Below are 43,690 nucleotides of genomic sequence, written 5' to 3'. Positions count from 1 at the left end.
ATGCTCGGCTGGGCATTACCGATAGAACCTCTGCCGAGCATGGCTCGGCACTACAGTGGCATTGCTGGTAACGCCTCTGCCGAGCATGGCTCGGCACTACATTGCCTACAGGCCGGAGGCGCGCTTCCAGAACATGGACATCAATGGCGGCATTTTTCCCGCCAGGCCCAATAGCGCACCGCGTGCCAGGGTCAGGTGCATCTCATCGTTGGAGAACACCTTGTTGATCGCATCGAAGCTGTAAGCGGCCACCGTGTTCTCGCTGCGCCGGGTACGCGCCCAGCGCTGCAGGCGATGTGGCGAGCTCCAGTCCTGCCGACGCTGCCTGGCTTCGCGCACAAGATCACGCAGGCCGGCGACATCACGCAGCCCCAGGTTCACGCCCTGCCCGGCCAGTGGATGCACCACGTGCGCGGCATCGCCCAGGGTCAACACGCGCCCAGCCACATAGGCGCTGGCCAACTGCCGGCGCAGCGGGAACGCCGCGCGCGCCGACACCAAACGCATCTCACCCAAACGCCCGGCAAAGGCATTGGTCAGCTCGCGATTGAAGCTGTCCTCATCCAGAGCGAGCACCCGTTCGGCTTCGGCATCCGGCAAGGTCCAGACAATGGAGCTACGGTGGCGGTCGAACGGCAGCACCGCCAGTGGGCCGGTGTCGAGGAAACGCTGCCAGGCGGTGTCCTCGTTCGGCAGCGCACTATCCACGTAGGCAACCACGCCGCGCTGGCCATAGTCGTGGCGGCTGACCTCCAACCCTGCCAGCGTGCGCAGGGTGGATTCGGCGCCATCGGCGGCAATGGCGATCGTCGCTTCGATGCGGCGGCCATCGTCCAGGCGTAGGCGCACGCCCTGCGCATCCTGCTCCATCGCCCCCACCCGTGCCGGGCAATACAGCTGCACGCCCGCCGCCGGCAGCGCCGCCCACAGGCGGTCCACCAGCAGGCCGTTCTCGACGATCCAGCCCAGTTCGCGGCGGCCCAGGGTGTCGGCATCGAAGGTCAGGTCACCGCCACCGGCGGCGTCCCAGACCCGCATGCGTCGATAGGCGCGTGCACGGGTCTGGTCCACCTGCTTCCACACGCCCAGCGATTCCAGCAGGGCGGCATTGTCAGCGGCAAAGGCGAACACGCGCAGGTCCGGCTTCAGCGCTGACCACGGCGGCGGCTCGCGGCCTTCTATCAATGCCACCTGCAGGCCTTCCTGGGCCAGCGCCAGCGCACAGGCCGCGCCGACCACGCCGCCACCCACGATCACCGCATCCCATTGTCCGCGCCGGCTCATCGCACTTCGCTCCTGCACAGCTCGGGCACCTGGCCACGGAAGCCCATCGCCCCGCCCACCAGGAAGGACTGCACTGCGGAGGCCTGTGCTGCCGCGACCAGGCCCAGACTGCGCAGCGGCCGCATCAGCGCTGCCTCGTTGCTGGTCAAGCGCGCCAGGCCGTCGGAGAAGGCCAGAGTCTGCTCACGGTCGGGGCCACGGCGGGCCACATAGGCCTGCAACAGGGCATCGCTGCCCGGGTCCTGCGCGCCGTCCTCTATCAATTCGGCCAAGGTCAGCGCATCGCGCAACCCCAGGTTGAAGCCCTGCGCGCCCAAGGGGTGGATGGTCTGCGCGGCATTGCCCAGCAACAGCGCGCGCTCGCCCACCAGTTGCTGCGCCAGCACCTGGATCAGCGGGTAGGCGCTGCGCGGGCCGCTTTCCAGCAGGCGCCCGGCACGCCAGCCCACCGCATCCTGCAGCCGCGCCAGCCATGCCGCCTCGTCCAGCGCCATTACCGCATCGGCCTGGGCGCGGGCCACGCCGTGGACCACACCGTAATGGCGGTCGCCACGCGGCAGCAGCGCGGTCGGGCCGGTATCGGTGAAGCGCTCATAGGCAGTGCCGTCCGGCGCCTTGGCCGCGCGCAGCCGCGCCACGAACAGGGTCTGCTCGTAATCGTGTTCGCTGACCGCGATGCCCATCGCCTGCCGCACCGCGCTGCGGGTGCCGTCGGCCCCCACCACCAGCCGCGCCTGCAGCTGCTGCTCGCCAGACGCATCGCCGATGACCAGTTGGCGACGGCCATCGTTGCTGTCCCCCAGGCCAAGGAAGCGCGCCGGGCGGTAGCGGGTCAGGTGCTGCAGTTCACCCAGCCGGGCTTCCAGCGCCTCACCAAAGTCGCGCGCCACCACCACCTGGCCGAAGGCCTCGCGGCCATAGTCGCTGGCCTGCATCACCACCCGGCCGAAATCGCCGGCGCGGCTGACATGGATGCGGCGGATCGGGCCACCCGGATTGGCCAGCTTCTGCATAACCCCCAGCGCGGTCAGGGCGTTGACCGTAGCTGCGGCAAAGCTGAGGTTGCGCTGGTCGAACACCGCCGGCATGGTGCCGGCCGGGGTCGCCTCGACCAGGCCAACGTCCAGTCCCAGCCTGTCCAGTGCGATGGCCAGGCTGGCACCGACCAGCCCGCCACCGACGATCACTACGTCATGGTTCTTGCTCATGGGCCAATGATACGGGGGATCACTGGCACGGCTACGCCAGTCTTGCCGCAGCGCAACCGCCGGTTCACCCCCACTACGGCTAGAATGGCCGTCTGATTAACGGAAACCGCCACCATGACCGCCAACGTCCAACGCGCCATCATCCTGTCCCTGCTCGTGCTGCTGATGGCCGGCACCCGCCTCAACCACTTCGCGCCGGTGCCGGATGCGTCCTGGGCGGTGTTCTTCATCGGTGGTTTCTACCTGCGCAACTGGACCCGCTGGGCCTTCCCCTTGCTGATGGGTCTGGCCGTGGTGGTTGACTGGGTGGTGATCTCCAACCAGGGCATGAGCTTCTGGCAGCACTACTGTGTCTCGGCCGCCTACTGGATGTTGATCCCGGCCTATTTCGCGATGTGGGCCGGCGGCATGCTGCTGCGTCGTTACTACACAGGCGCCAGCCTCAAGTCGCTGGGCCTGCTGGCCGCCAGCGTGATCGGTTCTGTCGCCCTGTGCCACCTGATCGCCCAGGGCAGCTTCTATTGGATCAGCGCCTCGGTGGCTGAGCCGAGCGTTGCCGGCTGGGCCAAGAACTACAGCGACTGGCTGCTGCCCTACATGCAGACCGCTGCCATGTACGTCGGTGCCGCCGCACTGGTGCAGCTTGCCGTTGAAGCTACCAGCAAGCAGCCGGCCGCCGGCCGCGTTGCCCACTAAGGGCGCGCCAGGCAATGGGTAACCGCCTCTCCAAGATCTACACCCGCACCGGTGACGATGGCAGCACCGGCCTGGGCGATGGCAGCCGCACCGGCAAGGATTCGCTGCGGGTCAACGCCTACGGCACCGTCGACGAGGCCAATTCGGCCATCGGCGTGCTGCTGGCGGTGGAGCTGCCACAGGACGTGCGCGATCTGCTGACCACCATCCAGCACCAGCTGTTCGACCTGGGCGGCGAGCTGTGCATCCCCGGCCATGCCGCCATCCACGCCGCCGACATCGACGCGCTGGAGCAGCACCTGGACCGCTACAACGACGACCTGCCGCCGCTGAAGGATTTCATCCTGCCGGCCGGGGGCGAAGGTGCTGCGCGCTGCCACCTCGCGCGTACCATCGTCCGTCGTGCCGAGCGTGAGACGGTCGCACTGGCGCGGGTCGAAGATATCCGCGCCGAGGCCGTGCGTTATCTGAACCGCCTCTCCGACCTGCTGTTCGTGCTGTCCCGCGTACTTGCCAGGGCCGGTGGCCATGGCGAAGTACTGTGGAACCACGAACGCCGTCACGGCTGATCCTCCCCTCCCATACGACGCCGCGCACCGCGCGGCGTCGCCGGTTACAGTGCGGCCATGCTGGTATTCACCCACCCCGCCTGCCTTGAACATGACCCCGGTATCGACCACCCCGAGTCGCCCGAGCGTCTGCACGCCGTCATTTCCGCCCTGCGCGCCGCGTTCCCGGACCAACTGGAATGGCGCAATGCCCCGCCCGCCAAGCTCGGCGAACTGGCCCGGGTGCATAGCCGCGAGCTGATCGATTCGGTGCTGCAGGTGCAGACCGCGCCGCTGCGGCGTATCGACCTGGACACCTTCAGTTCCCCCGGTTCGGCCAGCGCAGCCCTGCATGCAGCCGGTGCCGGCGTTGCAGCGGTCGACGCGGTGATGCTCGAGGACGGCAACACCCATGTGTTCTGTGCGGTACGCCCGCCCGGCCACCACGCGACCGCCGATACCGCGATGGGCTTCTGCCTGTTCAACAACATCGCCGTGGCCGCGGCCTACGCCCGCGACAAGTACGGCCTGGAGCGCATCGCCATCGTCGATTTCGACGTCCACCACGGCAACGGCACCCAGGCCATCTTCGAGGCCGACCCCAAGGTCGCCTACTACAGCACCCACCAATCCGGCCTGTTCCCGTTCTCGGGCAACATGCGCGAACGCGGGGTCGGCAACATCTGCAACATCCTGCTGCCGCCGGGCAGTGGCGGCTTCCGCTTCCGCAATACCTGGGCCGACGAGATGCTGCCGCAGATCGAGGCATTCCGGCCACAGCTGCTGTTCATCTCGGCCGGTTTCGACGCCCATATGCGTGACCCGCAAGCCGACCTGATGGTCGAGACCGAGGACTTCGGCTGGCTGACCGCCGAACTGGTCAGGCTCGCCGAGCGCCACGGCAGCGGCCGCGTGGTGTCGATGCTGGAGGGGGGCTACGACCTGCAGGCGCTGCGCGAATGCAGCGTGGCCCACGTCGAGGAACTGCTCGCAAGCCGTTGATGGATGAACCCTGCCCGGCCCATCCGGCAGCCTTTCATTGCCCCCATGCAGGCGATGCGGCAAGCTAGCGACCGTTTTCCCCCGAATGCGAACCGCGTGCGCCGAGCTCTCCGCCTGCTTCCCCTGCCCTTGGGCATTGCCATCTGCCTGCCCGCCTGGGCCGACGAGAAGCCGGTGAACTGGGGCCTGTGCCCGGCCACCGACACCTTGCCGGCCTTCGACGAAGCGCCGCCGGTCGACCCGGCTGCCGCAGCCAACCGCGAGCAGCTGCCGACCGATATCGAAGGCAACGAGCTGACCGGCACCAGCACCGTGCCGCAGTACCAGGGCAATGTGCTGCTCAAGCGTGGCGACCAGTTCATGGGCGCCGACAGCCTGCGCATGGACACCGAAACCGGCAACTACATTGCCGAAGGCAATGTCCGTTATTCGGATTCGTCGATCCGGATGGTCGCCGAGCGCGCCGAAGGCAACCAGGAAACGGATTCACACAAGATCAGCGATATCCGTTACCAGCTGGTTTCCCGCCGCGGCAATGGCTCGGCCGACTCGGTCGACCTGCAGGGCTCGACCGGGCAGATGCACCATTCCAGCTACACCACCTGCGATCCCTCGCAGCCCGTGTGGAAACTGGTGGCACCGCAGATCGATGTCGACAACGAAGAAGGCTTTGGCACCGCCCGCAATGCGGTATTGCGCATCGGCAAGGTGCCGGTGCTGTACGCGCCCTACTTCAAGTTCCCGATCGACGACCGCCGCATGACCGGCCTGCTCTATCCCAAGATCAGCATGTCCGGGCGCAACGGCGTTGATTACGCGCAGCCGATCTACTTCAATCTGGCGCCCAACTACGACGACACCCTGACCCCGCGCTACATGAGCAGGCGCGGGCTCATGCTCGACAACGAATTCCGCTATCTGTATTCCGGTGGCCGCGGCCAACTGGATACCGCGTATCTGCCCAACGACTCGCTGCGTGACCGCGACCGTGGCACCGTGGCCTTCAACGGCTACCACAACGTCAACAGGCACTGGCAGGCCCGCGCCAATATGGCCTGGGTCAGCGATGAGCGCTACGTCGAGGACTTTGCCAACCGCCTGAACGGCATCACCGCCTCCAATCTGCAGAGCACCGCAGGCCTGTACGGCACCGGCCGCGCATGGACCGCCGGCATCATGGCCGACGAGTGGCAGCTGACCGACTACACGCTGACCGAATCCTCCCTGCCCTACAGCCGCCAACCGCGCCTGTTCGCCACCTGGGACGAGAGCTTCGGCCGCTGGTTCGAGGCGGGCGTGTATGCCGAAGCAGTACGCTTCACCCACGACGACATCCACTTCAAGAATGGCGCCGACCAGGACTACACCCGCAATGGGCTGTCCAGGGCCATGCCTGGCGGTTCCCGCCTCGACATCAAGCCTTACGTGTCGATGCCGTTGGGCGGCGCTGCCTGGTACATCACCCCTACCCTGGCCTGGCGCTATACCGCCTATGACCTGGAGCGTGGCCTGGCCGATGACATCCGCGCCCAGCAGTTGCGCGCAGCCGGCATCGACCCGGCCACCGCCACCCCGGAGCAGCGCCGCGGCAACACCTCGCCCAACCGCAGCATGCCCATCACCAGCATCGACATGGGCCTGTTCTTCGACCGTGAGACCACGCTGGGCGGCAAGTCCTATCTGCATACGCTGGAACCGCGGCTGTTCTACCTGAACACGCCCTACCGCGACCAGTCGGACCTGCCGCTGTTCGACACCCGCGCCTTCACCTTCAGCTGGGGCCAGCTGTTCCGCGATTCGCGCTTCACCGGCGCCGACCGCCAGAACGATGCCAACCAGCTGACCACGGCGCTGACCACGCGCCTGATCCGGCAGGCCGATGGCCGCGAGAAGCTGTCGGCCAGCATTGGCCAGATCAGCTATTTCGACGACTCCATGGTCACCGTCAACCCCGGTGACCCGGTGGTGAGCGAAAGCAAGTCCGCCTGGGTCGCCGACGTCAACTGGGCGCTGACCGACCGCTGGACCCTCGGCAGCACCTACCAGTGGAATCCCAAGTTCCGCAAGGAAGACCTGGCCAGCGTGCGCGCACGCTACCTGCTGCCCGACGACGGCGTGATCAACCTGAGCTACCGCTACCGCGGCAACCCGACCACCGGCCAGGAACAGCTCAAGCAGGCGGATTTCTCCTTCCTGTACCCGATCAACCCGCGCTGGAGCATCGTCGGCCGCTATTACTACTCCATGCTCGACAGCAAGCCGCTGGAAATCATCGGTGGCGTGCAATGGGACAGTTGCTGCCTGGCCGTGCGTGCGCTGGCCCGCCGCTACGTCAGAAACCGCGAGGGTGACCTCAACAATTCGTTCCAGATCGAGTTCGTGCTCAAGGGCCTGAGCTCGGTCGGACAGGACACGGACCGCACCTTGCGCCGTGCTATTCTCGGCTACAACCGAGACGACCTCTACCTCGTTCCGCCGAGCAATATCGAAGCGAACGACGACGACTACGATCCCAACCAGATTCCATGACCAAGACCCTTCCTGCAGTCCTCGCCACCTTGCTGGCGTTCTCCGGCGTTGCCGCCCCGGCTGTTGCACAGCAGACGCAGCCGCTGGATCGCATTGCCGCCATCGTCGACGAGGGCGTGATCCTGCAGAGCGAACTGCAGCGTGCGGTTGCCAACATCAAGGGACAGTACGCCGGGCGCGAAGCCCAGCTGCCGCCCGAGTCGGTACTGGAGCGCCAGGTGCTGGAACGCCTGGTACTGGTCAAGCTGCAGGTGGCCCGCGCCGAAGGCAGCGGCATCCGCGTCAGCGACGAAGAGCTCAACCACGCCATCGGCAGCATTGCCCAGCAGAACGGCACCACCGTTGACGGTCTGCGCCAGCGCCTGAGCCAGGACGGCATCGGCTTCCAGGACTTCCGCAATTCGGTGCGCGAGGAAATCATCACCCAGCGCCTGCGCCAGAGCTTTGCGCAGAGCCGCATCAGCGTCAGCGAAGGCGAAGTGGATGCCGCGCTGGCCCAGCAGAATGCCGGTGGCGCCCAGTTCCACCTGGCGCACATCCTGATCGCCCTGCCTGAGGGCGCCACGGCCGAGCAGATTGCCACCGGCCAGAGCAAGGTCGACGGCGTCAAGGGCCTGCTCGACAAGGGTGAACTGGATTTCGCGGCGGCGGCCGTACGCTATTCGGACAGCCCCAACGCCTTGGAAGGCGGTGACCTGGGCTGGCGCAGCGTCGACGAAATCCCCAACGCCTTTGCCAACCAGATCAAGAACATGAAGGCCGGCGACGTGCTGGGCCCGATCCGCGGCCCGAGCGGCTTCCAGCTGCTCAAGCTGGTGGAAACGCGTGACGCCAACGCTGGCGACAGTGGCCAGAAGGTCACCGAATACCATGCCCGTCACATCCTGGTGCGCGTCACCGACCAGGTCGACGACGCTGCTGCCAAGGCCAAGATCGAGACCCTGCGTGCACGCATCGCGGGCGGCGCCGACTTCCAGACCGTGGCCAAGGAGTCGTCCGACGACGCCAACAGCCGTGGCCAGGGCGGTGACCTGGGCTGGTTCCCGGCCGATGCGTTTGGCCCGGACTTCGGCAAGCAGGTCGAAAGCCTGGCCGACAACGGCGTGGGCACTCCGTTCCGCACCGATGCCGGCTGGCATATCGTGCAGCGCGTAGGCAGCCGCCAGACCGACGTCAGCGACAACAACAAGCGCGCCCAGATCCGTGAGCAGATCGGCCGTCGCAAGTTGGACGACGAGTACAACCGGTTCCTGCAGGAGCTGCGCGGCGAAGCCTATGTCAGCTTCCGCAGCGGCGACCGTGCCGAGGGCAATGCCGATACGGCAACCACGCCCGCAGAACCTGCCAAGCCCTGACCGATGATTCCCCAGCTCGCTCTGGTTCCGGGCGAGCCCTCCGGGATCGGCCCGGAACTTTGCATCCGCCTTGCCCAACAGCCGCGCAGTGACTGCCGGCTGTTGGCGTTTGCGGACCCGGATACCCTGCAGGCCGCCGCCCGCGCGCTGAACCTGCCATTGCAGTTGCTGCCCGAACACGCCGACGCCCAGCGCCCCGGCGACCTGCGCCTGCGCGAAGTCCGCAACGCCACCCCCTCGCAGTTCGGCCAGGCCGACCCGCGCAATGCACGTGCGGTGATCGACGCCCTGCTCGGCGCCGGCCAGGCCTGCCTGGACGGCAGCCTCGACGGCGTGGTCACCGGCCCGGTGCACAAGGCGGTGATCAACCTGGGCGGCATCGCCTATAGCGGCACCACCGAGCTGCTGGCCCAACAGGCCGGTGTGGAGGTGGTGATGATGCTGGCCAACGACATCGTGCGCGTGGCCCTGGCCACCACCCACCTGCCGCTGCGCGACGTCGCCGACGCCATCAGCGCCGACAGCCTGAGCAGGGTCATCCGTACCACCCACGCCGCCCTGCGCCGCGACTTCGGCCTGGCTGCACCACGCATCGCCGTGCTCGGCCTGAACCCGCATGCCGGCGAAGACGGTCACCTGGGCCGTGAGGAGCTGGACCTGATCATCCCGCTGCTGGAACAGCTGCGTGCTGAAGGCATGCAGCTGATCGGTCCGCTGCCGGCCGATACCGCCTTCCTGCCGGCCAAATTGGCCGGTTTCGACACGGTGCTGGCGATGTACCACGACCAGGGCCTGCCGGTGCTCAAGTACAGCGGCTTCGAGCAGGCCACCAACATCACCCTGGGCCTGCCCTACCCGCGCGTGGCGGTCGACCATGGCACCGCCCTGGACCTCGCCGGCAAGGGCGTGGCCGATCCCTCCAGCCTGTTTGCCGCCACCGAGCTGTGCGCCCGGCTGGCTGCACAACGTAAAATCACCGCATGAATTCAGATCACTCCCCGCGCAGCGGCTTCACTGCCCCGGCCAAGAAACAGCTGGGCCAGCACTTCCTGGCGGACAAGTATTACGTCGAGAAGATCGTCATGGCGGTCGACCCGAAGGACGGCGACCGCCTGGTCGAGATCGGCCCGGGCCAGGGCGCGATCACCTTCCCGCTGCTGCGCCGCCACCCCAGGCTGACCGTCATCGAGTTCGACCGTGACCTGATCGTGCCCTTGACCGAGGCCGCCGCGCCGCTGGGCGAGCTGACCATCGTCCACAGCGACGTGCTGCGGGTCGATTTCACCGAACTGGCTGCAGGCGACAAGATCCGCCTGGTCGGCAACCTGCCCTACAACATTTCCTCGCCCATCCTGTTCCACGCGCTGGACCACGCTGCGGCGATCTCGGACATGACCTTCATGCTGCAGAAGGAAGTGGTCGACCGCATGGCGGCCGGCCCCGGCAGCAAGGTCTACGGCCGCCTGAGCGTGATGCTGCAGGCGTTCTGCGAGGTCAGGTCGCTGTTCGTGGTGCCGCCGGGCGCGTTCCGGCCGCCACCGAAGGTGGATTCGGCCGTGGTCCGGCTGCTGCCGCGCGATCCGGCCACGGTCGGCATCAACGACCGCAAACGCTTTGCCGACGTGGTCCGCGCCGCCTTCGGCCAGCGCCGCAAAACCCTGCGCAACGCCCTCAACGGGGTCATCGACCAGGCCCAGTTCGAAGCCGCCGGCGTGCGCAGCGATGCCCGCGCCGAGCAGCTGGAAGTTGCCGATTTCATCAGGCTTGCCAACCTGCCGCACGAATAAGCGCTGCATACACGCAAACCGATCACCTGCTTTTGCTTACACTCCTCCCATGGAAGACAACCGCCACTACGCGATCGAGATCGAGGTCTCGCCTCGTTTCATCGACGACCAGTCGGCCCCTGAAGACGGCCGCTTTGCGTTCGCCTACACGATCCGCATCCACAACCGTGGCACCGTCCCGGCCCGCCTGATCAGCCGCCACTGGCGCATCACCGACGGCGAAGGCCGGGTCGAGCATGTCGATGGTGAGGGCGTGGTCGGCGAGCAACCGCGCCTGCGCCCCGGCGAGGAGTTCCGCTACACCTCCGGGGTGATGCTGGGCACCGAGCACGGCACCATGCAGGGTCATTACGACATGCTGGCCGACGACGGCACCGAATTCGCCGCGACGATCGCGCCGTTCGTGCTTGCCATTCCCAGGACGCTGCACTGATGGCGACCTGGGCAATCGGCGATCTGCAGGGCTGTTACGACGTCACCCAGCGTTTGCTGGAAAAGATCAACTTCGACCCGGCCGCAGACAAACTGTGGTTCGCTGGAGACCTGGTCAACCGCGGCGGCCAGTCGCTGGAAACCCTGCGGCTTGTGCATTCACTGCGCGAGCACAGTGTCACCGTGCTCGGCAACCACGATCTGTCCCTGCTGGCCATTGGCGCCCGCAGTGAAGAGGAGCAGCGCAAGGTCAACCCGGACCTGCAACGCATCGTGTTGGCCGAGGACCGCGACGTGCTGTTGGACTGGCTGCGCATGCAGAAGCTGGCGCACGTGGACCGTGAGCTGGGCTGGATGATGTTCCACGCCGGGCTGGCGCCGAAATGGACCGTGGCATTGGCCGAAAAGCACGCGCGCGAAGTCGAGCAGCAGCTGCATGGCAATGGCTACCGCAAGCTGTTTCGCAACATGTACGGCGACAAGCCGGCGTGGTCGCCGGGCCTGAGCGGCTACGACCGCTCGCGCGCCATCATCAACATCTTCACCCGCATGCGTTACTGCACGCCAAGCGGGCGCATCGGCATGGAAGACAAGGGCACGCCGGGTACCCAGCCGCAGGGCATGTACCCCTGGTTTGAAGTGCCCGGGCGGGTCGAGCGTGAGCTGAAGATGGTCTGCGGCCATTGGTCGGCGCTGGGCCTGACCATCACCCAGGGCGTGCATGCCATCGATACCGGTGCGGTCTGGGGTGGCAAGCTCACCGCACTGCAGCTGGACAGCGAAGACCTGCGCGTCGTGCAGGTGCCGGGCCGTGACGTGCCGGCCGCGGTGCCCGGCCAGCATCCGCCGCGCAAGCCGCGCGTGGAGGCCAAGCCGGAAGCCAAACCCGAAGCCAAATCCGAAACGCGCAGCGAAGCGCCCCGCCCCGAGCGCAGCGGTGAACAGCGCCGCCGGCCGCGCCGCCATCGTCCGCGTGGGCGCAACGGCAATGGCAACAACAACGGCAGCAACAGCACGCCTGCGCCAGACAACAACGGACCGGCTGCATGAGGCCTTGGCCATCAGCGTTGGTGCTGATGGTCATCGCAGTGCTTGCCGGCTGTCGTCCGCAGACGGATGACACGCAGACCAGCCCGCCGTCGCAGGCAGCAACCGAATCCACGCCTGCTGCAACTTCGCCCCCGCTGGTGGCAGCTGCACGAGCGCAGATCGGTGTCACCACCCGCTACGATCCGGCCTATTTTTCCCTCGGCTATCCCGGTGGCGATCCGCCGCTGGATCGCGGTGTCTGCACCGATGTGGTGATCCGCGCCCTGCGCACGCAAGGTGTTGACCTGCAGCAGCGCATCAACGAGGACATGCGCGGGGATTTCCCCGCCTATCCGTCGCTATGGGGACTGTCGCGACCGGATCGGAACATCGACCACCGCCGCGTGCCCAACCAGATGCGCTGGTTCCAGCGCCAGGGCTGGGAGCTACCGATAACTACCCTCGCCGATGACTACGCCGCCGGCGACATCGTTGCGTGGAAGCTCAATGGCAACGGGCTACTGCACGTAGGCATCGTTTCTGACCGGCGGCTGGATGATGGCACCCCGCTGGTGCTGCACAACATCGCACAGGGCACGCAGGAGCAGGATCTGTTGTTCCGGCACACGATCATCGGGCATTACCGGATGCCGGGGTGATGGGCTCTCTTGCGAGGCTCTGGAAGCCTTGTGCAAAGGGCAAAGAGCTACCCCTCCCCAACCCTCCCCTTGGCTGCGCCAAAGGGAGGGAGCTGATCTCGCCGGCTGCACCATTTCGCGCAGCCAAGGCTGTTACCCCCTCCCTTTGGCATAGCCAAGGGGAGGGTGGGGAGGGGTAGCTTCGTAGCCTTTAGCTGTTGACCTCAAAACAACTCAGCACCGCACGTAATGCACGAACCGGAATGCAAACGCATGCCGCTCATCCGCGGCATGCGCCAGGTTCTCCACCTCCCGCCACAGCGCCGGATCCACGTCCGGAAAATGCGTATCGGCGTTCACTTCGGTATCCACCCAGGTCAGGTGCAGATCGGTGGCCTGATCCAGCAACAGCCGATAGATCTCACCACCACCAATCACGCACAACTCGTCGGCACCCTCGCCCGCCGCAATCGCCCGCGCCTCATCCAACGAAGCCACCGCACGCATGCCGGCAAACGGCACCTGGCCACTGCGGGTCAACACCAGATTGGTCCGCCCCGGCAGCGCACGACCCAGCGATTCGGCGGTCTTGCGCCCCATCAGGATCGGCTTGCCCAAGGTCAGCGCCTTGAAGTGCTTGAAGTCATCCGGCAGATGCCAGGGCATCGCGTTGTCATGGCCAATGCCATGATTGCGATCCAGTGCAGCGATCATGGAAAGCTTCACAATTCCACCTCAGACGAAGCCAAATGGGTTCTGCAGGTTTCAACAACCTGCTTGAACTCGGCGCTCGCCGGCGTATCCATGATCTGAAGATAGCCGGGCTTGGCCACTTCCATCTGCGCGTCCACCAATCCCGCCATGCGCTCGGCCAACCCCTTGTGGTTGACCACAAGATACGTGGCCAACACCAGGTTGCCACCATCCATTGCGGTGATGACCAGGAGCCTTTCAGCCGCTGTCAGTTGCTCCTGCAATGCCGAATTGATCCCGGCTTCCAACGCCTTGCCGTCCACCATTTCTTGTGCCCATGGACGTAGTTGGCCTTGCATGAGCTCATTCAACGCCGGCCGGATCTGAACACATTGATCCTCCCATCCTGGCGGGGCATACGCCAACGAAGCGACTTCCACTTCGCCCAGCAGTTCTTCCACCAATGACTTCTGCAGAACCGGCTTGATGAGCTGCACGAAGATGGCTGAGTTTTGTTCGGAAGGTGTCTGCTTGGCCAATTTTTTGGCCAACGCCGGCGCCTGTACCGCAACCACCAGAACTGCAAAGAGCAATGCGATCCGTCGCATGGCAGATCTCCCTTGCTGAAACATCACACCGCCACCGGCGCCTTGATTGCCGGATGTGGGTCGTAGCCGTCGATGCGGATGTCGTCGAACTGGAAGCCGAACAGGTCGGTCACCGCCGGGTTCAACCACAGCGTGGGCAGCGCGCGCGGTTCGCGCGACAGCTGCTCGCGTGCCTGCTCGTAGTGGTTGGAATAAATGTGCGCGTCGCCCAGCGTGTGCACGAAATCGCCGACGCCCAGTCCGGTCGCCTGCGCCACCATATGCGTCAGCAAGGCATAGCTGGCGATGTTGAACGGTACGCCGAGAAAGATGTCGCCGCTGCGCTGGTACAGCTGGCAGCTGAGCTTGCCGTCCACCACATAGAACTGGAACAGGTTATGGCAGGGCATCAGCGCCATCTGCGACAACTCGCCCACGTTCCAGGCGCTGACCACCAGCCTGCGCGAATCCGGATTGCGCTTGATCTCGTCCACCAGCCATTGCATCTGGTCGATCTCGCGGCCATCGGCGGTGGCCCAGCTGCGCCACTGCTTGCCGTAGACCGGGCCGAGGTCGCCGTTGGCATCAGCCCATTCGTCCCAGATGTTGACCTTGTTGTCCTTCAGGTAGCCGATATTGGTATCGCCCTTCAGGAACCACAGCAGCTCGTGGATGATCGAGCGCAGGTGCAGCTTCTTGGTGGTGACCAGCGGGAAGCCCTGGCTGAGATCGAAGCGCATCTGCCAGCCAAACACGCTGCGCGTGCCGGTGCCGGTGCGGTCGGACTTCTCGGTGCCGTGCTCCATCACATGCTGCAGCAGATCCAGATATTGCTTCATGCCTTCTTCTCTTCCAGTGGAAGCACCGGCTGCAACACCGGCGCGCGGCGCGACATTGCCAGCAACACCAGGCCCAGCACGATCAACGGCAGGCTCAGGATCTGGCCACGGGTCAACCAATCAAACGCGACGTACACGCCGTTGTCGGGCATGCGCACGAACTCGACCAGGAAGCGGAAACACCCATACAGCAGCGCGAACAAGCCGGACACGGCATAACGCGGGCGCGGTTTCATCGAGTAGAACCACAGCACCAGGAACATCACCAGACCTTCCAGCAGTGCTTCATACAACTGCGAGGGATGACGCGCGTACTGGGTGAGCAGGCCAGCGGCATAGTCCTGCTGGATCTGCGCAGCGGACAGCAGCTGCTCCATCGCCGGCAATCCGGCCGGAACGTCCTTCAGCGGCGAATGCGGGAAGATCACGCCCCAGCCGGCATTGGTGAACTTGCCGTACAGCTCGCCACCAATGAAGTTGCCCAGCCGACCAAAGCCCAGGCCCAGCGGCACCAGCGGTGCAACGAAGTCGATGGTGTCGAAAAAGTGCAGCTTGTGCTTGCGCGTCCACCACCAGCCGGCGATCAGTACGCCGAGCAGGCCACCATGGAAACTCATGCCACCTTCCCAGACCCGCAGCAGGATCAGCGGATTGGCGAGGAAGTCGGCGGTTGCGTAGAACAGCATGTAGCCGATGCGTCCGCCCAGCACCACGCCCAGCATCGCGTAGAACAGCAGGTCGGAGAATCCGTTCATGTCCACGCCCGGCAAGCGCCCGGCGAGGATGCGCGAGCGGCCCAGCCACCAGGCGGCGGCAAAGCCCAGCAGGTACATGACACCGTACCAGTGCACATCGATCGGACCCAGCGAGAAAGCGATGGGGTCTATGTCATGAAGAAAGAGCATGTGGGCACTGTCAGGCGAACCAGTCCCTATTCTCGGGGTAGCAGCCCTTGCCACTCAACCCATGGTTCAGCCGAACACCTGCGGGTGGTCAGGTAGCTCATTGCGCACACGCCCCGCCGGATCGGGCGGAAAGTGCGCCGACAGCAGCTGTGAGACCTCCGCCACCGCCGCCAGCACGGCTTCCTCGCGCGTATTTCCGTTCAGCTGCTCGCGCAGATGGTCGCAGATCAGCCGCCATTGCGCGGCATCCACCCGCGCCTGCAGGCCACGGTCGGCGACGATCTCGATGGCATGGTCGGCCAGCAGCAGATAGATCAACACGCCGTTATTGGCCTCGGTGTCCCAGGTACGCAGCAGCGCGAAGGCGTGCTCGGCACGGGCACGGGCGCTGGTGTTCTTCCACAACAGGGCAAGCGGCAGGTCGGACTCGACCGCGAACATCACCTGGCCGCTGTGCAGGCGCTCGCCGTCGGCAATGGCGTGGGCGATCCGGTCCAGGCTGGCCTCCGGGAATGCGGCATGCGCGGAGGGAGCAAAGAAATGTCGTAACCAGCGCATCACCAGCTCCCCGAGGCGCCACCGCCTCCCGAACGTCCACCCCCACCGCCCCAACCGCCACCACCGCCGAAGCCTCCACCGCCTCCGCCAAAGCCACCGCCACCACCGAAGCCGCCTCCGCCAGCATACCCACCGGAACTAGCATTCCCCAGCGAAATCAACACCGCAGCTACGGCAGCGACGCCACCACCAAGAAGAGACACCAGCATCCACGCAATGCCACCTGCAACCAGGCCTGACACGAAAACCCGCGCCAACCGCGATGACTTGAACATCAACACACGCATGACAAGCGACACCACCATGGCGATCGCAATTGCCACAAAGAAAATAAAGTCACCACTGGCGCCTCCATTCCGATCGCCGTGGTTGCTGCTGACCGGCGCCGGTAGTTCCTCGCCATCAATGATCTTGACCAGCACGCCGCTGGCGGCGGTGATGCCCCCTGCATAGTCGTTCTGGCGGAAATGCGGCACCAGGTATTCCTGGATCACCCGGTTGGCGATGGCGTCGGGAATGGCGCCTTCCAGTCCATAACCGGGCTCGATCCGCACCCGCCGGTCATCCTTGGCCACCAGCAGCAGCACGCCGTCATCCACGCCCTTGCGGCCAATCGCCCACTGGTCGAACACACGGGTGCTGTACTGGGCAATGTCCTCGGGCTGGGTGGTCGGCACGATCAGTACCTGCAGCTGTGCGCCCTTGCGCTGCTGCAGGGCAATAGCCTGCTGCTCCAGCGCCTGCTTCTGCGCCGCATCGAGGGTGCCGGTGGTATCGACCACTGGCGAGTCCAGCGGCGGGATCGGCGCCAGCTGCTGGGCCGACACCGGGCCTGCCCAGCCCAGGCCGAGCAGGCACAGCAGCAGGCCGAACCGTTGCAGCAACGCGCTCATCGCGCGCGGCTCACTGTGCCGGTGCGGGCTGCGGCGGCGTCTGCTGCGGCGCAGCCGGCTGGGTACCGAAGTTCACCGCCGGCGGCTGCGCGATCTGCGCCTCGTTGTCGACGGTGAAGTTGGGCTTGGCCGCATAGCCGAACATCTTGGCGGTGATCACCTGCGGGAACGAGCGGATGTAGGTGTTGTAGTCCTGCACCAGCTGGATATAGCGGCCACGGGCGACGGTGATGCGGTTCTCGGTGCCTTCCAGCTGCGCCTGCAGGTCGCGGAAGTTCTGGTCCGACTTCAGCGTCGGGTAGTTCTCGCTGACCACCAGCAGCCGCGACAGCGCGCTGCCCAGTTCGCCCTGGGCCTGCTGGAACTGCTTGAGCGAATCGGCATCGTCGGCATTGACCTGGATCTGCCCCACCCTGGCGCGGGCATTGGTGACCTCGGTCAGCACCTGGCGCTCCTGCTGGGCATAGCCCTGCACGGTATTGACCAGGTTGGGGATCAGGTCGGCACGGCGCTTGTACTGGTTGACCACCTCGGACCAGCCGGCCTTGACCGCCTCGTCCTTCTGCTGGATGGCGTTGTAGCCACAGCCGGAAATGGAAATCACCGCGATGACAAGCAACATCAGGCGAAGGTACTGGCGCATGGGTCGGACCCTGGATGGCTGGAGCGCCGAGCATGCCACGTTGCCTGTTCAAGGTTTGCAAAGACCGGGTGGCGGGTCAAAGCCCCCGAGCGAGGCTGTTGTGGGAGCGGCGGCAGCCGCGAAGCTGACCACCCTTCAGATTGCAGGCATCCCCGCACCTACAGCTGCACCGGCTTCACGGCTGACGCCGCTCCCACAAAAAACAAAACGGCCGGCAATGCCGGCCCTTTCAGGTCAGGTTCCCGGCCGGCGATGCCGGCCGATCAGACGCTTACCAGTTGTCCGAACCCGGCACGTGGTGGGCCTTGGCATTGCGCCGCATCAGCAGGTTCAGCCACTCCACCAGGATCGAGAAACCCATCGCCGCGTAGATGTAGGGCTTGGGCACATGCACGTCCAGACCATCCAGCACCAGCACCGCACCCACCATCAGGATGAAGGCCAGCGCCAGCAGCTTCACGGTCGGGTTGGCATCAATGAAACGGCCCAGCGGGTTGGCCGCCAGCAGCATCACCGCTACCGACAGCAGCACCGCACAGACCATGACCGGGACGTGCGAGGCGATGCCGACGGCGGTGATCACCGAGTCCAGCGAGAATACGATGTCGATCACCGCGATCTGCGCGATCACCATGCCGAACGAAGCAGCCACCTTGGTCGTGGTCGGGTCGGCATCTTCGCCGCCGGTGACCAGCTCGCGGACTTCCTTGGCACCCTTGTAGAGCAGGAACAGGCCGCCCACGATCAACACCAGGTCACGGATCGAAATGCCCATGCCAGCCACATTGAACAGGTTGTTCTCCATGTGGGCCAGGTAGGCCAGCGAGATCAGCAGCAGGATGCGGGTGATGCAGGCGACCGCAATGCCGACGCGACGGGCCAGCGGGCGCTTCTCCTCGGGCAGGCGCCCGACCGCAATGGAGATGAAGACCAGGTTGTCGATACCGAGCACGATTTCCAGTGCGCTGAGCATGAACAGGGTGACCCAAACGTTGGGGTCGGCTAGGAACTCAAGAGACATGCGATCAATCCTTCAATAAAACCATTGCATCAGCGCCACCCGGCGGCTGACTTGTCAGAAAACGCGCGGCAGCAGGATCAGGCCCCAGCACAGCAGCACGTTCATCATCAGCACGAACACCGCCGCCGAGCCCATGTCCTTGGCGCGGCCCGCCAGCACGTGGTACTCGGGTCCGTAACGCTCGATCACCGCCTCGATGGCCGAGTTGGCCAGTTCCATGGCGATCACCAGCAACATCGAGCCGATCAGCAGCACCTGCTCCACCGGACTCTGGCCCAGCCAGAGGGCCAACGGTGCCAGCACCACGAACAGGCAGACTTCCAGCCGGAACGAGGACTCATGCATCCATGCCGCGCAAAGCCCCTGCCAGGACCACTTGGCAGCCTTGAGAATGCGACCGGGGCCCCGCGGCATATGCCCGATCTGGTCAGCCATGCGACACCTTGGCAGTTGCCGCATCGCGGCCGCGCAGAAGCTTGAAGCCTGAACAACCGCTCATGGAAATGACACCGGTAGCGTGAGATTAGCTGCCAATTTTGCCACATCTGGCCACTGCTTACCGGCGCTGACGCGAACGCAGCCCTCAGCGATACAGGAGGGTCGCGGTGGTGCCCTGCCCCTCATGGCTGTCCAGTTCGATCCGCCAGCCGCAACGCTCACACAGGCGCCGCACGATCGGCAAGCCCAGCCCCACGCCCTGCTGACGACCGCCCTCAGCCCGGTAGAAGGGTTCGAATATCCGCGCCACGGCGTCGCGGCTCATGCCGATACCGGTATCGCGGACAACCACCTGTCCGGGCGTCACCCGCACCTCCACCTCACCTACGTCGGTGTAAAGGCAGGCATTGCGCAACAGATTGGCCACCACCACGTGCATCACGCGCGGTGGTGCCATCAGCATCGGGTTGCCTTCAACCACAACCCGCAGCTGGACCGGCTTTCCCTGCAGCAGTTCTTCGGCATTGGCCGCCTCGTAACGCACCACCTCGCCAACATCGAACAGCTCCGACTGCGGCTCCACATCCACCTCCCGGGCCAGCAACAGGAAGGCATCGATCACCGCCTCCATGTCGCGACCGGCACGCTGGATGCGCTGCAGGCTGCGCTGCAAACGCGGGGTCAGGCCCGAATCGGCCAAGGCCATGTCGCTGGCCATGCGGATCACGGTCAGCGGTGTACGCAGTTCATGACTGGCGTCACGGGTGAAGTTGCGCTCACGGGCCACGTGGTCGGCGACCTTGCCGGCCATGCCATGCAGCGCCAATGCCAGCTGCCGGGTTTCACCCTGCACTTCCGGTGGCAGCCGTTCGGGCGCCAGCTCGTTGGCATCGGGATGACGCGGGTCCCACAGGGACACCCTGCGTGCCAGCCAACTTATCGGCGACACCAGCCGTGATGAGGAGCGGTAGGTCAACCATGACGCCGCATGGATGGCCAGCAGTATCAGCAGCACCCCCGCCCAGACCGCGGCGCGGTGCGCGGGGGATCGCTGGAACACCAGGTACAGGCGCCCCGCCGCCTGCTGGTCCACCAGTACCAGTTGGTCGGAGGTTTCCAATTCGTGGAAACCCGGCGGAAGCCGCCGCAACGGCTCGGGAATCATCGCATCGGACTGCCCGGCAGACTGCAGATAGCCGCGGATACGCAGTGTGTTGGGAGGCGCCGGATCCGCGCTCTGGGCGCTCTGCTGCCAGTAATACTCTGCCTCGCCCTGCAGGACCGCGTTGATCAGGCCGTACTTGACCACCAGCGCCATCAGGTAGCCGCCAAGCAACACGGCCAGACTCGCCAGCAGCGCCTGCACGATGAATGCCTTTCTGATCTTGCGCGGTAACCCGTACGCCATGCGCCCCCCTCGAAGCCCGCGTGATTATAGGGACTGAACCGGCGCAGTCGCAGAAATACCCGACACAAAAAAGTGCCTGTGTCAAGCCCTCAGTGAAAATCGCTGGGGGCTTGAAAGCTTATACAGGACACGGGTTTAGCTCTACTTCGGGCCGCTTTGCGGGGCTGCGGCTTTGTGGGCTAGGAGCCACATAAGAGCGTCGCGGTAGAAAGCCGGAGCGTACTGCGTCGGGGCGATTGCCAGCAGACGGCAGGCTTGCTCGGCCATCATAGCCCAATCGGTCGCGGCGCTCCAGAACGAAGAACGCGCAGCGTTGGGCTGCGCGTTCGAGGGTGCGTCGGCAAAGTATCCGTGCATTGTCAGCTCGGCTTCGGCGGTGCGGGCCTGCTCGCGCCTCCCTTCCTGAATCCCCGGTCGCCGGCAATGAACGCCTCCAGCATGTGCGGGATCAACTTCTCTGCATCGACCGCCTCGCCATACGCCTGCGCGTGCAGTGCGGCGTAGCGGTCGAGGTCGGCTTTCAGGCTGGCCGGGCACGCGAAGGTAAGCTTGACGTTCTCGGTCTTGGGCAGCGGCCCAAGCCGCAGTTTCTTGGTCGCGTTCATTGCGAAGCTCCCCGATTGAAGAACAGCGGCTGGTAGGGCCGCAGCACTAGATCCCGGTTAACGATGATCCGCACCGGCAGGCCCGGCCGCTCGGTCAGCGTCGGTTGGATGTTCATGTTGCGCCGGGTGATTTCCTGGCCGACCTGATTGATGCTGTCCTGGGCGCTGTCACGTCCGGCGATGACGATGCGGTTGCCGTCCTGGCGGTTCTCTGGCGCGGCCAGTTCTGCGCCGACGCCCAGCAGCGTCGTCAGCACCGCACCGGCAAAGATGCGGTTCCAGTGCCAGTCCACGTCATCCTCCAAGCCCGCGTAGCCGGCCGGGTCGGTGCCGACAAGGTTGTCCAGCGTCAGCGAGGACGTGTCGGGCAGGATGATCCGGTTCCACACCACCTGTACGCGGCTCTGTCCGTAGCCGACCTGGCTGTTGTAGCGCCCGAGGATGCGCGCCCCCTGCGGAATCAGCAGGAACTTGCCGGTGGCTGTGTCATAGACCGGCTCCGTCACAGTGCCGATCACGTCGCCCGGCAAGTCCGACTTGATGCCTGTCACTAGCGCACCGGCGATCACCGTTCCGGCCATCACCTGATACGGCGACGCGGGCAGCGCCAGATTCCCGGAATTGCGGGTTTCCGTAGAACCGGCTTTCAGGAACGCCTCTTTCTGGTCTTGCCGGTTCTGCACGGCGGTCGGGTCGGCGGGCTGGGCCGCCGTTGAGGCAGGCCCAGCAGCGAGCGGATCGAAGGCCGCAAGCGTGCTTGCAGCCCCCGGCGCTGCCTGCGCGACCGTGGCGGCGGTCTGCCCTTGGCCGCCCGAGCGGAAGAACACCGACGAGGCCGCAGCCGCGTCCGCCTCCTTACGCAAGGCATCTTCGGGATCATGGCCTGGCGGCGAATAGCCCGGCGTCACCGGCTGCTGCGAAGCGACGATGGCCGGGCCAAGGTCGCCGGGCAACGGCGGCCCCAGCTCGGGCACACCGGGCGGCAAGGCTGGTGGCAGCTTCGAGTAGTCCGTCGGCAGCGCATCCAGCCCTTCGGACTTCGAGACGCGATCGACGTTGTAAAGCTCGGTCTGCTCGTTGGTGCCGCGCCGCTGCGGTTGCAGCGACCAGATCGTGGCCGCGAGCACGGCGACCGACAGGCCGCCGACAAGGATGGCCAGCGTGCGCCGGTTCAGGCGCGTGACCGGGCGCGGCTGGGCGCGCAGCGCCACCGCTTCGGGCGCGACCTTGCCCGCCTGCGGCGTGGCAAGGTCGGGGGTGTCGTCCTGGCTCATGGTCAGTTCCTCCGCGCAACGCCGTCCGTGCGCTCAATCCGCACCACGTCGCCCTTGTCTCCGCCCAGGCGAAGTTCGGCCGCGCCGAACAGCCGATCCACGATGTAATACGGCGAGCGGAAACGGTAGTTGACCAGTTGCCCGTCGCCTTCCGGCCCGATCACGAACAGCGGCGGCAGCTCGCCTTGCGCGATGCCGACGGGGAACTGGATATAGACCTTCGCACCGTCGTCGAAGGCGCGCAGCGGCTTCCACGACGGATTACTGCCGCTGACCGCGTAGCGGAAGCGCAGGTTCTCCAAGGACAAGCCGGAATCCACCGGCGCGGCTGCGCTGGCCGCCTGCGCCCGGCGCTGCAAGGCCAGCATCCGGTCGCGCGGATACTCCCAGGACGCCGACGCCATCCACGTCTTTTCCGTCGAAGCCAACTCCAGCAGGTACGTCCTGCGGTTGGTGGTGATGACGAGATTTGTCTTGAGGCCCGAGCGGATCGGCTTGACCAGCACATTGACGCGCAGGTCGGCACCGCTGCCGCTGGACGTATCGCCCACGATCCAGCGCACAGTATCACCAGCGGCCACCGTCACCAGCTCCTCGCCCGGCTGGAGCGAAATCACGGTCACGCGGCCCACGGCTGCATAGACTTGGTAGAGCGCGCCATCGGTGAACGGCCACACCTGAATCGCGTTGACGTATCCCTCGCGCGTGGGTGCGACGCGCGCCTCGGCATTGGCCCGTGAGACGCGCACCTTCTCGTCGGCTGGCTCCGGCGTGGGCTTGGCGTCCTCGGCTTCGGGCAATGGCTTCAACTGCGCCGGCATCGGCAGAACCTCGGGCACGGCCACCACCTCCACCGGCGCGGATGGCTCGGGTAGCGGCTGGGCCTGCACCGGCTCATCGAGCGAGATGGTCGGCGGTGGCTTGCCCTGCGTAGCGCAGCCCGCCAGGGCAAGCAGGATCACCGGCAAGGCGGATTTACGGAGAAGATCATTCATGGCTTGGCTCCTTCGGAAGAATCCAGTTCGCGGCTCCACGACAGGCCGTTGACGTAGATGCCCAGGGGGTTCTTGCGCAAGCGTTCTTCGGTGCGCGGCGGCTGGAGCACGATGGACACCACGGCCGTCCACCGCTCCAAGCCCGCCGCGGCGCCGTTGACGTAGCGGCGTTCCGTCCAGCGCACGTTGAAAGACGTGTCGCTGGCGCGCACGACGCTGGTGATCTGCACCGTTACCGACTCCTTGCCGATACGCGCGAACGGGTCGTTGACCCGTGCGTAGTCGTTGAGCACGGCCGCGCCCTTGTCGGTTGTGTAGTCGTAGGCGTCGAGCCAGTTCTGGCGGACGACGATGGGGTCGATGGACAGCGAGCGCACCAGCGTCACGAAGCGCGCGATGTGGTGCGCGGTCTGCGCATCGTTGGGCCGGTATGGCGTGGCGGCTTCGCCCACGGCGCGTACCTGGCCCGCGTTGTCCACCTCCACGACGTAGGGCGTCACGATGGATTGCGCCGAGCGCCACACCAGGCCGCCGGCCATCAGCAGCGCAAGCGTTAGGCAGCCGAAGGCCATCAGGCGCCAGTTCTTCGCCTGCACGCGCGGCAAGCCGATGCGCTCGTCCCACACCTGGCCGGCAGCTTGGTACGGCGTGGCAGGCTGCGGCGTGTCGGCATAGCGCACCTGCGGTTTCTTGAATCGCATGGTCAGTTCTCCTTATGAATCGGAATCGCGCAGGCTCGGCCCCTGGCCGGAGCCGCCGCCATCGCCACCGCGTAGCGTGTGGGCGGTGGTGGTCGCGGCATGGGTGAGTTGCTGGCGGCGGTGCAGGCGTTTGGCCCAAGCGGGCTGTTCCTGCTTCTGGGCGGTAGCCGCGCCGGCTGTGGCCTCGCCTGCGCCACCCTGACCGGATGCCGCGCCGCCATCGGCAGCAGCGCCATTCCAGCCAGCGCGGAAGGGAGCGGCCATGCGTTGCCCGGCAGCGGAGGCGCGGGATGCCGCGCCTCGTTCGGCTGCCTGCGCGCCGGTCTTGGCGACGTTGCCCAGGCCCGCCATTGCGCCTTTCGCACCACCGCCTGCGGCGGCGGAGCCGGCCTGGAACGCCGATTTCGCACTGCCAGCCGCCGACGTGGCCGCACGCGCACCAGCGCCGGCCAGCTTGGCGGCAGCCGGTGCCATACGTGCGCCAGCGGCTACGGCACCGCCTACACCCGTCGCGGCAGCACCGACAGCTACCGCCGTCCCGGCCGCACCGATGGCAGCGCCTGCCATCGCGCCCGCGCCGAGCTGCGGCGCACCGGACACTAGGCCCGTGGCGATACCAGGGCCGAAGATCCCCAGCGCCAGCAAAGTGAGCGAGGCCAGCATGATGACCAGTGCGTGGTCGAGCGACGGCTCATCGGGGTGGACTTGGAACTGAGTGAACAGGCCCGAGCCGATACCGACGATCACGGCCAGCACCAACACCTTGACGCCGGAGGCCACCACGTTGCCCAAGACCTTTTCGGCCAGGAACGAGGTCTTGTTCCAAAGCGCGAACGGCACCAGCACGAAGCCCGCGAGGGTTGTCAGCTTGAACTCGATGAGCGTGATGAAAAGCTGGATCGCCAGCACGAAGAAGCACAGCACCACGACCAGCCAGGCGAGGAACAGCACCAAGATGGCATCGAGGTTCAAGAACACCTCGGGAAATCCCATCATGTCGTCGAGCTGGAGGAAGATCGGCCCGCCCGCGTCAAGGCCGGTTTTCGCCAACCGGCCAGGCTGCAAGAAGTTCTCCATCGTGATGGCAGAGCCGGTGGCGGTGATGCCCAATCCCGCGAACGAGCGGAAGACGATGCTCGCCAGCCAGTTGAAGTTGTTGATGATGTAGGCGAAGGCGCCGACGTACAGCACTTTGCGCAGCAGCTTGGCGATCACGTCCTCGCCTTGGCCGGTGGCGTGGCTCATGGCCCAATACAGTCCAGCGATCGTCATGTCGATGACGATCAGCGTAGCCGTGAGGAACGCCACTTCGCCCCGCAGCAGCCCGAAACCCGAGTCGATATAGGCGGCGAAGGTGTTGAGGAACTGGTCGATGATGGTCACGTCATTCATGGCGTGTCCTCCGGTTCGGGTGGCATTGCGGGAGCCACGCCATCGGCCGGCTCCTCGAAGCTCGGCGGGATCGGCGGCAGGTCGGCCAAGGTCTGGTATTCATCCGGCTCAGCCTGGCCGGAGAAGAAGCGCCGCCGGAAGGCTTCGGCAGCGGCGCGGCAAGCGTCCTCGCCCGTGGCCTGCCGGTCGGCCGCGCATTGCGCGCGCAATGCCTTGAGCCGCACGGGATCAGCGGCCAAGGCATCGGCAAGGTGGTCGGCCGGCTGCTCGCCGCAAGCGGCCACCAGCGCGACACACAGGACAAGGACGCATCGCATGGCGGCCTCCTGTCAATTGCCGTAGAAATCCACGCGCTGCGGCGTGTACGGCGTGCCATCGCCGATGAAACGCCGCCGCACTTCGCGCGCTCGCTCGGTGGCGGCCGCCTGCCGCGCCAGTTCCAGCGAGGCCGCACGATCCTGCGTGATCTGGAGCCGTTGCGACTGGATCGACTGCTTGGCCTGCAAGGCCAGCAACTGGTTCATGGCCTGCATGGCTTGGAGCGCGCCTTCGGCCGACTGGCTCTTGCCCACGAGGTCAGCCAGCACGCTTTCGTCTTCGCCCAGGTTCTGCGACACCTGTGCCTGCATCTGCATCGTGGTCTGCAAGCCGTTGAGCGTGTTCCGCCAACGCTCCTGCGCATCGCGGTACATCTGGTCGCCGCTGACGGTGGCGGCGTACTGCTCGGGATACAGGCGCGCAAACTCCCGATCCAGATTCGTCACGTCGTAGGCCAGGCCGCGGGCCTGCGCGATCAGCCGCTCGGTCGTCGCCAGATTGGCGCGCAACTGGTTCACTACGCTGGACGGCAGGCTGGCGAGGTTGCGCGCCTGGTTCATCAGCATCTGCGCTTCGTTCTGAAGCTGCTGGATCTGGTTGTTGATCTGCTCCAGCGTGCGGATCGCGGTCAGCGTGTTCTGCACGAGGTTGGTGGGATCGACCACGACCCATTGCGCATGGGCGGTGGCGGTGCAAAGCATGGCCGCGATGGCGGCGGCGATAAGACGCTTCTTCATGGCAGATTCTCCAGGGGTTGGTCAGCGAGGGAACCCGGCGCGAGGCCGGGGAACGAGGGCAGCAGGTCGGCCGCCCAATCGAGGCCGCGATGGCGCAGCCAGGCGCCCGCGAAGCCGGGCACGCCGGCGTCCAGCAGCACGCGGTCTATGTCGCGCTGGTCTTGCGGCGTGGAAGCGCCCACAAACGCCAGCGCCGCCGGCCCCAGGTCGAGGTCGAACAGGCGGTTGCCGAGGCGGGATTGGTAGTAGTAGTCGCGCTTGGGCTGCGCGGTTGCGACGATTTCGATCTGTCGCCTGTTGAGGCCGAAGCCCTCGTAGATCGTGCGAATCTGCGGTTCGGTCGCCTGCGGGTTCGGCAGGAAGATGCGACTGGCGCAGCTTTCGATGATCGCGGGCGCGATGCTCGAATCCTTGATGTCGGCAAGGCTCTGCGTGGCGAAGATGACGCTGACGTTCTTCTTGCGCAGCGTCTTGAGCCACTGGCGGATACGCGCGGCAAACACCGGGTCATCGAGGAACAACCACGCTTCATCGAGGATCAGCAGCGTGGGCGCACCGTCGAAGCGTTCATCGAAGCGCGCAAAGAGGTAATGCAGCACGGCCATGACGGCGGCCTTGCTGTGCATCAGCTCCTCCATCTCGAAGCACTGCACGTCGGCCATGCCGAGGCGGTCATGGTCGGCGTCCAGCAGCTTGCCGTGGGCACCGCCTAGCACATAAGGCGACAGCGCCTGGCGCAGCGTGTTCGATTGCAACAGCACGGAGACCCCCGTCATCGTGCGCTGCTCCACCGGCGCACCGGCGAGACTTCCCAGCGCCGACCAGATAGCTGTCTTCTCGTCGGGGCCGACCGCCACGCCTTCGTGCACCAAGCGGCCTTCGATCCATTCGGCGGCCCACGTGCGATAGCCCTCACGGTCGATACGCGCGAGTGGTTGGAAAGCGATTTCGCCATCCGTGCCCAGGTCGTAGTGTTCGCCGCCCAGGCCGAGGATCGCAGCCCGCATGGAGCGGCCCATGTCGAAGGCGACGATGCGCGAGCCGCGATAGCGGCGAAATTGCATCCCCAGCGTGGCGAGCAAGACCGACTTGCCCATGCCAGTCGGCCCCGCGACCAGCGTGTGGCCCACATCGCCGATGTGCGTCACGAGGCGAAACGGCGTGGCGCCATCGGTGCGTGTGACGATCAGCGGCGGGCCGTCGAGGTGGTCGTTCTTCTCTGGCCCGGCCCACACCGCCGACACCGGCATCATGTGCGCCAGGTTCAGCGTCGAAACGATGGGCTGGCGCACGTTCGCGTGGGCGTTGCCGGGGATCGAAGACAGCCAGGCATCCACGGCATTGAGCGTTTCAGGGATGGTGACGAAGCCCCGACCCTGGATGACGCGCTCCACCATGCGCAGCTTCTCGTCTGCGACGGCAGCGTCCTCGTCCATGACGGTGACGGTCGCCGTCAGATAGCCGAAGGCGACTTGATCGCTGCCTAGCTCCTGCAAGGCAGCGTCGGCATCGGCGGCCTTGTTGTTGGCGTCGGTATCGACCAGCGGGCTTTCCTGCTGGAAGATCGTTTCGCGCAGCAGCGCGATGACGTTCTTGCGCTTGGCGAACCATTGGCGGCGCAGGCGTCCCAACTCCCGTTCCGCCTCGGATTTGTCGAGGCAGAGAAAGCGCGTGCTCCAGCGGTACGCAAAACCGAGGCGGTTGAGGTCGTCCAGAATCCCTGGCCAGGTCGAGGTCGGGAAGCCGCGCACCGACACCACGCGCAGGTGCTGGTCGCCCAGCATGGGCGCCAGGCCGCCGACCAGCGCGGAATCGGTCAGCAGCGCGTCGATGTGGAACGGCACTTCGGGCACGCCCACGCGATAGCGCCGCGTCGAGATGGTCGCGTGCAGGTAGGTCAGCGTCTGCGCGTCATCGAGCCAGTCAATTTCCGGCATCACGCCGTCGAGCAGGTCAAAGACGCGATCCGTTTCCGCGACGAAGGCTTGCAGCCGCTCGCGCCAGTCCACACCATTCGTCGGCGTGTTCTCGTAGAGCATCCTGGCTGCGCGGGCGCGGGATTCTTCCGGCGGCAGGTAAAGCAGCGTTAGGTGATAGCCGCTCTCGAAGTGATGGCCCGATTCCTCGAAGGCGGCCCGGCGTTCTTCCTCCACCAGCCACGAAAGCGGTTCGGGAAACTCCGAGCGCGGATAGTCGGCAGCGGCCCGGCGGTCGGCTTCGATGAACAGCGCCCAGCCCGATCCCATGCGGCGCAGGGCGTTGTTCAAGCGCGCCGACGTGGCGATCAGTTCGCCTTGCGTCGCACTGTCGAGGTCGGGCCCACGAAACCGGGCTGTGCGCTGGAAACTGCCGTCCTTGTTCAAGACGACGCCCGGTGCGACCAGTCCGGCCCAGGGCAGCCAGTCAGCAAGCAAGGCCGGGCGCTGGCGGTATTCGGCGAGGTTCAGCATCGCGGCGTCCTCCCCTCACACGTCCAGCAGCGGGCGGTGCTTGATGTGCCGCGCAAAGACCTGCATGAACTGCGGATCGACGCGCGCACCCCACACCGCCAGCGAATGGCCGACGATCCAGAGCACCACGCCGGGAATCCACAGTTGCAGGCCCAGGCCGACCGCGGCAGCCAGCGTGCCGTTGGCGATCGCCACGGTGCGCGGCGCACCGCCCAGCAGAATCGGCTCGGTCAGCGAGCGATGCAGCGGCACCTCGAAGCCTTCCGTGAAGGCGTCCGGGGCGCTCATACGACGGCCCCGCCGGAGAAGCTGAAGAACGACAGGAAGAAGCTGGAAGCCGCGAAAGCGATGGACAGGCCGAAGACGATCTGGATCAGCTTGCGGAATCCGCCAGACGTGTCGCCGAACGCGAGCGCGAGGCCCGTGGCGATGATGATGATGACGGCGACGATGCGAGCTACCGGCCCCTGGATGGATTCGAGGATGGATTGCAGCGGGCCTTCCCACGGCATCGAGGAGCCGGCGGCCTGTGCTGTTCCAGCCAGGAACAGCAGCAGCGCGGCCAGCAGCAGTCCTTGCCCCGCAGGGCGGCCCAGGCAGCGCAGCCGTGCAGAGTTAGACAAGTGAGAAGGCGGATTTACGGAAACACGGAAAGCAGGAATGGTCATCTGCGTCATGGCAGTTCTCCAAGTGAGTGAGGGGATCGGGAAGTCGCCGCAGCGGGTGCGGCATCGGGACGTGGCGGCAGCTCGGGAAACGGCGTTTCCAGCGCGTCCGCCAGTTGGTAGCCCACGCCGTCGAAGCCGACGACGCGGGCGATGCTCTCGATGCGGCGCTTGCGCCCGCGTCCGGCTATGTGGATCACCACGTTGACCGCCTCGGCAATCAGCGCACGGGGCGGATTCACCGCCACTTCGAGAATCAGTTGCTCCAGGCGCAGCAGCGCGCCGAGCGCGGAGCCGGCATGGATCGTGGCGATGCCGCCCGGATGGCCTGTGCCCCACACCTTGATGAGATCCAGTGCCTCGGCGCCGCGCACTTCGCCAACGACGACGCGATCAGGCCGCAGGCGCATGGACGAGCGAACCAGCTCGGTCATCGATACCACGCCTGCGCGGGTGCGCAGCGGAACGTGGTCACGGGCCGCGCATTGCAGCTCCACCGTGTCTTCAAGCACCAGCACGCGGTCGCCCGTGGCGGCGATCTCGGCCAGCAGCGCATTGGCGAGCGTGGTCTTGCCGCTGCTGGTGGCGCCGGCGATCAGGACGTTCTGCCGCTCGCGCACGGCGCGAACGAGAAAGCCCGCCTGGGCGGCGGTCATCATCTGGTCGATGACGTACCGCTCCAGCGGGATCACGCCGATGGCGCGCTTCCGCAGCGCGAAGGCCGGCCCTGGCGCGGCGGGCGGCAAGATGCCCTCGAAGCGTTCGCCGGTTTCGGGCAGTTCGGCGGATAGCAGCGGCTGGCCGCGATGGACTTCCGCGCCCACATGGGCCGCGACGAGGCGGATGATCCGCTCGCCATCGGCCTCGGGCATCTCCACACCGATCGGCGCACGACCCGACGACAGGCGATCCACCCAAAGGGTGCGATCGGGGTTGAGCATGATTTCCACCACGTCCGGGTCTTCCAGCGCGGCGGCGATCAGCGGCCCCATCGCCGTGCGCAGCATCTGGATGCGCCGGTCGAGCGACGTGGCGCTCATGGACTGCGGAGCGGCGCTCATGAAGCACGCTCCTGCGCTTGCGCGGCTGCCGCCGCGTCCTCCATCCGCATCGGATCGGGATGCAGTTCCTCCACCACGTCACGAACCAGGCTGCGGCCCCGCAGCAGGTGGCGGCCAAGCTGCTCGGTGAACTGCTCGAAGCGCACTTTGCCCTGCGCGCGTGCCGCGTCTTGATGCGCCTCGGGAACCGGCGTGCTCACGGTCAGGTAGTAGCGAATGAACAGCGCCAGCGTTTCGATGGCGATGTTCTGGTCGCGCTCCATGCGCTCGGCCTGGCGCGAGAGGCGATCAAGCCGTTTGGAAATGGCCGCTTCGCGCTGGTCGCCGGCATCGGGCGACAGCCACGATGCGAGCGCCGCCGCGACGATGGACGACTTGGACACGCCCTTCTTGGCAGCCAGTTCATCGAGCCGCTTGGCGTGCTCAGGCTGGATGAACAGATTGAGGCGGTAGTGGCTCATAGCTCGATTCCGTCGTTGGGGTCGAGGGAAGCCAGCCGCGCCGTGCGCTGCATGGATGGGTCAAGCTGGCGAGGAAGGGGAAGCGGCAGGTCGTCGTCGTCATCGAGCAGCGCGAGGTCGGCCGCAGGCGCGGCCAGCTCAGGGGCGTAGGCGACGGTTTCGGAGAGTTCGGGCTGACGGCGCGGGCCGCCGTCGTCGGCAGAGGCAGCGAAGCCCTCGGCGGTATCGGACGCCGGCGCAACGGGCACGGCGGGAATCGCCAGGCCGCTCCAGTCGTCCAGACGCAACGGCGGCACGTCCGCGTACTGCCCGTCCGCGAGCGCGGGAGGCAGCAGCACACGGCGCTTGAAATTGCTGTCCGCGTAGTAGCGCAGCTTCTTGGCCTTGATCGGCGCGACGCTGGACACCATCACCACCGCCTCGTCAGGCGGAAGCTGCATCACCTCGCCCGGCGTCAGCAGCGGGCGCGCTGTTTCTTGGCGCGACACCATCAGATGCCCGAGCCACGGCGCGAGTCGGTGGCCCGCGTAGTTGCGCTGGGCGCGCAGCTCGGTGGCCGTGCCCAGCGTCTCGGAGATCCGTTTGGCGGTGCGCTCGTCGTTCGTGGCGAACGTCACGCGCACATGGCAGTTGTCGAGGATGGAGTGGTTTTGCCCATACGCCTTGTCAATCTGGTTGAGCGACTGCGCGATGAGGAAGCTGCGGATGCCGTAGCCGGCCATGAAGGCCAGCGCCGTCTCAAAGAAGTCCAGGCGTCCCAGCGCCGGGAACTCATCAAGCATCAGCAGCAGCTTGTGGCGACGCTCGATGCCGTCGGAGCCATCGAGCGATTCGGTGAGGCGCCGACCGATCTGGTTGAGGATCAGGCGAATGAGCGGCTTCGTCCGAGAAATGTCCGAAGGCGGCACCACCAGATACAGCGACACCGGATGCTCGGCAGCGATCAGGTCAGCGATGCGCCAGTCGCAGCGCGACGTGACTGCGGCCACGGTCGGATCACGGTACAGGCCGAGAAACGACATGGCGGTGCTCAACACGCCGGAACGCTCGTTGTCCGACTTGTTGAGTACTTCGCGCGCCGCCGAAGCGACGACAGGATGCGGCCCATTGCCCAGATGGGGCGTGGTCATCATCCGATGCAAAGTCAGCTCGAACGGGCTGGCCGGGTCGGACAGGAAGTTGGCGACGCCGCGCAGCGTCTTGTCTTCGCCCGCATAGAGCACATGCAGGATGGCCCCGACCAGCAGCGCGTGACTGGTTTTCTCCCAATGGTTGCGCTTCTCCAGCGCGCCTTCGGGGTCAACGAGAATGTCCGCGATGTTCTGCACGTCGCGAACTTCATGCGCGCCGCGTCGAACCTCCAGCAGCGGGTTGTAGGCCGCCGACTGCACATCGGTCGGGTTGAACAGCAGGCAGTGCGAGAAGCGCGAGCGCCAGCCGGCGGTGATCTGCCAGTTCTCGCCCTTGATGTCGTGGATGACGGCGGAGGCCGGCCATGACAGCAGCGTCGGCACCACGAGGCCAACGCCCTTGCCCGAGCGCGTGGGTGCGAAGGTCAGGACGTGTTCCGGGCCTTCATGACGCAGGTATTGGCGATCATGCTGGCCCAGGAACACGCCGGCAGGCTGTGTGAGGCCAGCCTTGCGAATGTCCTGTGCGTTCGCCCAGCGCGCAGAGCCGTAGGTTGTGACCATGCGTGCTTGACGCGAGCGCCAGACCGACATGGCGATGGCGACGCCCACGGCGGCCATGCCGCTGGCGCCGGCAATCGCGCCGCCGGTGTCGAAGACCTCCGGTGCATAGGCGCCGAAGAAGAACCACCACTCAAACAGTTTCCACGGGTGGTAGATCGACGTGCCAAGAAAGTCGAACCAGGGCGAGCCAAGGCGTACTTGATAGCCAAGGGCCGCTGCCGTCCATTGTGTGGCGGCCCACACTCCGGCGATCACGATGCCGAGCACCACGGCGATCTGACCAAACAGCACGTTCGTCCCTTGCATGACCTGGCCTCCGATTTCTCCTGCGCTGATTCCTCATGGAGATCGCGGCACAGGGGCGTGCCGCAGGCGTCAGGTTCGGTGTCAAGTCAGTGCTGGTCAAAGACCGTGTTGAGCAGAAAAGTCAAGAAAAAAGAAAGAATGAGTGCAGTGGCGAGTCAAAGAAAAGCGCCGCAAGCGAAGACGCATTGCGGCGTGTCGAACAGGAGAATGAAGATGATGCGTCGAACCGACAACGATCAGAACTTGGGCGGTTCCTTCGGAGGCGTGTATGGCGTTTCGCCGTCGCCATAGAACCGCTTGCGCGTAGCTTCGGCCACCCGGTTGCACAGCACGCCACCCAACTTTGGGCGGTCAGTCTTGCAGTGCTGGCGCAGTTCCTTGAGCCGTTCAGGATTGGCCGCAAGCTCTTCCACTGTTGGAATATTCGCTTCGGAAGCGTTGATCTTCTGAGGCGCTTCGGACTGGCCGCAGGCAGTCATCGCGGTCACCAGCAAAAGCGGGATGATCCTTTTCATGGCGCAAGCGCTCCCGGGGAATCAGGTCGATGCTTGGGAGACTCTGGCGACTGGATGGCCTTCACTCGCTCGATGAAGCGCGAGATCTCATCGGATGGATCGCCCTCAAGGCGCAGCAAGTAGGTCGTCAGCGGCGGCACACGCGATGCAAGCGGCCGTGCCACAACGCCCGCTTCGCGACTGGTGGAAATGTGCGCCTCGCCCGTCAGACCCAACGCGAAGCCTGCGGATACCAGCGCCATCATCAGATCGCAGGAGGCCACACGCTCGGCTATCAACGGCTCCATGCCTGTCCGACGCAGCACACGTTCGACGTGCTTGGCATGACCCTCGCACACCTGTGGATCGCATAGCACTAGCGGGTAACGCAACAGCGCATCCAAAGGGATGCGCTTGTGGACCAACAGAGGGTGCCGCGCAGGCACCGCCACCATAAGCGTATCGCTCCAGGCCGGCATGGCGACAACTCTGTCGCCCACTTCGTCGGACTGCGCGAAACCCACGTCATAGAGGTCATCATGCAGTCCCTTGATCTGCTGCGATAGAGGCACCTCGAAGAACCGAAGCTCAACCTCTGGCTCTTCTTGGCGGCACAGCGCCAAGAGCCCCGGCAAACGCGACGGGGTGATGCCATCGGAAAGAGCCACGCGCAACTGCCCGTGGAAGCCGTTCGCAGCTGCTTGCACGCTATCGCGAGCCTGCTGCAATGCTGCGAAGACGCGCGGCACATGATCCATAAATAACTTTCCGGCACGAGTAAGTCGTGTGCTGCGAGTGGTGCGGGCAAGCAGAATCACGCCCAGTTCTTCTTCAAGCTCCTTGATGGCGCGCGACAGCGGCGATTGCTCAATATGCAGCCGCTCAGCCGCACGGGCGAAGTGCAATTCTTCGGCTACGGCAAGGAAATAGCGAAGGTGTCGTAGTTCCATTGTCATGGTCTCGCCATACCCGGGAGTTAATCTCTACCCCGAATTCTCGGGCTCGGCTGAAGCATGCGGAGTGCTGGATTCGCCACTTGTGTTTCCTGCGACAAACAATGACCAGGCCGCCATAAAAAAGGCCGCGATAACCGGTCCAGCGACGAGACCGGTCAATCCAAAAAGCGAGATTCCACCGAGAGTGGATAGCAGGACGATATAATCCGGCATGCGAGCTTCCTTACCAACGAGGATCGGTCGCAGGATGTTGTCGATTAATCCGATTACACCGGCGCCGAACGCGGCCATAAGAGCCGCTTTTGCCACTTCACCCGTTGCTAGAAGATAAAGTGCCACCGGCCCCCAGACCAACCACGCCCCCAGCACGGGGATTAGTGACAGCACTGCCATTACGACACCCCACAAAACTGCTCCTTGGATTCCGAGCAACCAGAACAGCACGCCTCCAAGCGCACCCTGGATGCCCGCGACCATCAGGCTTCCCTTAATCGTCGCTTTCACCATGTTCTCGAACCGAAGCCCCAACTCACCCAAGTAGCTGCGCTCGATTGGTAATGCGTCACGTAAATTCTCGACCACCTTCGTTCCATCACGGAAAGCAAAGAAAAGAAGGTAGAGCATCAACGTGAAGCTCACTGCAAGCCGCAGCGTATCTTGACCAACTGCGACGGCGTGCGAGGCGATGAATTGCAGCGCTTGTTCGAGGATCTGTACTGTGTTGCCGCGGATGCCATCCAACTGGTTGAGGCCCATCCGTTCCAGCCACGCCCGCAACCAAGGAGGAGCCGTCTTTACGGCCTGATGTATACGGGCTTCGATGCCGCTGCCGCCATCAGCCAGTAGGTGATCGTAGAGTTGCACTACTTCCTGCGCAGCAGATATAGCGACCAGTGCAAGCGGAACCACTACGAGCAGCACGCACGCTACTATGGTCAAAAGAGATGCCAGTGCCGGGGATCGAGGCATCGATGACAAGATGCGCTCGTAGAGCGGCCAGAACAGCACTGCTAGCGCCGTCGCCCAAAAGATTGCTGCGTAGAACGGCCATAGCAGTAGGCCGAAGAGCAGCGTAATTACGATCAGCGCGAGAATGAACGACCGATCCTTTAGGTTCACTAATTGCATATCGACCTGATGTCCATTGCGTATTTTTTCATTAACACATTTCATCCATACATCTGGCTCGACCTCCTTTCCCTCGGATCGGGAGGGATTGAAACCAGCTTGCCAGCGACCTCATCCAACTGGAGAAGGAGAATTGCGAGCACTTCCACCACGACGACCGCGCGGGTCGTTAGAGCGCAATGGGCAACGATTTAGACGATCGCTTTCTTTGCCGCTATCTCAGCGCGGCCTTGGTTTGTTCCCAAGCCTGTTCGAGTTTGGCAGCGCGCTTATCGTAGTCTTCCTGGATATCGGCAATGCGTTGTTCAATCCGCTTTCCAGCCGATTCGACAGCCCCCTCGGCCTGCGCTTGTAATGAGACGATTACAGCCTCCGTTTCTTCGCGAAGAGCTTTGGCCTTCCCTTGAATTCGCTTGCTGGCTTCGGCCAAGGATTTGTCCAACAGTTCGATGCGCACCTTTAGTTCTGTGCCAGCATGCTTACCCTCTTGGAGCAGTTGCTCGCGTAGGTACGTCAATTCGTTCGTGATGTCATTGATCTCGCGTCGGATCTGGGCTTCCTCGACTTCGTGACGGAACGTACGCACCACCACGCCGCCTAGAGGGGCGATGCGAATATCAAGGGGCGAAGTCCAGCCCTCATCGATTTCGGCAATGACCACGCTCCTGCCAGGCGTAAGTTCTTCGGAGATGACCTTGATAAAATCCCCAGAAATTCCAGCATCGAATATATCTTTAAGCCCGCCGAGAAGCGCGCCGCCGGTCAGTCCTGCGATTGTGCCGAACGGACCTGCCAGCAAGCCGAGAAGACCACCAGTAACTGCGCCAATCGTGGTTGCAAGCCCGCCCGCCGACTTGGCTTCCCTGATCGAGAGCTTGCCGGCTTCGTCCTTGACGACTACCGTTTCGCCGTAAAGGAGGATACTGCCCTCTCGATGCAGCTCGCGAAGCGCCAGGACCCCTTCGTAGGCCCGCGCTTCATCTGGAAAAATGATGGCTACAAATTTGTTCATGTGTCCGCCTTGGTAGTATGTCCGGAGTCTGCAAATCGGATGCGACTTTATGGTCGGCTTTGCGGCAACCATGACAAACGCTTGTCGGCGGACGAAACGACCAGGTCGTGCCCAAGCTTCTTCCGCCTCACGTTGTGCGTTTGTGCATCTGTCCGCCGTAGCAGCCTGCCGGGCTTGCTTGAAGAATTCTTTTGGGATTCTTTTGGATTTTGTTAAGTCGCTTGCCATTGCACGGCGCGAATGCGGCGCTGGGACGATAACCTCTGGATGTCTCGAACTGTTCCTTAGAAGCCTCGGGTGAAGGTGACGCTACCAAAGACCGGTCGTTGTCGCTGCCCTGCGAACTCGCGGGTGCGGTGATAACGTGCAAAGGCGATCCGCCAGCGCCCGCGGTCGGCCGCGATGCCGTAGCCGATGTCGGCGACGAAGGGGCGCTTATCGACGCTGTGGCTGTTGCGGAAGGTATTGCCATCGAGTGTGATGTCGCGCATCACCCAGCGGGCATCGAGGGACAGGAACAGGTGGCTACGCCACATGCCATCCGCGAGAGTTTGAAAGGCTGTGGTGTTCTCACCGGCCGGACGCAGCGGCGCCATGCCGAAGTCGTCCGACAACTCAGTGCCCAGGCGCAGTTCCATCCCTGCATGGGCGGCAGTCGCGAAGTTGCCAATGCTGCCACCCACCGCCCCGATGGCGTCCCACTGCCAAGCCTGGGACGAGGAGCTGCTGCGCAGACGCTCTCGCCGCTCGTGAATCAGTTGGATCACGGGCTCGTCATGCAATTGATTGTCCCAGCCAAGAGAGCTGTCAGCACCGATGACGCGGTGCAGCGCGTTCTGTACTTCGCCAGCCTTGGCCGAGGGGCCTACCACGCCGACGCGCAACTGGGACGTCCGCAGGACATCACCCGTGCGCGCGCTGTATCCCAAGCTGAACATCAGCGCCCCGGCGTAGGGGCGGTCGCTGGCAATCAGGCCCCGCCGCTTTCGCTCCGTGGGCGTGAACATCAGGTGGCCGAATCCGGCAGTGAGATGCCATTCATCGATGGTCGATGATTGTCGTTCGGCAAACTGCTGGCTGAGCCAGCGCGCCACGCCCGGCAGGCAGGTCGAATTCGCTTGATCTGCTAGGTTAGGGGAGACCAGCGTCGCCAATATGCCGTTGGAATATCCCTGATCCTGGCCGGTGCCGCCGAGCAGGTCGTTGTCCATGCGCAGGTTGAGCGTGCTCGCACTTCTGGGGGTGGCGGGAGCTTGGCATGGCTCGCTGGCCAGTGCCGTCGAGACCCAGCACAGCACGGAGAGTAAGAACAACCCCCGAGCGGGCGCGGTGGCGCGATGGAAACTGCCGGCTCGCTCCAGAAGTGCGGGCTGGATTGCCTGCCGGGGCGGCAGAAGCAGGGACGGGATGAGCATTGCACGGCAGCTTGCTTTCGGAGCGTGGCGAGCATGCGCGTGGAATTTAAAGATTTTCTTTGGATATGGTTGACCTTTCGTTAGGCATGGATTGCGTCAGGACACCATCAAACAGTACGCGCAGCACATGCAGCCCTATCCGCAATCGATGTTGTGACTGGCTACCAGCACACCTTTGGTGACGAACTGCGCGGCTTCGCACACCGGTAAAAAGGCCGATCAGTTGAGAGATGAATTCAGATCCGCTTGCTGCCGTTGTCCAATGCTGGATAAGTCTCTCGACGAGACTGGCAGTTGCCAGAAGCACTTGACTGGGCCGGCGCATTCCCTAATAGCCAGCTCGCCAATTCGTAGCTCAGTATTCGCCACGACTTTCGTCCGCTTACTTCAGGTCTCAGGTCAACCGGTCGAGACAAAAGTCCGCGTCGGCAGGCGCACGCTTACGATCAAGCCGCCAGCGCTACGATTGCCGCATTCCAGCTCGCCCCCGTGTGCCCGGCAGACGGCCGCAGCTATCGCCAGGCCAAGTCCGCTTCCACCGGAATGACGCGCTCGCGAGGTTTCGGCGCGCCAGAAGCGGTCGAGCATCGCGGGAAGATGTTCTGGTGCGACGCCAGGCCCGTGGTCCGAGACGGTAATCGTTGTGCCCAACGGCGTACTATTTGCGTCGATCTCCAGTGTCTTGCCGCGCGCCGCGTAACGCAGGACATTCTCGACGAGAATCGTCAGTACCTGCCCTATGCGATCTCGGTCGGCATACAGTTGGATATGGGTCGCAGCCGACACAACCGGCTTAATGCCTGCTCGATCCAGGTCAGCTGCGGCCCATTCCAGCCGCTCCGCAATCAGTTCCTGCAGCGGGAAGCTGTCCATTTCGAGCGGGAGCTGCCCGGCACGCGCCAGAGAAACCAGGTGTAGATCGCCCACCAGCCGGTTGATCTGCTCGAGCTGGCGAAGAATCGCACCAAGCTGATCCTGCTCCAGCGGGAAGACCTCATCCATCATGCCTTGGACACGGCCCATGGCCGCGTTGAGCGGCGTGCGCAATTCGTGCGCCAGCATCGCACTGGAGTCACGCACCTCGCGCTCGTACTGCTGTAGCCGCGTGGTCATGTCGTTAAAGTTGCGCACAAGGCCCGCCAATTCGTCGGGTGCGGTAGTCACCGCATCGACGCGATTACCGAAATGGCCTTCACTGACTCTGCGGGCTGCTTCTGCGATCAGTACGAACTGACGCGAAAGTGGTCGCGACAACCACAGCCCGACCAGGATGACGACAGGGATTGCGACGACGACCATGACGGCCAACATCAGCCAGTCAGGATTGGTCAGGCCGGGGCCGAATCGCTCGATGTTGTGGTAGCGCTCCATCAGCTCCCACAGCCGAGGCTCATTGCCGCGAGGATCCTCACGCAGCCGCTCGATCTCCTGGCGCGTCTCCGGCGGTGCCTGGCGCAGTGTTAGCGTATCGGCGATGTCGAAGTACGCCCACATGCCGATCGCCACCGCCAACACGGTTCCTACGGCCAGCGCGCTCATGCGCAGACCGAACCACCACCATAGCGAGCCCGGACGCCGGCGCGGCCACAGCAGCGTACGCAGCTTCATTGGAAACGGTATCCGACGCCACGTACTGTCATCAGTACGCCGCTCACACCACGCTGTTCTAGCTTGCGGCGGAGGTTGTGCATGTGCACGTCGACGGACCGCTCCAGTGCATCGCTTTCGGGCAAGCAGGCGTCGAGCAGTTCATGACGGGTGAAGGCCTTGAACGGCGTCTTCAACAGCTTGGCCAGTAGGTTGAACTCGGCAGGCGTCAGGGACAGCGGAATTGGCTGTCCCGATGCATCCTCCACGCTGGCCAAAACCGCACCGGTATCGACTACGACGTTGCCGTGGCGCAGTAGACCATCGGGCCGCGGCGAGGGGCGTGCGCGGCGCAGCACTGCGTGCACGCGAACCACCACTTCCTTTGGGCTGTAGGGCTTGACGATGTAGTCGTCGGCGCCGTAGCGCAGTGCGCCGAGTTTCTCCGGCTCGTCGCCGATGGCGGTGACCATGATCACCGGCGTGTCGCCAACACGGCGAATAGCGGAGAGCACGTCGGTACCACTGACCTTGGGCAGCATGACGTCCAGTAGGACCAGGTCGGGGCGCCACTGTGCGTGCAACTGCAGGGCCTGCGCGCCGTCGTGTGCCTTGCTGACCTGGAAGCCGTCCTTGTGCAGGTAGGCCTCCAGGATGCTGGCGCTGTCCAGATCGTCCTCGACGACCAGTATTTTCTGTTGAGACATGCTGACTCCACTCGCTCGTGCATGCGCCACGTGATCGCGCTGGGCGCGAAGCGGCGCTTCTTAATCAAATCTAAAAAAAACCCGAAACATCCCTTCAAGTCCCGAAGGCAACCTACACCGATTCTTGTAACACGCTGGAGAATTCGCATGTTCCCAAAATTGTCTGGCGATGTCCCGGCCTGGTTGATGGCCTCCGTGCTGGCCGCGCCGTGGCTCGCTGGATGCTCGATGGCACCGCATTATGAGCGGCCGCCGCAGGCAGTACCGGCGACGTTCGGGCAGCTTCGCGCTGCAGCGGCCGCCACCGCCGCAGAGCAGGCCGCGCCCGCGGCGCTGACGGATCAGGAGCGTGAGTTCCTGGGCGCCCTGACGCCCGACGGCGCCCTGGCGCCGCTGGTAGTGCGCGCTCTGGCGCACAACGCCGACTATCGACTTGCGGCGCTTCGGGTCGAGCAGGCGCGCGCGCAATACCGCGTCGAGCGCTCTGCGCGCCTGCCCACGGCCGGTATCGATGCGCAGCAGACCCGACAGAGCTTCGACGATCCCGCGCTACGCGAGCGCTACCAGCAGGATCTGTCGCGTGCCGGCATCGCCATCAGCGACTACGAACTGGACGTATTCGGACGACTGAAGTCGCTATCCGATGCCGCTCGCGAACATTATCTAGCCAGCGAGGCTGGGCAGGAGGCAGCGCGCGGCGCGTTGGTCGCCGAGGTACTAAGGGCCTATGCGCTGGTCTGCGCGGCGACGCAGGCGCACCAGCGCCTGCAGGCCGTGCATGCGGACAACGCGGCGCTGCTGGAGATCGCGCAAGGGCAGTACGACATCGGGCTGATCGCACGCGACGCGCTGGACCGCCGGCGTGCCGCCACCGAGCAGGCGCAGGTGGCCGCACTGCGCGCCGGCGACGATGCCGCAGCAGCGCGGCGGGCGTTGCAGCTGCTGACCGGATTCGATGCGGAGGTGGCACCCGGCCCGCTGGCACCGCTCGCCGAGGCGCCCGACGCAATGGCGGCACTGCGCGATCTGGATTCGAAGGTGCTGCTGCAGCGTCCCGACATCCGCCAGGCCGAGGCCGAGCTGCGCGCGGCCAATGCGAACATTGGCGCAGCCCGCGCAGCCTTCTTTCCCTCGATCCGCCTGAGCACCTCGCTGGGTAGCGCCAGCAACTCGCTGGACGATCTGTTCAGCTCGGGCAGCCGCAGCTGGTCGTTCATGCCGCAGTTGGTGCTGCCGATCTTCGACTTCGGCCGCAACCGCGCCAACCTCGACCTGGCCTGGACCCGCAGGCACGCCGGCGTGATCGAGTACGAGCGCAGCATCGAGGCCGCATTCCGCGAAGTCGCCGACGCGCTCGACGCCCGCGCCACCTTCGCCGTGTCCGAAGCCCAGTTGCGCGAGCAGGATCGGCTCGCGGCGCTGCGTCTCGAACGCGCCGAGCGCCGCGTCTCGCGCGGGCTGGCGGATCGCCAGGACCTGCTGGCCGACCGTATCGAGGCGACCCGCACCACGCTCGACCACCTGCACGCTCAGCGCGATCTGGCGCTAAGCCGCATCGCACTGTTCAGGGCCTTCTACGGCGTCGAACTGCCCGCCCGGCTTTGAGAGAGGACCCCGACCAATGACGCTTCGCTTTTCGCCCGTGCCGGATTGCTCCACCTGGACAGCGGCGCCGACTATCCCTTCCCCCCTTCAGACCGGCGCGCAGGCGACCGGAGGTAGCCTTATGCCCATTGCGCGCTCCATTGTCCCCGCCGGCCTGCTGGTCGCGACACTACTGCTGTCGGCCTGCAGTCCCGACACGCCCGCGCCCGAACCGCTGCGCACGGTCAAGCTGGAGGCCGTCGGGGCCGGTTCGGCCGCCGCCGCCTCGCGCTTCGTCGCCACCCTGCGCCAGGAGCAGCGCGCGGAATTGGCGTTCGAGAACGGTGGGCGCATCGCCGAGATCGCCGTGGACGTGGGTGACCGCGTGCGCAAGGGCCAGGTGCTTGCGCGTCTGGACGCCGAGCCGGCGCGGCTGCGGCTGGCACAGGCCGAGGCGAACCTGCGCGCGGCCACCGTGCAGGCCAGGGAACGGCAGATCCAATTGCAACAACAGCAAGCGATGTTCGAGGACGGAGCGATTTCGCAAGCGACGCTGACCAGCGCCCAGGTCGCCGACGACTCGGCACGGGCGCAATTGCGCGTGGCCGAATCCGACCGCGCGTTGGCTGCACGCGCGCTGCGCCAGAGCGAGCTGCGTGCGCCGTTCGACGGCAGCGTGGTGGCCCGCCAATTGCAGCCCCAGGCCGATACCTTGGTCGGGCAGACCGTGCTGCAGGTCGAGGGCCAGGGCCAGCCGCAGGCGCTGGCGACGCTGCCGAGCTCGGTCGCGCAGGGCCTGGCGCCAGGCGCGCTGGTGCGGGCGATGCGCTCGGACGCGCCGCAGGCGACGTTCGAGCTGCGCTTGCGAAGCGTCTCCTCACGGCTGGAAGGCGGTGCCAGCGTCCAGGCAATCTTCGACGTGACCGAGGCCTCGGTACCGCTGCGCAGCGGCGACAGCCTGCTGCTCGCGCTTTCGAATGAGTCCGCAGTCGACCTGTCGGTGCCACTGCAGGCGGTAGTCGGACAACAGGGCGAGGATGCGGTGTACGTCTACGATACCAAGGTGGGCACCGTGACCCGCCGCCGCGTCGAACTCGGCTCGGTCGAAGGCGAGCGCGTGCGCGTGACCGCCGGCCTGCAGCCAGGCGACCAGGTGGTCACCGCTGGCGGCGCCTTCCTCAGCGACGGCCAAGCGGTGCTGCCGTTCCGCTCCGCTTCGCGCCTGAATGAAGCGGGGCGCCCATGAAGCTGACCCATTCGGCCCTCGGTGCCAGCCGCCTGACCCTGTTCGCCGCGCTGATGGTACTGGTCGGCGGCATCGTCACCTTTCTCGGATTTCCTTCACAGGAAGAACCTACGGTCACGATTCGCGATGCATTGGTGACGATTTCGCATCCCGGCATGCCCAGCGAACAGGTCGAGGCCCTGCTGGCCAAGCCGGTCGAGGAGCGCCTGCGCGAGATCGGCAGCCTCAAGAGGATCGTCACCACGGTGCGGCCCGGCACCGCGACTATCCAGCTCACCGCCTACGACCACGTCAAGGACCTGCCGGCGCTGTGGCAGCGCGTCCGCGCCAAGTCGGCTGAGGCCGGCCAGGCCCTGCCAGCCGGCAGTTTCGGGCCGTTCGTCGACGACGACTTCGGACGGGTGGCGGT

At 65.2% G+C, this 43,690-nt stretch carries 45 protein-coding genes (1 of these 45 running past the window's edge); 13 read left to right on the top strand and 32 right to left on the bottom strand.

The annotated features are described in order from the left end of the window. Positions 1-105 precede the first annotated feature (105 nt). Entirely contained in the window at positions 106-1,284 is a 1,179-nt protein-coding gene (locus ACVOLQ_RS09040) for a UbiH/UbiF family hydroxylase (RefSeq protein ID WP_481527742.1), read from the bottom strand. Continuing rightward, positions 1,281-2,492, bottom strand: coding sequence for a 2-octaprenyl-6-methoxyphenyl hydroxylase (gene ubiH / locus ACVOLQ_RS09035; RefSeq protein WP_481527741.1), 1,212 nt, complete (start codon positions 2,490-2,492; stop codon positions 1,281-1,283). Before ubiH ends, ACVOLQ_RS09040 begins: the two co-directional genes overlap by 4 nt. 114 nt (positions 2,493-2,606) lie before the next feature. Here ubiH and ACVOLQ_RS09030 point away from each other — a divergent pair, with 114 nt between their 5' ends. The 10 genes from ACVOLQ_RS09030 to ACVOLQ_RS08985 all read left to right on the top strand — a co-directional run bounded on the left by ACVOLQ_RS09030 (position 2,607) and on the right by ACVOLQ_RS08985 (position 12,529). After that, complete coding sequence (locus ACVOLQ_RS09030; RefSeq protein ID WP_313173448.1) at positions 2,607-3,188, top strand: hypothetical protein; 582 nt, start codon at positions 2,607-2,609, stop codon at positions 3,186-3,188. Between the two features lie 14 nt (positions 3,189-3,202). Beyond that, positions 3,203-3,757: a cob(I)yrinic acid a,c-diamide adenosyltransferase gene (locus ACVOLQ_RS09025; RefSeq protein ID WP_293715297.1), complete on the top strand. Its 555-nt coding sequence runs from the start codon at positions 3,203-3,205 to the stop codon at positions 3,755-3,757. Positions 3,758-3,814: 57 nt separating this feature from the next. Then, positions 3,815-4,738, top strand: coding sequence for a histone deacetylase family protein (locus tag ACVOLQ_RS09020; RefSeq protein ID WP_481527740.1), 924 nt, complete (start codon positions 3,815-3,817; stop codon positions 4,736-4,738). A gap of 96 nt (positions 4,739-4,834) precedes the next feature. After that, positions 4,835-7,267: an LPS-assembly protein LptD gene (gene lptD, locus ACVOLQ_RS09015; protein ID WP_481527739.1), complete on the top strand. Its 2,433-nt coding sequence runs from the start codon at positions 4,835-4,837 to the stop codon at positions 7,265-7,267. Continuing rightward, positions 7,264-8,622 (top strand): peptidylprolyl isomerase, encoded by a 1,359-nt coding sequence (locus ACVOLQ_RS09010; RefSeq protein ID WP_481527738.1) that lies wholly within the window; start codon positions 7,264-7,266, stop codon positions 8,620-8,622. Before lptD ends, ACVOLQ_RS09010 begins: the two co-directional genes overlap by 4 nt. A 3-nt stretch (positions 8,623-8,625) precedes the next feature. Next, positions 8,626-9,606 carry a 4-hydroxythreonine-4-phosphate dehydrogenase PdxA gene (pdxA, locus tag ACVOLQ_RS09005; RefSeq protein WP_481527737.1) on the top strand — a complete coding sequence of 327 codons (981 nt, stop codon included), beginning with the start codon at positions 8,626-8,628 and terminating at the stop codon, positions 9,604-9,606. Continuing rightward, on the top strand, positions 9,603-10,409 hold the full coding sequence (gene rsmA, locus ACVOLQ_RS09000) for a 16S rRNA (adenine(1518)-N(6)/adenine(1519)-N(6))-dimethyltransferase RsmA (RefSeq protein WP_313173442.1): 807 nt from the start codon (positions 9,603-9,605) through the stop codon (positions 10,407-10,409). Before pdxA ends, rsmA begins: the two co-directional genes overlap by 4 nt. Before the next feature lie 49 nt (positions 10,410-10,458). Next, positions 10,459-10,842: a Co2+/Mg2+ efflux protein ApaG gene (gene apaG / locus ACVOLQ_RS08995; protein WP_313173441.1), complete on the top strand. Its 384-nt coding sequence runs from the start codon at positions 10,459-10,461 to the stop codon at positions 10,840-10,842. Next, entirely contained in the window at positions 10,842-11,891 is a 1,050-nt protein-coding gene (locus ACVOLQ_RS08990) for a symmetrical bis(5'-nucleosyl)-tetraphosphatase (protein WP_481527736.1), read from the top strand. The genes apaG and ACVOLQ_RS08990 overlap by 1 nt, the downstream gene beginning before the upstream one ends. Continuing rightward, positions 11,888-12,529: a DUF1287 domain-containing protein gene (locus ACVOLQ_RS08985; RefSeq protein WP_481527735.1), complete on the top strand. Its 642-nt coding sequence runs from the start codon at positions 11,888-11,890 to the stop codon at positions 12,527-12,529. Before ACVOLQ_RS08990 ends, ACVOLQ_RS08985 begins: the two co-directional genes overlap by 4 nt. 213 nt (positions 12,530-12,742) lie before the next feature. Here the strand turns inward: ACVOLQ_RS08985 and ACVOLQ_RS08980 are convergent, their stop codons facing one another. From ACVOLQ_RS08980 to ACVOLQ_RS08835, 30 genes are all read right to left on the bottom strand, one after another. Beyond that, positions 12,743-13,234 (bottom strand): dihydrofolate reductase, encoded by a 492-nt coding sequence (locus ACVOLQ_RS08980; protein ID WP_313173438.1) that lies wholly within the window; start codon positions 13,232-13,234, stop codon positions 12,743-12,745. Then, entirely contained in the window at positions 13,231-13,809 is a 579-nt protein-coding gene (locus tag ACVOLQ_RS08975) for a hypothetical protein (RefSeq protein ID WP_481527734.1), read from the bottom strand. Before ACVOLQ_RS08975 ends, ACVOLQ_RS08980 begins: the two co-directional genes overlap by 4 nt. 23 nt (positions 13,810-13,832) lie before the next feature. Continuing rightward, complete coding sequence (locus ACVOLQ_RS08970) at positions 13,833-14,627, bottom strand: thymidylate synthase (protein WP_481527733.1); 795 nt, start codon at positions 14,625-14,627, stop codon at positions 13,833-13,835. Continuing rightward, a complete protein-coding gene (gene lgt, locus ACVOLQ_RS08965) occupies positions 14,624-15,532 on the bottom strand; it encodes a prolipoprotein diacylglyceryl transferase (protein ID WP_313173435.1) in 909 nt (302 codons plus the stop codon). Before lgt ends, ACVOLQ_RS08970 begins: the two co-directional genes overlap by 4 nt. Before the next feature lie 66 nt (positions 15,533-15,598). Further along, positions 15,599-16,090, bottom strand: coding sequence for a TPM domain-containing protein (locus ACVOLQ_RS08960; protein WP_313173434.1), 492 nt, complete (start codon positions 16,088-16,090; stop codon positions 15,599-15,601). After that, positions 16,090-16,983 (bottom strand): TPM domain-containing protein, encoded by an 894-nt coding sequence (locus ACVOLQ_RS08955; RefSeq protein ID WP_481527732.1) that lies wholly within the window; start codon positions 16,981-16,983, stop codon positions 16,090-16,092. The genes ACVOLQ_RS08960 and ACVOLQ_RS08955 overlap by 1 nt, the downstream gene beginning before the upstream one ends. Before the next feature lie 10 nt (positions 16,984-16,993). Next, positions 16,994-17,626: a LemA family protein gene (locus tag ACVOLQ_RS08950; RefSeq protein WP_313173432.1), complete on the bottom strand. Its 633-nt coding sequence runs from the start codon at positions 17,624-17,626 to the stop codon at positions 16,994-16,996. Between the two features lie 271 nt (positions 17,627-17,897). Beyond that, the gene (locus ACVOLQ_RS08945; RefSeq protein ID WP_313173431.1) at positions 17,898-18,647 is read right to left on the bottom strand and encodes a TerC family protein; all 750 of its coding nucleotides are present in this window, start codon (positions 18,645-18,647) and stop codon (positions 17,898-17,900) included. Positions 18,648-18,701: 54 nt separating this feature from the next. After that, the gene (locus tag ACVOLQ_RS08940) at positions 18,702-19,082 is read right to left on the bottom strand and encodes a diacylglycerol kinase (RefSeq protein ID WP_313173430.1); all 381 of its coding nucleotides are present in this window, start codon (positions 19,080-19,082) and stop codon (positions 18,702-18,704) included. 148 nt (positions 19,083-19,230) lie between these two features. Further along, positions 19,231-20,493, bottom strand: a complete 1,263-nt coding sequence (locus tag ACVOLQ_RS08935; protein WP_481527731.1) for a sensor histidine kinase — start codon at positions 20,491-20,493, stop codon at positions 19,231-19,233. Between the two features lie 359 nt (positions 20,494-20,852). Beyond that, entirely contained in the window at positions 20,853-21,098 is a 246-nt protein-coding gene (locus ACVOLQ_RS08930) for a DUF2274 domain-containing protein (RefSeq protein ID WP_023093971.1), read from the bottom strand. Further along, on the bottom strand, positions 21,095-22,372 hold the full coding sequence (locus tag ACVOLQ_RS08925; protein WP_023093970.1) for a TraB/TrbI/VirB10 family type IV secretion system protein: 1,278 nt from the start codon (positions 22,370-22,372) through the stop codon (positions 21,095-21,097). The genes ACVOLQ_RS08930 and ACVOLQ_RS08925 overlap by 4 nt, the downstream gene beginning before the upstream one ends. A 2-nt stretch (positions 22,373-22,374) precedes the next feature. Then, complete coding sequence (trbG, locus tag ACVOLQ_RS08920) at positions 22,375-23,367, bottom strand: P-type conjugative transfer protein TrbG (protein WP_023093969.1); 993 nt, start codon at positions 23,365-23,367, stop codon at positions 22,375-22,377. Next, complete coding sequence (gene trbF / locus ACVOLQ_RS08915) at positions 23,364-24,068, bottom strand: conjugal transfer protein TrbF (RefSeq protein ID WP_023093968.1); 705 nt, start codon at positions 24,066-24,068, stop codon at positions 23,364-23,366. Before trbF ends, trbG begins: the two co-directional genes overlap by 4 nt. Positions 24,069-24,080: 12 nt before the next feature. Continuing rightward, complete coding sequence (gene trbL / locus ACVOLQ_RS08910; protein ID WP_023093967.1) at positions 24,081-25,460, bottom strand: P-type conjugative transfer protein TrbL; 1,380 nt, start codon at positions 25,458-25,460, stop codon at positions 24,081-24,083. Beyond that, positions 25,457-25,777, bottom strand: a complete 321-nt coding sequence (locus tag ACVOLQ_RS08905) for a hypothetical protein (protein WP_023093966.1) — start codon at positions 25,775-25,777, stop codon at positions 25,457-25,459. The genes trbL and ACVOLQ_RS08905 overlap by 4 nt, the downstream gene beginning before the upstream one ends. 12 nt (positions 25,778-25,789) lie before the next feature. Beyond that, a complete protein-coding gene (trbJ, locus tag ACVOLQ_RS08900; RefSeq protein ID WP_023093965.1) occupies positions 25,790-26,515 on the bottom strand; it encodes a P-type conjugative transfer protein TrbJ in 726 nt (241 codons plus the stop codon). Beyond that, the gene (gene trbE, locus ACVOLQ_RS08895) at positions 26,512-28,965 is read right to left on the bottom strand and encodes a conjugal transfer protein TrbE (RefSeq protein WP_023093964.1); all 2,454 of its coding nucleotides are present in this window, start codon (positions 28,963-28,965) and stop codon (positions 26,512-26,514) included. The genes trbJ and trbE overlap by 4 nt, the downstream gene beginning before the upstream one ends. A gap of 15 nt (positions 28,966-28,980) precedes the next feature. Further along, positions 28,981-29,253 carry a VirB3 family type IV secretion system protein gene (locus ACVOLQ_RS08890; protein ID WP_023093963.1) on the bottom strand — a complete coding sequence of 91 codons (273 nt, stop codon included), beginning with the start codon at positions 29,251-29,253 and terminating at the stop codon, positions 28,981-28,983. Next, on the bottom strand, positions 29,250-29,642 hold the full coding sequence (locus ACVOLQ_RS08885) for a TrbC/VirB2 family type IV secretion system protein (RefSeq protein WP_023093962.1): 393 nt from the start codon (positions 29,640-29,642) through the stop codon (positions 29,250-29,252). The genes ACVOLQ_RS08890 and ACVOLQ_RS08885 overlap by 4 nt, the downstream gene beginning before the upstream one ends. Next, positions 29,639-30,691 carry a P-type conjugative transfer ATPase TrbB gene (gene trbB / locus ACVOLQ_RS08880; protein WP_023093961.1) on the bottom strand — a complete coding sequence of 351 codons (1,053 nt, stop codon included), beginning with the start codon at positions 30,689-30,691 and terminating at the stop codon, positions 29,639-29,641. Before trbB ends, ACVOLQ_RS08885 begins: the two co-directional genes overlap by 4 nt. Then, a complete protein-coding gene (locus ACVOLQ_RS08875; protein WP_023093960.1) occupies positions 30,688-31,152 on the bottom strand; it encodes a ribbon-helix-helix protein, CopG family in 465 nt (154 codons plus the stop codon). Before ACVOLQ_RS08875 ends, trbB begins: the two co-directional genes overlap by 4 nt. Further along, a complete protein-coding gene (locus ACVOLQ_RS08870; RefSeq protein WP_023093959.1) occupies positions 31,149-33,152 on the bottom strand; it encodes a conjugal transfer protein TraG in 2,004 nt (667 codons plus the stop codon). The genes ACVOLQ_RS08875 and ACVOLQ_RS08870 overlap by 4 nt, the downstream gene beginning before the upstream one ends. Before the next feature lie 236 nt (positions 33,153-33,388). Beyond that, the gene (locus ACVOLQ_RS08865; protein WP_023093958.1) at positions 33,389-33,667 is read right to left on the bottom strand and encodes an EexN family lipoprotein; all 279 of its coding nucleotides are present in this window, start codon (positions 33,665-33,667) and stop codon (positions 33,389-33,391) included. Further along, positions 33,664-34,596, bottom strand: a complete 933-nt coding sequence (locus tag ACVOLQ_RS08860) for a LysR family transcriptional regulator (protein WP_023093957.1) — start codon at positions 34,594-34,596, stop codon at positions 33,664-33,666. The genes ACVOLQ_RS08865 and ACVOLQ_RS08860 overlap by 4 nt, the downstream gene beginning before the upstream one ends. 33 nt (positions 34,597-34,629) lie before the next feature. Continuing rightward, positions 34,630-35,775 carry an AI-2E family transporter gene (locus tag ACVOLQ_RS08855; RefSeq protein ID WP_055312169.1) on the bottom strand — a complete coding sequence of 382 codons (1,146 nt, stop codon included), beginning with the start codon at positions 35,773-35,775 and terminating at the stop codon, positions 34,630-34,632. 169 nt (positions 35,776-35,944) lie between these two features. Next, on the bottom strand, positions 35,945-36,742 hold the full coding sequence (locus ACVOLQ_RS08850; protein ID WP_023093955.1) for a DUF1269 domain-containing protein: 798 nt from the start codon (positions 36,740-36,742) through the stop codon (positions 35,945-35,947). 284 nt (positions 36,743-37,026) lie between these two features. Continuing rightward, entirely contained in the window at positions 37,027-38,055 is a 1,029-nt protein-coding gene (locus tag ACVOLQ_RS08845) for a lipid A deacylase LpxR family protein (protein ID WP_414715478.1), read from the bottom strand. 501 nt (positions 38,056-38,556) lie between these two features. Further along, a complete protein-coding gene (locus tag ACVOLQ_RS08840; RefSeq protein WP_023093953.1) occupies positions 38,557-39,765 on the bottom strand; it encodes a sensor histidine kinase in 1,209 nt (402 codons plus the stop codon). Further along, a complete protein-coding gene (locus ACVOLQ_RS08835) occupies positions 39,762-40,451 on the bottom strand; it encodes a response regulator (protein ID WP_023093952.1) in 690 nt (229 codons plus the stop codon). The genes ACVOLQ_RS08840 and ACVOLQ_RS08835 overlap by 4 nt, the downstream gene beginning before the upstream one ends. A 147-nt stretch (positions 40,452-40,598) precedes the next feature. On the opposite strand from ACVOLQ_RS08835, the gene ACVOLQ_RS08830 reads away from it, so the two are divergent. From ACVOLQ_RS08830 to ACVOLQ_RS08820, 3 genes are all read left to right on the top strand, one after another. Further along, positions 40,599-42,056 (top strand): efflux transporter outer membrane subunit, encoded by a 1,458-nt coding sequence (locus ACVOLQ_RS08830; RefSeq protein ID WP_023093951.1) that lies wholly within the window; start codon positions 40,599-40,601, stop codon positions 42,054-42,056. A gap of 121 nt (positions 42,057-42,177) precedes the next feature. Beyond that, positions 42,178-43,281: an efflux RND transporter periplasmic adaptor subunit gene (locus ACVOLQ_RS08825; RefSeq protein WP_023093950.1), complete on the top strand. Its 1,104-nt coding sequence runs from the start codon at positions 42,178-42,180 to the stop codon at positions 43,279-43,281. Further along, positions 43,278-43,690, top strand: the 5' end (the start) of a protein-coding gene (locus ACVOLQ_RS08820) for an efflux RND transporter permease subunit (protein ID WP_023093949.1). It continues 2,683 nt past the right edge of the window; only the first 413 of its 3,096 coding nucleotides appear in the window; its start codon is at positions 43,278-43,280; the stop codon falls past the right edge of the window. The genes ACVOLQ_RS08825 and ACVOLQ_RS08820 overlap by 4 nt, the downstream gene beginning before the upstream one ends.

The sequence above is a fragment of the Stenotrophomonas sp. STEN031 genome (assembly GCF_056759975.1).
The sequence above is the reverse complement of the archived record's forward strand: the minus strand, read 5'-3'. Positions and strand labels throughout refer to the sequence as shown.

Excerpts from the sequence above, each read along its gene's own strand:
- ACVOLQ_RS09040 (WP_481527742.1), bottom strand. The coding sequence starts at position 1,284 with ATGAGCCGGCGCGGACAATGGGATGCGGTGATCGTGGGTGGCGGCGTG.
- ubiH (WP_481527741.1), bottom strand. The coding sequence starts at position 2,492 with ATGAGCAAGAACCATGACGTAGTGATCGTCGGTGGCGGGCTGGTCGGT.
- ACVOLQ_RS09030 (WP_313173448.1), top strand. The coding sequence starts at position 2,607 with ATGACCGCCAACGTCCAACGCGCCATCATCCTGTCCCTGCTCGTGCTG.
- ACVOLQ_RS09025 (WP_293715297.1), top strand. The coding sequence starts at position 3,203 with ATGGGTAACCGCCTCTCCAAGATCTACACCCGCACCGGTGACGATGGC.
- ACVOLQ_RS09020 (WP_481527740.1), top strand. The coding sequence starts at position 3,815 with ATGCTGGTATTCACCCACCCCGCCTGCCTTGAACATGACCCCGGTATC.
- ACVOLQ_RS09010 (WP_481527738.1), top strand. The coding sequence starts at position 7,264 with ATGACCAAGACCCTTCCTGCAGTCCTCGCCACCTTGCTGGCGTTCTCC.
- pdxA (WP_481527737.1), top strand. The coding sequence starts at position 8,626 with ATGATTCCCCAGCTCGCTCTGGTTCCGGGCGAGCCCTCCGGGATCGGC.
- rsmA (WP_313173442.1), top strand. The coding sequence starts at position 9,603 with ATGAATTCAGATCACTCCCCGCGCAGCGGCTTCACTGCCCCGGCCAAG.
- apaG (WP_313173441.1), top strand. The coding sequence starts at position 10,459 with ATGGAAGACAACCGCCACTACGCGATCGAGATCGAGGTCTCGCCTCGT.
- ACVOLQ_RS08990 (WP_481527736.1), top strand. The coding sequence starts at position 10,842 with ATGGCGACCTGGGCAATCGGCGATCTGCAGGGCTGTTACGACGTCACC.
- ACVOLQ_RS08985 (WP_481527735.1), top strand. The coding sequence starts at position 11,888 with ATGAGGCCTTGGCCATCAGCGTTGGTGCTGATGGTCATCGCAGTGCTT.
- ACVOLQ_RS08975 (WP_481527734.1), bottom strand. The coding sequence starts at position 13,809 with ATGCGACGGATCGCATTGCTCTTTGCAGTTCTGGTGGTTGCGGTACAG.
- ACVOLQ_RS08970 (WP_481527733.1), bottom strand. The coding sequence starts at position 14,627 with ATGAAGCAATATCTGGATCTGCTGCAGCATGTGATGGAGCACGGCACC.
- lgt (WP_313173435.1), bottom strand. The coding sequence starts at position 15,532 with ATGCTCTTTCTTCATGACATAGACCCCATCGCTTTCTCGCTGGGTCCG.
- ACVOLQ_RS08960 (WP_313173434.1), bottom strand. The coding sequence starts at position 16,090 with ATGCGCTGGTTACGACATTTCTTTGCTCCCTCCGCGCATGCCGCATTC.
- ACVOLQ_RS08955 (WP_481527732.1), bottom strand. The coding sequence starts at position 16,983 with ATGAGCGCGTTGCTGCAACGGTTCGGCCTGCTGCTGTGCCTGCTCGGC.
- ACVOLQ_RS08950 (WP_313173432.1), bottom strand. The coding sequence starts at position 17,626 with ATGCGCCAGTACCTTCGCCTGATGTTGCTTGTCATCGCGGTGATTTCC.
- ACVOLQ_RS08945 (WP_313173431.1), bottom strand. The coding sequence starts at position 18,647 with ATGTCTCTTGAGTTCCTAGCCGACCCCAACGTTTGGGTCACCCTGTTC.
- ACVOLQ_RS08940 (WP_313173430.1), bottom strand. The coding sequence starts at position 19,082 with ATGGCTGACCAGATCGGGCATATGCCGCGGGGCCCCGGTCGCATTCTC.
- ACVOLQ_RS08935 (WP_481527731.1), bottom strand. The coding sequence starts at position 20,493 with ATGGCGTACGGGTTACCGCGCAAGATCAGAAAGGCATTCATCGTGCAG.
- ACVOLQ_RS08930 (WP_023093971.1), bottom strand. The coding sequence starts at position 21,098 with ATGAACGCGACCAAGAAACTGCGGCTTGGGCCGCTGCCCAAGACCGAG.
- ACVOLQ_RS08925 (WP_023093970.1), bottom strand. The coding sequence starts at position 22,372 with ATGAGCCAGGACGACACCCCCGACCTTGCCACGCCGCAGGCGGGCAAG.
- trbG (WP_023093969.1), bottom strand. The coding sequence starts at position 23,367 with ATGAATGATCTTCTCCGTAAATCCGCCTTGCCGGTGATCCTGCTTGCC.
- trbF (WP_023093968.1), bottom strand. The coding sequence starts at position 24,068 with ATGCGATTCAAGAAACCGCAGGTGCGCTATGCCGACACGCCGCAGCCT.
- trbL (WP_023093967.1), bottom strand. The coding sequence starts at position 25,460 with ATGAATGACGTGACCATCATCGACCAGTTCCTCAACACCTTCGCCGCC.
- ACVOLQ_RS08905 (WP_023093966.1), bottom strand. The coding sequence starts at position 25,777 with ATGCGATGCGTCCTTGTCCTGTGTGTCGCGCTGGTGGCCGCTTGCGGC.
- trbJ (WP_023093965.1), bottom strand. The coding sequence starts at position 26,515 with ATGAAGAAGCGTCTTATCGCCGCCGCCATCGCGGCCATGCTTTGCACC.
- trbE (WP_023093964.1), bottom strand. The coding sequence starts at position 28,965 with ATGCTGAACCTCGCCGAATACCGCCAGCGCCCGGCCTTGCTTGCTGAC.
- ACVOLQ_RS08890 (WP_023093963.1), bottom strand. The coding sequence starts at position 29,253 with ATGAGCGCCCCGGACGCCTTCACGGAAGGCTTCGAGGTGCCGCTGCAT.
- ACVOLQ_RS08885 (WP_023093962.1), bottom strand. The coding sequence starts at position 29,642 with ATGACGCAGATGACCATTCCTGCTTTCCGTGTTTCCGTAAATCCGCCT.
- trbB (WP_023093961.1), bottom strand. The coding sequence starts at position 30,691 with ATGAGCGCCGCTCCGCAGTCCATGAGCGCCACGTCGCTCGACCGGCGC.
- ACVOLQ_RS08875 (WP_023093960.1), bottom strand. The coding sequence starts at position 31,152 with ATGAGCCACTACCGCCTCAATCTGTTCATCCAGCCTGAGCACGCCAAG.
- ACVOLQ_RS08870 (WP_023093959.1), bottom strand. The coding sequence starts at position 33,152 with ATGCAAGGGACGAACGTGCTGTTTGGTCAGATCGCCGTGGTGCTCGGC.
- ACVOLQ_RS08865 (WP_023093958.1), bottom strand. The coding sequence starts at position 33,667 with ATGAAAAGGATCATCCCGCTTTTGCTGGTGACCGCGATGACTGCCTGC.
- ACVOLQ_RS08860 (WP_023093957.1), bottom strand. The coding sequence starts at position 34,596 with ATGGAACTACGACACCTTCGCTATTTCCTTGCCGTAGCCGAAGAATTG.
- ACVOLQ_RS08855 (WP_055312169.1), bottom strand. The coding sequence starts at position 35,775 with ATGAAATGTGTTAATGAAAAAATACGCAATGGACATCAGGTCGATATG.
- ACVOLQ_RS08850 (WP_023093955.1), bottom strand. The coding sequence starts at position 36,742 with ATGAACAAATTTGTAGCCATCATTTTTCCAGATGAAGCGCGGGCCTAC.
- ACVOLQ_RS08840 (WP_023093953.1), bottom strand. The coding sequence starts at position 39,765 with ATGAAGCTGCGTACGCTGCTGTGGCCGCGCCGGCGTCCGGGCTCGCTA.
- ACVOLQ_RS08835 (WP_023093952.1), bottom strand. The coding sequence starts at position 40,451 with ATGTCTCAACAGAAAATACTGGTCGTCGAGGACGATCTGGACAGCGCC.
- ACVOLQ_RS08830 (WP_023093951.1), top strand. The coding sequence starts at position 40,599 with ATGTTCCCAAAATTGTCTGGCGATGTCCCGGCCTGGTTGATGGCCTCC.
- ACVOLQ_RS08825 (WP_023093950.1), top strand. The coding sequence starts at position 42,178 with ATGCCCATTGCGCGCTCCATTGTCCCCGCCGGCCTGCTGGTCGCGACA.